The following is a 54193-nucleotide window of genomic DNA, read 5'->3' as shown; positions in this document are numbered from 1 at the left end:
GGCCCGCGTCGTCCGGCGAGCTGGCCGAGCTGATCCTGGAGGAGGCCGAGGTCGCGGTGGTGCCCGGCGAGGCGTTCGGCACCCCGGGATATTTCCGCCTTTCCTACGCGCTGGGCGACGACGACCTCGTCGAGGGCGTCAGCCGGCTGGGCAAGCTGCTGGCCGAGGCCCGCTGAGACCCGCTGAGGTCGTTCACTGGTCGACCTGCTGCGCGATCTCGGCGGCGAGCGGCCTGATCTCGGCGGCTAGGCCGGGGGTCGCGCCGATGTAGACGGCGGTGCCCGGCCGCTCCAGCCACATGAAGTTGCGCAGGCCGTTGCGCGTGGTCCAGTGGAGCGCCGGTTTGCCCCAGTACGCGCTCAGCGTCGACCTGGCCACCAGTGTCACGAACTGCTCGGCGGTGTGCACGCCGCACACCACGCCGACATAGAGGCGCTCGTCGTTGTCCTGCCAGGCCAGGCCCTTGACCTTGAGCCGCCGTTTGAGCGATTCGAGGCGGGTGAACGAGCCCGCCCGCGCCAGACCGGCAGGCGAGGCGGACACGTGCACATCGACAGAGCCGCAGGTCAACGCGATGGTGGGGCGCTGGGTGTCCGGTTCCGGGGGCGGCGATGCCGAGCGGACCGGCCGGCTGCCCGCGTCGACGGGGGTGTCCGTCGGCCGCGCCTGGGCGACGAGGTCGTCGCAGGCGGCCAGCCCCGGCACGAGCCCGCACACGAGGAGCACGGCTGCCGTACGCCGCATCGACGACCCCCATGACGCGAATGAATATGCCGGGTAAGGACTTTCAGTCTCCTACAGGAGCTCTGGCCGAGGTCGCAATAGTGAGCAGTTCGCCGGCGAGGGAGTCGCTGACCTTGATCCACACGCCGGTGCCGGCCCGTTCCAGCCACACGAGCACCCGTCCGCCGCCCGGGTGCTCGCCCACCACGGCGGGCCTGCCGCGCACGGTGATGGGCCTGGCGTCGCGCACCGCGAACCGCTCGCGGTAGCGCGCCCAGCCGGCCGCCACGGCGCCGTGCTCGACCCGGACCTCGACGTGGTCGTGCGCCGCGGACCACCTGGCCCAGCGGCCCTCGACGCCCGGGTAGGGCCCGATCGTTCCCCCGCCGCCGCGCGCGAGTCCCGTGGGCAGGTAGGTGAGCCAGAAGTCGTCGGAGACCACAGCGAGTGCGGGCGCCGCGGCCCGCCTGACGGGTACGGCCGCCCCTACCCCGCCCGCCTGGTCCGCCGCGGGCGTGGGGTCCGCGGGAGTGCCTGGCGGGGTCGCGGGCGTGCGGCCGTCCGCCGGGGAGGGCACGGGGGCGGGCTGAGGGGTCTCCATGTCGGCACGCGGAGGCCGTCCGTACCCTGAGGTGAAAAGGCCGTAAATGATGAGGGCCGTCGCCGCGAACGCGAACGCCGCCAGCGCCGCGCGCCATCCCTGCCCACCGGGCCGCACCTCGGGGATCATTTCTCGATGATCCCCCGTGCCGTCTGCCGCGTACCGCGTGTTCCCGCAGACTCCTGCCGCGATCTTTTCGGCCCCGGTGGCAAAATATGCGGATGCCAAGGCCCCTGCACGCGCTTCCCAAGGCGCACCTTCACCTGCACTTCACCGGCTCGATGCGCCACTCGACGCTGATCGAGCTGGCCAGGGACCAGGGCCTGCACCTGCCCGACGCGCTGGAGCAGGACTGGCCGCCGAAGTTGCGCGCCACCGACGAGCGCGGGTGGTTCAGGTTCCAGCGGCTGTACGACATCGCGCGGTCCGTGCTCACCCGCCCGGAGCACGTCTACCGGCTGCTCGCCGAGACGGCCGAGGACGAGGTGGCGGCCGGGTCGCGATGGCTGGAGATCCAGGTCGACCCGTCGGGGTACGCTACCCGGTTCGGCGGGCTGACGGCCACGCTGGAGCTGATGCTCGATGCGGCGGGTCGGGCGGCCGAGCGCGCCGGCATCGGGCTCGCCGTGATCGTGGCGGCCAACAGGATCCGGCATCCGCTCGATGCGAACACCCTGGCCAGGCTCGCCACCCAGTACGCCGGCAAGGTCGTCGGGTTCGGGCTGTCCAACGACGAACGGCGGGGGGCGGCGCGCGACTTCGAGCGGGCGTTCAGGATCGCCAAACGCGGCGGACTGCTGGCCGTGCCGCACGGAGGCGAGCTGATGGGGTCGCGCAGCGTGGCGCAGTGCGTCGACGACCTGGGAGCCGACCGCGTCGGCCACGGGGTGCGGGCGGCCGAGGACCAGTGGCTGATGCAGCGGCTGGCCGACCGGCAGATCTGCTGCGAGATCTGCCCTTCGTCCAACGTGGGGCTCGGCGTGGCCGAGCGGGACGCGGACGTGCCGTTGCGGCGGTTGTTCGACGCGGGGGTGCCCATCGCGCTCGGCGCCGACGACCCGCTGCTGTTCGGCACGCGGCTGTTGCGACAGTACGAGCTGGCCAGGGAGGTGCACGGCTTCAGCGACGCCGAGGTGGCCGAGCTGGCGCGGCAGTCCGTACGGTCGTCGACGGCTCCCGAGGCGGTGCGCAAGGAGCTGCTGCAGGGCGTGGACGACTGGCTGGCGAGCCCGCCCGCTCCCTCACCCGCCGAGTGACGTGGCGACGGCGACCGCCTCGTCCACGTCGCCCGCGCCCTCCAGCCGGTAGTTGAGGGTTCCCTGCTGCCAGACGAGCGTGGGGGCCGCCTGGCGCAGCGGCACGTGGGTACCGTCCTGGCGCCTGATGTAGCCGAGCGGGTGCTCGCCGGGCACCCACCAGGCGTCGTACGCGCCCATCATGACGTGGTCGGGCCCCGGCGGGCCGAGCTGCTTGTAGAAGTACGGTCCCACCGTGCCGCTGAACTGGTCGAGCCGGATGCCGCCCGGCCAGAGCATCGACACCAGCCTGCCGTGGTCGGCGACCGTGATCCGTTGCGGTTCCCCCAGCCTGGCCGGGACCTTGACCGTGAAGTCCACCAGCTCGGGAAGGTCGGCCCGGGACACCGTCCGCTCGGCGGGCAGTGGCGTACGGGAGGTGACCGGTTCGGGCGGGGTGTCGCCGATCGCCATCTCGATCCCGGCGAAGCGCAGGATCGTCGCCACGGCGGCGCGGCCTTGGGGGGTGGCGGCGGTGACGGCGAGGACGGCCACGACGACGGCGGCCACGATTTTCCACCGCGCCCGCCTCCTGCCGGGGCGCCGCGGGCCGGAGGGCGTGGGGGCCTCGGATGGCGGTTCGAGGCGGGCGCGGACGGCGGCGGCAACGTCGGAGGGAGGCGGGCCGGGGACGTCGACGAGGTCGCCGAGCGCCAGCAGGTCGGCTTCGAGGTCGTCGTACGGCTCAGGCGAGTTCATTGCCCACCACCTCCCTCAGCCGGGCCAGCCCTCGATGGGTGCTGGACTTGACGGTGCCGACGGGCCACCCGAGCACCTGCGCGGTCTCCGCCTCGCTCAGCTGCAGGAAATACCGGCAGCTGACGGCCTGGCGTTCCCGTTCGGGCAGGTCGCGCACCGCCGCGAGGAGCCGCGCGCGGCGGTCGGCGGCCACGGCGGCGCCTTCGGGGTCGTCCGGCGCGGCCGTCTCGGCGGTCGTGCCGAGCCGGAGCGCCAGCTCCGACCTGCGCCCCCGCGATCTGGTCAGGTTGTGCGTCTCGTTGGCGACGATGCGCAGCAGCCACGGGCGGAACGGCGCGTCCCTGCGGAAACCGCTCAGGTGCCGGAACGCCTTGACGAACGCCTCCTGCACGACGTCCTGGGCTTCGTCGCCCGCGCCCAGCATGACGGCGGTACGGTGGGCGAGCGCACTGTAGCGCGTGACCAGCGCTTCGTAAGCGGCGAGGTCACCGGTGAGCGAGCGCGCGATCGCCTCGTCGTCGTCCATGGCAGGGTCAGATTCCATCGCATATGGGCGGCGCGCGGAAGGGTGTTTCGCCGTTCAGGTGACCGTGGCCGCTGATCGGGGCACTAGACTCGGGCAATCCATCAGCCCCTAGAAGGAACGGGATTATGTCTTCTGGGTATGACCGTGTAGTACAACCGGCGGCCGGTGACGAGGCCCTGGAGAACCACCTGGGTGGGGACGAGGCCAAGAACTATCGGCAGTACGAGTTCGACATGGTCGCCCCGCATGTCGGGCGTTCGATGCTGGAGATCGGCTCGGGGCTGGGTCATTTCGCCGAGCAGTTCCTGCCGCGGCTCGACCGGCTCGTCGTGAGCGACTTCGACCCCTACTGCGTCGAGCAGTTGGAGAAGCGGTTCGCGGGCCGTGACGAGATCGATGTTCTGCAGTTCGGGCTGCCCACCGACATCCCGCTCGAGAACAAGGTCGACACCGTCGTCATGATGAACGTCCTGGAGCACATCGAGGACGACGCCGAGGCGCTGCGTTCGCTGGCCCGTGTCACGTTGCCGGGCGGGCGGATCATCATCTGGGTGCCGGGCTACATGCAGCTTTATGGTGACTTCGACCGCAAGGTGGGTCACGTACAGCGCTACACGCCCAAGACGCTGGGCACCGCGGTCGCCAAGGCCGGCCTCGACGTCGAGGTGCTCAAGCCGATCAACTTCCTGGGCGGCATCGCCTGGTGGGCGGCCGTGCGCCGGGGCGGCGTCGGCTATCCCGACCCGCGCCTGGTCAAGGTCTACGACCGCACGGTGGTCCCGCTGACCCGCTTCATCGAGCGGTTCGTGCGCCCGCCGTTCGGCCAGACGGTGTTCTGCGTCGCGCGGGTGCCCAAGCCCAAGCAGTGACGGCGAGCCCGGCCGCGGACCACGGCCGGGACACGCGTCACTTGATGGACCCGGCGGTCAGCCCGCCGACCACCTTCCGTTCGATCAGCGCGAAGAGGACGATCACGGGGATGGTGGCGATCACGGAGCCGGCGAACAGGTTCTGCCAGTCGACCTGATATTGGCCGATGAACGAGTTGAGCGCCACGGTCAGCGGCTGGTTCTCCGGGGTCGTCGTCAGGGTCAGCGCGACCACGAACTCGTTCCACGCGGCGATGAACGTGAAGATCAGCGCCGTGATCACGCCCGGCAGGGCCAGCGGCAGGGTGATCCTGAACAACGCGCCGAACCGCCCGTTGCCGTCGATGAACGCCGCCTCCTCCAGCTCGCGCGGGATCGAGGCGAAGTACGCGTTCAGGATCCACACCGCGAACGCCAGATTGAACCCGCCGTTGACGAGGATCAGCGACCAGATCGAGTCGACCAGCCCGAACTGGTAGAACTCGCGGTATATGCCGACCAGCATGGCGGTGGGCTGGAACATCTGGGTGATCAGCACGAGGATCAGGAACGCCGTACGCCCCCTGAACCTGTGCCGGGCCGAGTAGTAGGCGGCCGGCAGCGCCACCAGGAGCACCAGCACCGTCGAGCCCGCGGCCACCTTCAGCGTCACCCACAGGTTGCCGGCCAGGCCGCTGGTCCAGAAGTTGGCGAGGTTGGACCACACCCACTCCTCGGGCCAGAACGACACCTCGCGCAGCGAGTTCTGGGAGCGCAGTGAGGTGAGCAGCATGACCACGTACGGGAACAGGAACAGGAACGAGATGACGTACGCGGCGGCCGCGACGATCACGGTCTTGAGCTTCGGCAGGCGGCGCGGCGCTCCGCGGTCGGGCCGGAGGTCGGGGCGGGGCCTGGTGCGGGCCGGCATGGTCCTGACAGCCATCACGTGACCTCCTTGTTCCAGCGGGAGACCTTGAGGAAGATCACGGTCAGCACGATCACCATGCCGAAGTTGACCACGGACATGGCCGCCGACTCGCCGATGTCGGAGCCCTTGAGGATGAACATGAAGATCGTGGACGTGGCCGTCGAGTAGCCCGGCTGCCCGTGGGTCATGGCCCAGATGATCGGGAAGCTGTTGAAGACGTTCATGACGTTGATCAGGGCGGCCACGGTGAGCGCGGGGCGCAGCAGCGGCAGCGTGATCGACCAATAGGTACGCAGCCGGCCCGCGCCGTCCATCCTGGCCGCCTCGTAGACGTCGGACGGGATCGTCGCCAGGCCGGCCAGCAGCGCGTACGTGGTGAACGGCACCGACACGAACACCGCGACGAACACCAGCCACGGCATGGCCGTGGAGGCGTCGCCGAGCTGGTCGGCCGCCGCCCCGCCCATGGCGTCGATCAGCCCGAGTTTCATGCGGAGCTGGTTGATCACGCCGACCTCGGGGTCGAGCATCCACTTGAAGATGATCGCCGTCATCAGCACCGACGCGGCCCAGGGCGCGATCAGCGCCCACCGCGCGATCTTGCGCAGCGGGAAATGCTGGTTGAACAGCTGCGCCAGCGCCAGCGAGATCAGCACGGTGAGCACGACGACCGCGACCACCCAGATCACGCTGCGGACCATGATGTCGGCGAAGTCCTTCTCGCCGAACAACTTCTCGTAGTTCGCCAGGCCGTTGCCGCCCTGGACGATGCCGAACCGGCTGATCTTGAGGAACGATGACCTGATCATCTCGATCACGGGCCAGAGCACGACCACCGCGATCAGCAGCACGGCCGGCCCCACCCACGCGAGGGGCTCCAGGGCGCGCAACCTTCTCATGAGCTAGCCGGCCGCTTCTGCCGTCTTCTGGAGTTCGCCGAGGACCTTGGCCGGGTCGTCCTTGACGGCCCCGCCGATGGTCTGCTTGATCGCCGGATTCACCGTGGCCCACTTCGGGTCCTGGAACGGGTAGAAGCTGGCGTTCGGCAGCGCGTCGAGGAACGGCTTGAGCTTCTCGTCACCCGACAGCTTCTCGATGCCGCCGTTGGTGACGGGCAGCAGTTTGTACGTGTCGGAGATCTTCTGGGCGGCGCTGCCCGTGTAGAAGAAGTCGAAGAACTTCTTGATCTCGGCGGCGTGGCCGTTCTTGTTGAACGCCATGATCCAGTCCATGACGCCGAGCGTGGTGTCGAGCGGGCCGGTCTTGCCGGGGATCGGCACGACGCCGTAGTTCTTCAGGCCGGCGGCGTCGAAGATCGGGATGGACATGGGGCCGCCGTTGACCATGCCGACCTTGCCCGCGCCGAAGTCCTCCCAGACCGTCTTGCGGTCCTTGGTCCCCGGGTTGGGAGTGGTCAGGCCGGCCTCGACCAGGCCCTTCATGTAGGTGAACGTCTCGACGTTCTGCGGCGAGTCGATCGCCCACTTGCCGGAGTCGTCCTTGTAGCCGCCGCTGTTGCCGAGCATCCACAGGAACGACTCGGCCTGGGCCTCCTCCTGGCCGAGCGGCAGGCCGAACGGCTGCGTGACGCCGGCCTCCTTGAGCTTGCCCGCGGCGGCCTTGAGCTCGTCCCACGTCTTCGGCGGCTCCTTGATGCCGGCCTTGTCGAAGAGGTCCTTGTTGTAGAACAGGGCTCGGGCGGAGGAGACGAACGGGATGCCGTACTGCGTCCCGTCGACCTTGCCGAACTCCGCGAACTTCTCCAGCATGTCGCCGGAGACGTTGGGCGAGAGCACCTCGTCGACCTTGTGCAGCAGGCCGTCCTTGACGAAGCCGGAATAGTCGCCGGTCTGCAGGATATCGGGCACCTGACCGTTCTGGATCATGGTGGCGACCTGGTTGTCGATGTCGTTCCAGTTGATGACCTGGACGTCGACCTTGATGGTGGGGTTGGCGGCCTGGAACTCGTCGACGACGCCCTTCCAGAACGTCTCGCCCGAGTTGGGCTTGCCGGGGCCGTCGCCGTAGTCGGCGGCGACCATCTTCAGCGTGACCTGGCCGTCGCCCGACCCCTGGTCGTCGCCGCCGCCCGATCCGCAACTGGACAGGACCAGCACCGTGGCGAGGCCGAGAGCGGCGCCGCCCGCAAGCTTCATCTTCACTGGAGATACCGCCTTCTCGTCGGACGGGTGACGCTGGTCCGTACCAGCCAACGGACCCCGCCCAGGGTTGGGGGCGCGCGAGCCACAGCTCCACGCGTTTGCGTCACTGTAAGCCTGAGATCCGCAACCGGTCTATACCGGTTCATCTCAGTTCGACAACACTCAATCCCGAGAAAGCTCACATCCGGTCTAGACCGGTTGTCAGAGAATTTTTCTCCGTACGTTCTCCCCGCCCTCCGGCGCGCCGATCCACGGCCCCTCGATGGACGGGTCGAGCACGCCCTCCTCCAGGAAGTCGTAGCGGCCGTCGAGCACGTATCCGGCCAGCCGTACGTCCTCGTGGTCGCTGTTGTCCCACAACCGGGCGAACAGCGCGTCGACGCGGCGTCGGGCCTGGTGGCAGAAGGTGTCGGCGAGCTCGTACGGGCGCCGCCCGAGGTCCTTCGCGTCCTCCTCCGCCTTGACGCAGACGGCCGTCATGGCGAACAACTCGGCACCGATGTCCACGATCCGGCCCAGGAAGGCCTGCTTGTGCTCCAGCCCGCCCTGCCAGCGGGACATGCCGTAGAAGGTGGAGCGGGCCAACTTCCTGCTGGTCCGCTCGACGAAGCGCAGGTGGGCGGAGAGCGGGCCGAAGCCGGCGTACGCGGCGGGCAGGTTGCCGGAGCCGGCCACCAGCGTCGGCAGCCACCTGGCGTAGAAGCGGCCGGCCCGGCGCAGGGCCTGGGCGCGCTCCTGGCGGGAGGCGTCGGGGTTGATCAGCTCGCCGGCCGCCGACAGGTGGGCGTCCACCGCCTCCCGCGTGATCATCAGATGCATGATCTCCGACGAACCCTCGAAGATGCGGTTGATGCGGGAGTCGCGCAACATCTGCTCGGCGGGCACGCCGCGCTCGCCCCGGGCGGCCAGCGACTCGGCGGTCTCGTAGCCGCGCCCGCCCCGCATCTGGACCAGCTCGTCGAGCACCTGGTACGACAGCTCGGAGGAGAACAGCTTGGCCAGCGCCGCCTCGATCCTGATGTCGGTGCGCTGGTCGTCGGCCATGCGGCTGGTGAGCTCGCAGACGGCTTCGAGCGCGTACGCGGTGGCCGCGATGAAGGCGATCTTCGTGGCCACCGCCTCGTGCCTGCCGACCTTGCGCCCCCACTGGACACGTTCGTTGCCCCACTCGCGGGCGATCTTGACGGCCCACTTGGCGTTCCCCGCGCACGTCGCCGGCAACGACAGGCGGCCGGTGTTGAGGGTGGTGAGCGCGATCTTGAGCCCCTGGCCCTCCTTGCCGATCAGGTTCCTGGCGGGCACCCTGACCTGGGAGAACTCGGTGACGCCGTTCTCGATGCCGCGCAGGCCCATGAATCCGTTGCGCCGCCTGACCGTGATGCCCGGCGAGTCGGCCTCGACCACGAACGCGCTGATCCTCTTGCCGGTTCTCGCCATGACCACGAGCAGGTCGGCGACGACGCCGTTCGTCGTCCACAACTTGACGCCGTCGAGCACGTAGTCGTCGCCGTCGCGGACGGCCGTGGTCGACAGGCGGGCCGGATCGGAGCCGACGTCGGGCTCGGTCAGCAGGAACGCCGAGATCTCGCCCCTGGCGCACCTCGGCAGGAACTCGCGTTTCTGCTCCTCCGTGCCGAACAACTTGAGCGGCTGCGGCACCCCGATCGACTGGTGCGCCGACAGCAGCGTGGCCAGCGCGGGGCAGTACGAGCCGACGAGGATGAGCGTGCGGCAGTAGTACAGGTACGGCAGCCCGAGCCCGCCGTACTCCTTGCCGATCGTGATCCCGAACGCGCCGAGCTCCGCCAGCCCTTTGACCACCTCGTCGGGCACCTGCGCGGTCCGCTCGATGAGCGCGGGGTCGACCTCCGTGTCCAGGAAGCGGCGCATCGCCCGGACGAACTCCTCACCCCGCCTGGCCGCGTCGCCGGGCAGGGCGGGCACCGGATGCACCAGGTCCACCCGGAAGTCCCCGAGGAAGAGCTGCTTGGCGAAGCTGGGCCGCGTCCACTCCGTCTCGCGCGCCTGCTCGCCGACCTCTCTGGACTCCGCGTACTTGGCGTGCTCGGTCATGGAACCTCCCGGCGTTGGGCCGTCCTGTGGTAGAAGTACTGCCCGCTTGAAGGCGTCTATCGCCCTATTTCGTACGGCGAACACGCCCATGGGCGGCGGAACACCGCCAAGGAGACCAGCAGCACGATCACGAGAATCGCCGCCCCGCCGTCGGTGACCACCGTCGGGAGCAGCCCCGCCGAGCCGTACAGGTCGAGGCTGGCCTCGTAGACCTCCGGCGGGATCATCCCGAACGTCCCCGCGGCCTGACCCAGGTTCACCGCGAGCACCACCCAGAAAACCCAGGTCCAGCCGCGCGGCGCCAGCAGGCCGAGCGCGTTCCCGGCGATGAACGCGACTCCCACCCCGCGCAGGAACGTCAGCGCGCCGGGGGCGGCGCCGGCCGCCTCCGCGGCGCTCAGCCCGGCCAGGCGCATGCTGTGCCTGATCATCTCCAGGTCGATGATCAGGAAGGTCTGCAGCGCGGTGCCCAGGGCGAAGAGGGCCGACGCCGCGGCGGTGAGGAGCTGCAGGCGTCGGGTCCAGGGCGTGGGAACGTTTCTCGTCATGCCTGTCAACGGTGACGGCGCGCGCCGGGGAGATCGTCCTGCCGGGGAAGGCATTCGGCCTACCGCGGGGGAAGGCTTTACGCCGGTCGCGGCGGGCGCGTACCACGAGGGAAGTACGCCGGGCCGCCGGCCGCGCGAGGCTCGGCTAGCGTGACGGCATGACCAGGTGGACGACGGACACGGCGGCCGACGCCGTGGTCTGCGTCGCCCTCGCCGCCGGGCTCGTCGCGGGCAGCCTGGCCGTGGCCAGGACCGGCGAGGAGCGGGCGCTCGACCCGCTGGGTTGCGCGCTGCTGCTGGCCGCCGCGCTGCCGCCGGCCTGGCGGCGCACGCGCCCGATCCCCGTGGCGCTGGTTTCGGCGACGGCCTGCGTGGCCTACTACGCCCTGCTCTACCCGGGCATCTTCGCCGCCGCGCCCGTGCTGCTGGCCGTCTACACCGTGGTCGCGCTCGGCCGCCTGCCGGAGGGCGTGGTCGTGGCGGTCGCCTTCGACGCGGCGCTCTACCTCGCCGTCGCGGTGCCGCACGGCGCGTACGCGGTGTTCGACGGGGTGTGGTGGACCGCCGGGTTCCTCGCCGCGGTCGTGGTGATCGGGCACATGGTGGCGACCCACCGGGCCTACCTGCGGGAGGTTGAGCTCCGGGCGGCCGAGGCGGAGCGGACCCGTGAGGAGGCGGCGCTGCGCCGGGCCGGCGAGGAACGGTTGTGGATCGCGCAGGAACTGCACGACACGCTCACGCACACCATCTCCGTCATCAACGTCCAGGCCGGGGCCGCCTCGCACCTGCTCGCCAAGGGCGACCCCGCGCCGGCGGGCGACGCGCTGGCGGCGATCAGGGCGTCGAGCCAGGAGGCCATGCGGGAGCTGCGCGCCACGCTGGGGGTGCTGCGCCGGGTCGACGACGGAGGCGATCCGGGGCTGGCCAGGCTGCCGGAGCTGGTCGAACGGGCGCGGCGGGCCGGGCTGCCCGTCACGTACGAGGTGCTGGGCAAGCCCAGGCCGCCGGCCGAGGGGGCCGATCTGGCCGCGTACCGCATCGTGCAGGAGGCGCTGACCAACGTGCTCAAGCACGCGGGCACGCCCGTCACCACCGTGACCGCCGAATATCACGGCGACACGGTCACGCTCCGGGTCACGGACGACGGGGAGCCGGTGGACGACAGGCCGGGTCACGGGATGGGGCTGATCGGCATGCGGGAACGCGCGGTCGCGGCCGGCGGGTTCCTGTCGGCGGGCCGCGGGCCGGACGGCGGCTTCCGGGTCGAGGCCGAGCTGCCGCTGGCGGGTACGGCATGATCCGCGTGCTGCTCGCCGACGACCAGCCGCTGATCAGAGGCGGGTTCAAGGCGATGCTCGACGCCGAGCCCGACATCGAGGTGGTCGCCGAGGCGGGGGGACGGCGGCCTGGCGGTCGAGCGGACGCGTGAGGCGCTGCCCGACGTGGCGCTGATCGACATCAGGATGCCCCTGCTCGACGGCATCGCGGCCACCCGGCGGATCGCCGCCGATCCCGCGCTCGCGTCGGTCCACGTGGTGATCCTCACCAACTACGCGGTCGACGAGTACGTCTTCGCGGCACTGCGGGCCGGCGCCGGCGGGTTCCTGGTCAAGGACATCGAGCCCGCCGAGCTCATCCATGCCGTCAGGGTGGCCGCCAGGGGCGACGCGCTGCTCGCCCCTGCCGTGACGCGCGGGCTGATCGAGCAGTTCGTCGCCACGCCGCCCCGGCCGGTCGCGCCGCCGGAACTGGGCGCGCTCACCGGGCGGGAGCGCGAGGTCATGACGCTGGTCGCCGCCGGCCTGTCGAACGAGGAGATCGCCGATCACCTGACGATCAGCCACCTCACCGCGAAGACCCACGTCAGCCGGGCCATGACGAAACTGGGCGCCCGCGATCGCGCCCAGCTCGTCGTGTACGCGTACGAGTCGGGCCTGGTCACCCCCGGGCGGCGGGCAGGGGACGGCGGGCGCTCAGCCTGAGCATCCCCAGCGCCACGAGGCCGGCACGGCGACCACCTGCTGCCTCCTCCATAACTCCTGGGCCCTAAAGCCTACAAATGCCCGCTTTATGTGGATATGCGTTTCCTTATCCCTCCCTCGGGCACGGGGGGATCAACCGGCCAGGTGTCGGTCTCCCCGAACACGAAGGAGCGCACGCCATGAGTGATAGGGCCAGAGTGGCGCTGGCTCTCGCCGCGGGTTACTACCTCGGCCGGCGTCACAAACTGCGCATGGCCGCCATGCTCGCCGCGGCGAGCGTCGCCGGCAAATACCGCAAGGGCGGCGGCGGACTGCTGGCGCAGGGAAGCAAGATTCTCGGGTCATCTCCGGAGATCGACGAACTGACCGGCCGGCTGCGCGGCCAGATCATGGACGTCGGCAAGGCCGCCGTCATGGCCGCGGCCACCCGGCAGATCAACTCGCTCACCGAGAAGCTCCAGGAGCGGACCGAGTCCCTCCAGAGCGACGAGCGCGACGAGCGCGACGAGCGCGACGAAAACGACGAGCGGGACCAGCCCGGCGAGCCCGAGGACGAGTACGCCGGGGACGAGGAGGACGAGTACTCCGAGGACGAGAGGGACGACGAGGACGCCCAGGAAGAGGACCAGGACGAGGATTCCGAACCGGTCGATGAGGCTGCCGAGCCCGAGGACGCGGAGGAGACGTCCGAGCGGGAGGAGGAGCCCGAGCCGCGCCGCGCCCGGACGTCCCGTTCCCACCAGGGCACGCAGGCCCGCAAGCCGGGCACCGGCCGCAGGCGTCCCTCGCCCGTGACGAGGACGGCGGGGTGAGCGCGATGACCGAGGCGGCGAAGGGCGGACCGATCCGCAGAGCAGCCGGCCAGGCAGGCAAGGCCGGGCGCGAGGGCGCAGGCCGCGTGGGCAGGACGGCGCAGGCGGCCGGGCAGAAGGCGAAGCAGGCCGGCGAGCAGGCGGGCGGCGGGGGCAACCCGGTCAAGTCCGGGCTGCGCAAGCTCGGCCAGGCGGCAACGCATTACGCGCTGTCGTCCGTGACGAACAAGGTCGAGGGCCTGACCGGGCGGCTGTCCGACTTCGCGGAGGGCAGCGGCGGCAATCTGCTCGGCGCGGTCACCGGCAACGACTCATCGATCGGCGGTTCGGCTGTGGCAGGTGCGGCCAAGGGCGCGCTGAAAGGCGCCGTGGGCAAGGTGGGCGGCAAGGGCAAGGGCGGCAAGAAGCTCAAGGTCACCAACATCGTCGAGACCATCGACGTCGGCGCCCCGATCCGGGTGGTCTACAACCAGTGGACGCAGTTCGGAGATTTCCCCAGCTTCATGAAGAAGGTCGAGTCGGTCGACCAGGAGTCCGACGAGAAGCTCACCTGGAAGGCGCAGATCCTCTGGTCGCACCGCGAGTGGAAGTCCACCATCCACGAGCAGGTGCCTGATGAGCGCATCATCTGGCGCTCGGAGGGCGCGAAGGGGTACGTGGACGGCGCGGTGAGCTTCCACGAGCTCACCCCCGACCTGACGAGGATCGTGGTCGTCCTCGAATACCACCCGCAGGGCTTCTTCGAGGGCACCGGCAACCTCTGGCGTGCGCAGGGCCGCCGCGCCCGGCTGGAGCTCAAACACTTCGCCCGGCACGTCATGACCCAGGTCATGTTGCACCCGGACGAGATCGCCGACGGCGGCTGGCGCGGCGAGATCCGCGACGGCGAGGTGGTCAAGGACCACGACACGGCCGTACAGGAGGAACAGGACTCCGCCGAGCAGGAAGAGGAGGAGCAGCCCGAGGACGAATACGAGGAGGAGCCCCGGAAGGGCGAACCCGAGGACGAATACGAGGAGGAGGAAGAGGAAGAGGAGCCCGAGGAAGAGCCCGAGGAAGAGCCTGAAGAGGAGCCTGAAGAGGAGCCTGAAGAGGAGCCCGAAGAGGAGCCCGAAGAGGAGCCCGAAGAGGAGCCCGAAGAGGAGCCCGAAGAGGAGCCCGAAGAGGAGCCCGAGGAAGAGGAGCGCCCCCGCGCCCGTCGGGCTCCCGTACGCCGCAGGGCGGCGAGCCGCAGCGGCGGCTGAGCCGTACCCCCATCCGAGAACCGTAAGGAGCCGGATATGACAGTGCAGCCGGCCTCAGGCGGAGTGGCGCAACGCCCCACCGCGACAGGCCTGGCCGACGTGATCGACAGCATCCTCGACAAGGGACTGGTCATCGACGCCTACGTCAGGGTCTCGCTGGTCGGCATCGAGTTGCTGACCATCGACGCGCGGATCGTCGTCGCCAGCGTCGACACCTATCTGCGCTATGCCGAGGCGGTGAACCGGCTCGATCTGTCGGAGTCCGGCGGCCAGGGACTGCCCGAGCTCATGCAGAACATGAAGCAGGGCATGGTCGCCGACAAGGGCAAGAACGCCGTCGAGGGCGTGCTCGAATCCGCGGCCGACAAGCTGGAGGGCCTGGTCGGAGGGTCAGAGGAAGATCAGGAACGGCAACCCGCCCGGCGGCGGAAGGGTGGTGGCTGACATGTCGACATCCGAGGCGACCGACCGGCACCAGCCGTCAGACGACGGGCAGCGGAGCGACCCGCGCGTCGGCACGTACGTCTACGGCATCGTCCCCGCGGACGTCGAGGAGACCGGCGACGCCCATGGGGTCGGCGGCCCGTCCGCGGAGGTGACGGTGGTCCGGCACGGCGACATCGCCGCGCTGGTCAGCGAACTTCGGCTGGACCGGCCGCTGGGCACGCCCGAGGACCTCATGGCCCACGAAGGGCTGCTGGACGCCGCCGCCGCCGAGGTGCCGGTGCTGCCCATACGCTTCGGCGCGGTCGTGACCGGCCCGGAGGCGGTCGTGGAGGAACTGCTCGCGCCGCACCACGACGAGTTCCAGGCGGCGCTCGAAGAGCTGGAAGGCCGGGCGGAGTACGTCATCAAGGGCCGCTACGTCGAGCGGGCCGTACTCACCGAGATCATGGACGAGCACCCTCAGCTGGCGCAGCTGCGCGAGCAGATCAAGGACCAGCCCGAGGAGGTGACCAGGGACGCGCGGATCCAGATCGGCGAGATCGTCGACCAGACGATCAACGCCAAGCGGGAGGCCGACACACAGGCGGCGCTCGACGCGGTCACGCCCGTCTCGGAGCTCACCTCGCTGCGCGACCCCAGCCACGAGCTGGACGCCGTGCACCTGGCGGTCCTCGTCGAGACGGACCGGCAGGACGAGCTGGAGCAGGTTCTGGACAAGATCGCGCAGCGCTGGGCAGGCCGGGTCGAGCTGCGCCTGCTCGGGCCGATGGCGGCGTACGACTTCATCGTGGCGCAGGGCGCCGGTGGCGGCTGATGGGGCTCATCAGCTCGTTGTTCACCTGGCCGCTCGCGCCGGTGCGCGGCGTGGTCCGGCTGGGTGAGCTGATCCAGGAGCAGGTCGAGCGGGAGCTGCACGACCCGGCGGTGGTGCGGCGGGAGCTCGAAGCGGTCGAGGAGGCAAGGAACGAGGGCCGCATGACGGAGGAGGAGGCCGCCCAGGCCATGGAGGAGATCCTCGCCAGGCTCACCGGCCTACCCGGGGAAGGAAGGTGATCGTGTGCCCGCCCAGCGAAGGGTCCGCCCACGGCGCCCTGCCGAGCAGGACGCCGAACCCGGCGAGCCCGTCGAGGACCAGCCCCCCGAGGACGAGGAGACTCCGCGCTCCCGCGCGAGCGGCCTGTCGGCCGGCTCCGCGGGCGCGACCGGGCAGCGACACATCGTCGAGCTGACCAGCAGGCAGTCCGAGGGGATCACGCTGGTGAAGCCGGAGGGCGACGGCTGGGTGGTGAACGTCGAAGTGGTGGAGGACCGCCGCATCCCGTCCTCGGGTGACATACTCGCGCTCTACCAGGTCGAGCTGGACGGCGAGGGCGAGCTGCGCTCGTACCGGAGGCTGCGCCGCTACCGGCGGGGCAGCGGCGACCAGGGGGAGGGCGGATGATGGAGCCGGCCCGACCGGCGGGACGCGCCTACCCGTCCTCGACGGGCGGCGGGCGCGAGCCGGCCAACCTGGGCGACATCCTGGAGCGGGTGCTCGACCGAGGTGTCATCATCGCGGGCGACATCCGGGTCAACCTCCTCGACATCGAGCTGCTGACGATCAAGTTGCGGCTGGTCGTCGCCTCGGTCGACACCGCCAAGGAGATGGGCATCGACTGGTGGGAGCACGACCCGTGGCTGACGGGAAAGGACCGCGGCCTGGAGGAGGAGAACCGCCGGCTGCGCAGGAGGCTCGCGGCCCTGGAGGAGGGCCGCTCCGCCCCTCCCTCCATCGAGGGGCACGTCGAGGAGGAGGACGAGGACGACGTCGAGCCCGCGCCGCGGCGGCGTGCGGGAAGGAGACGAGATGACGGGTGAGGCAGGCACGTACCTCTACGTGGTCGCGCGCGACTCCGGCGCCCCCTCCCCCGACGGCCTGACGGGGGTGGCGGGCACACCGGTGCGGGCGGTCGCCCATGCCGGGCTGGTCGCGTACGTGAGCACCGTGCCGCTGTCCCAGTTCGGGGAGGAGCCGCTCCGGCGATCCATGGAGGACCTGGACTGGCTCGACGAGACGGCCAGAGCGCACCACCACGTGGTCGAGGCGGTGGCGTCGGCGGTGCCCGCCGTACCTGTGCGGCTCGTCACCGTCTACAGCGGCGACGAGCAGGTCGCCGGCCTGCTGGAGGACCGGCACGACGCCTTCCGTCAGGCTCTCGACCGCATCACCGGCCGCCAGGAGTGGGGCGTGAAGGTCTACGCCGACCCGGCGGAGCAGGCCGAACCCGCCGCCGCCCAGGACCGTGCCGGCGCGGCGACCGGCCCGGGAGCGGCGTACCTGCGCAAACGCCAGGCGGGGCTGCGCAGCAGGGAGGAGGCGTGGCGGCGGGCGAGCGTACGCGCCGAGCAGGTTCACGAACGGCTGGCCTCCGTCGCGGTCGCCGGGCGCCGCCACCGGGCCCAGGACCCGCAACTGTCCGGGCGCAAGGAGTGGATGGTCCTCAACGGCGCCTACCTGGTCGACGAGGAACGGCACGCGGAGTTCGTACGGGCCGTCGACGAGCTGCGCCGCGAGGGCGGGGAACTGGAGCTGACCGGCCCGTGGGCACCGTACTCGTTCGCCACGCTGGACGAAGGGGGTGAACCATGACGTACGAGGAGCCCCGTGGGGCCCTGCTCGCCGAGGAAGGACGGCTGCCCGCCGAGCGGGTGGCGCTGGTGGATCTGCTCGACCGGCTGCTCGCCGGGGGCGTCGTGGTGAGCGGCGACCTCGTCCTGTCGATCGCCGACATCGACCTTGTACGCATCTCCATCCACGCCCTGATCACCTCGATCCGCGATGACGAGTGACCCCGTGGAGCCGGCCCGCCAGGCCAGGAAGCCGCGGCTGCGGATCGACACCGACGCGGAGGCGGTGGAGCGTGACCTGTCCCGGCTCGTGCTCACGCTGGTCGAGCTGCTGCGCCAGCTCGTGGAGCGGCAGTCCGTACGGAGGATGGAGCAGGGCGACCTGTCCGACGAGCAGATCGAGCAGCTCGGCATGACGCTGATGCGGCTGGAGGAGGCCATGGAGGAGCTCTGCGACCGGTTCGGCCTGGAGCCGTCGGACCTGAACCTCGACCTGGGCCCCCTCGGCAGCCTCCTGCCCAAGGATTAATCCGGTTGCGCGAGCCACCGGCGGCCCTCTAACTTCATGGGCATGCGCCTTTACCTGTGATTCGCCGGGCCTCCCACGGCCCGTGCGCAGCCAGCCATGACCGCCAGTCCGTCCAGACGCGGCAGCTGAGCTTGCCGACCGGCCTCCGAGCCGCGTCGAGAGTTACGCAAAGGAGCTATCTCATGCGAGTTCGCGCGAGCAACAAGAAGAAGGGCCGGCCTTCCTTGCCCACGCCCCGGCAGATGCCGAAGATGCCGCAGCGCCCGATCGCGCCGCCGAGGCGTGTGCCGTCGAAGGGCCGCTGACCAAGGACAACTACCAGGGATGGTAGTGAAGAGCGAGCGCCGCCTCCCCCGTACGCCTGGAGGCGGCGCTCGCGCCGTCTTCGCTCAGAGGCGTTCGATGATGGTGACGTTGGCCTGGCCGCCGCCCTCGCACATCGTCTGCAGCCCGTAGCGGCCGCCCGTACGCTCCAGCTCGTGCAGGAGCTTGGTCATGAGGATCGCCCCCGTGCCGCCCAGCGGGTGGCCGAGCGCGATGGCGCCGCCGTTGGGGTTGACCTTGGCCGGGTCGGCGCCGAGTTCCTTCGTCCACGCCAGCGGCACCGGCGCGAAGGCCTCGTTGATCTCGACGACGTCGATGTCGCCGATGGACATGCCGGCCTTCTTCAGTGCCCGCTGCGTGGCGGGGATCGGTGCGGTCAGCATGTAGACCGGGTCGTCGCCCATGAGCGCGAGCTGGTGGATGCGGGCGCGCGGGGTCAGGCCGTGCTCCCTGACCGCCTGCTCGGAGGCGATCAGCACCGCGCCCGAGCCGTCGGAGATCTGCGAGGAAGTGGCGGCGGTGATCTGGCCGCCCTCCTTCAGCGTCTTCAGCCCGGCCATCTTCTCCAGGGTGGTGTCGGCCCGGGGACCCTCGTCGTCCTCCACGCCGTTGACGGGGGCGATCTGGTCCCTGAAGTAGCCGTTGGCGATGGCCTTGGCGGCGCGCTGGTGCGACTCGAACGCGTACTGCTCCAGGACCTCGCGCGTGTAGCCCCACTTCTCGCACATCAGCTCCGCGCCGCGGAACTGCGAGATCTCCTGCTTGCCGTAGCGCTCGACCCACATCTCGCCGAACGGGAACGGCATGCCGTTCTCCAGCGCGGCCGTGATCGAGGCGCCCATGGGCACGATGCTCATCGATTCGACGCCGGCCGCCACGACGAGGTCCTGCGTACCGGACAGGACGCCCTGCGCGGCGAAGTGGATCGACTGCTGCGAGGAGCCGCACTGCCGGTCGATCGTGACCCCGGCGGTGGTCTCCGGCAGGCCCGCCGACAACCAGGCGTTGCGCGCGATGTCCATGCTCTGGGGGCCGAACTGCATGACGCACCCCATGATGACGTCCTCGACCGCGGCAGGGTCGACGCCGGTGCGCTCGATCAGCGCCTTCAGCGTGTGCGCGGCCAGATCAGTGGGATGGACGGTGGACAGGCCGCCCTTCTTCTTGCCGACCGGGGTGCGGACCGCCCCGACGATGTACGCCTCTGCCACAGTGCCTCCTGGAAACCGAGCAATATTCGGTTACTAGGTGCACATTACAACAGAACGACGTTCTGGGGTCATTCCGAGGGAGGTACGAGGTCCTCCGCGGCGTCGATCCTGAACCGCCACCGGTCGACCGCCAGCCCGTTCAGCGCCTCGGACAATCGCAGAGCGAGCGCGCCGAGCTTCTCCGGCTCCTCGCCGCGCAACTCGATCGCCGTCAACTCGGTCGCGAACGGCAGCAACTCCGCCGCGGCCGGCGGGCCACCCTTCTGCGGCACCAGCGCGGCCTTGACGTCGCCTGCCGTGAACGTGAACTCCTCGTCGTCCTGCTCCAGGAACGGGGCCAGCTCGTCGGTCTCCGGGCGTACGGGGAGGATGACGGCGGGGCCGCCCTCCGTCTCGTCGGCGGGATCGCTCACCTCGCCCCTGCACACCGCCAGCCCTTTCAGCCGGAAGGCCAGCCCCTCGGCGAGGTAGCGGTCGAAGAAGTCGATCGGCAGCGGGCCCTCGGCCGCCACCCGCACCGCCCACGCCTTCTCCAGCACCCCGCCAGTCAGCTCGGCCGCCGCCTCGACCGGCGCGCACACCCGCACGTCGGTCGCCACGATGTCGTCGCCGTCCTGGCGCGCGCCCGGATCGGCCAGCTGGACGATCCGCAGCAGCTTCGCCGGGTCGGGTTTGGTGGGCAGCACCGCCGTGGGGCCTGTACGCAGTCGTCGCTTCGCCATCCAGCCCATGCCCAGCCTCCGCGCTCAGCTTCGATAGGAGCTCGTCATCGTCGCATAGACGATGACGTTGTCGGTGTAGTGCCCGGTGCGACGATCATAGGTGCCGCCGCAGGTGATCAGGTGCAGTTGGGCGTTCTCCTGGTTCCCGTAGACCCGCTGGGTCGGGAACGTCTTCTTGCTCGCCTGCTCCACACCGCCGACCGTGAACACCGCCGTGGTCTTGTCCTGGCGCTTGACCTCGATGGTGTCGCCGTGCTTGAGCTCCGGCAGCCGGTTGAACACGGCAGGCCTCGTCTTGGTGTCCTTGTGCCCCAGCAGGACGGCCGGCCCCGCCTCGCCCGGCGTCGACATGTTGCGGTACCACCCGACCAGGTTGGCGTTGTCCGGCGGCGGAACCTGGATCGTGCCGTTCCTGGCCAGACCCACCGACCTGATCGGCGCGTTGACCCCCAGCCGCTTGATCACGAGCCGCATGGGGGTGGACGGCAACATGGGAGGGGCCGCCTTGATCTGGGGCAGCGGCGGCGGCACATCGGGGCCGCCCTGGAACAACGCCTGCTCCGACTGCCCCGACGGCTTCGGCTGCGCCTCCAGGGCCAGGGTGTCCCGGTTGGCGGCCAGACCGTACTCGTCGGGCGACCTGAACACGATCAGCAGCCCGGCCACCACGGTCACCACACCGGCGATGGCCGCCACGATCAGCACCGTCCTGAGCGCCGCGCCCCCTTTGTCCTCAGGCGGGGGTACGGGAGCGCCGCCACCGTACGGGTAGTAGCCGGACATCTCCGTCAGTCCCGGGCCGCGTTACGGCGACGCAGGAGAAGCCCGCCTCCGGCGGCGGCGATGATCAGCGCGCCACCCGTGAGGATGAACAGCCGGCCGTCGGGGCCCATGGTGCCACCAGCTCCCGTGTCGGCTCCGGCCTTGGGCGTCTCGGACTTCCTGGTGGGCTCGTCCTCCGACGACGGCGTGATGGTCACCGTGTGGGTGCTGGTCTTCGTGGGCCTGGGGCTGGTCGGGGTAGTGGTCGGGGTGTTCGTGGGCGTGTTCGTGGGGGTGTTGGTCGGGGTGCCGGTGCCGACGACAAAGCTGGCGGAAGGCCCGCCGGAGGCACCCGGCTGGCAGGTGTAGGTGTCCTCATTCACCTTGAGCGAGAATCCACCCCCCTTGAGCGCTACGGTTCCGGAGGCAGTGGGCGTGACGACCAAGGTCATCGTCGGGATGGGCAGGGGCGAGTTCTCTGTGATCGTCGGTATGGCGGAGGCACTGGCGACCACAGGAGTCGACGGGATCGGCGATCCGCTGGGGCTGATGGTTCCCTGCGCCACAACGCTGCTGCTCGGAGTGATGTCGGCCGGTGCCGGCAGGTAGTCCGACGCCGGCTGGCGAACGTCCCAGCTTATGGTCACCGGTGAGCTTGGCCTGGCTGATGTCGGCGTCTTCAACTCCATGGTGAAGACGACGCTCGCGTTAGTTCCGTTCGCTGCACAGTTGTAAGCCACGGGAGCCGGTTGCGCCACCGCGGCCATCACAGGTATCGCTCCGAAGATCCCTGCGCCTAGAACGGCCATAGCGGATGTCTTGAGGGCGAGGCGGCGCCGCGCCTTGGACGTCAGCACTTCCAGCTCCATTTCAGCGCAGTATCAACAGTCGTGCCAGAATTCCAGCCGTTGGTCACGGTTAGGTTGAGATCTTACGAACTGTCCCTGTCAACTTTCCCGTAAACCCGGAAAACAGCCGGTCAGCCCTTCTTCTTCGACAACGTCGCGTACACGATGATGTTGTCCGTGTAGTGGTGGGTTGTCTTGTTGTAGACGCCGCCGCACGTGATGAGCCGGATCTGGGAGTTGGTGGTGTTCCCGTACACCCGCTTGGTCGGGAACGTGTTCTTGCTGGCCTGCTCGATCCCGCTGACCGTGAAGCGGGTGACCTTGCCGTCCGAGCGGTACACGTAGATCTGGTCGCCCTTGGCCAGTTCGCGCAGGCGGTCGAAGACGGCGGGGCCTCGGCGGGTGCTCACGTGGCCGTTGATGATCGAGGGCCCGAGCTCGCCCGGGAGGGGCGAGTGGCGGTACCAGCCGGTCAGGCCCGCCTTGCGCAACGGCGGGGTGCCAAGTTTGCCCTGCTTGTCCAGGGTGACGGACCGGATCGACGCGTTCACCTTGATCTTGGGGATCTTGATGCGGGTGGGTCGTACCTGGGCCGTGCTCTTCTTCCTGGCCTTCGGGATGGCGGGCACGACCGGTGCGGCGGCCAGCGGGGGCGGCGCCTCCAGGCGGGCCGGCGTCAAGGGCACGTCCTTGCCTCCCGGCCCCACCGTGGCCGGGAGCACGAACGCGCCCGCGTTCTCCATCGGCACCTTCGTCGGAGCCATCGTCGGCGTCTCATGCGCGGCGGCCGGCGCCGCGAGCGGACCGGAGCCGTCGTCCACGGGCGGCGCCAGCGACAGGAGCGTCACCATGACGATGCCGACACCGCCGAGCGAGCCCGCGATCAGCAGGCCGGGCAGCGCGCGCTGCATCGGCGTCCTCTGCTCGGTCATCGGCTGCTCGGTCATCGGCCCGTTCCCCCCGCGTGCGCGGCCCTGCGCCTGCGCAGCAGCAGACCGCCGCCGACACTTCCCACCACCAGCACGGCCCCGCTGGTCACGAGCCCGAGCGGCGGCCCTTCACCGGCTATCGGTGCCTCACCGCTGTCCACGCCGCCCTTGGGCGTCTTGGGAACCTGGGCACGGACGTACCGGGTCGCGGTCGGTTTGGAGCTCTTCGGGGTGGACGAACCCGAGCTGGAACCCGTGGGCACCACGGCCACATGATCCCCGCCGATGGAGTCGCCGCCCGGAGGCGTGCTGTCCTCGTCGGTCGGATCCTCGCTCGGGTCGTCACTGGGGTCGTCCGTCGGGTCGTCCGAGGGGTCATCCGTCGGTCCGGGCACGGTGACGTCGATGGCCCCGGGGTCGCCCTGGAGCTCGCACGTGGCCTGGTCGTGCTCCGGCGGCTCGGTGATGTCGCTGACCGTCACCCTGAACGCGTCAACGTAGGCGACCTTCTCCTCCATGTTGATGGTCTCCAGGATGTGCGGCCCGTACTTGAGCTCCGGCGACTCCCAGAGGACCTCCTTCGAGGCGGTGCCCGTCATCTCCGTGCCGTTACGGTCCTTGCCCGGCTCGACCAGCGGGTCGGTGACGGTCTGGCCGTCCAGCTTCACCTGGATCTTGCCGAGGCCGCGCTCGCGCCTGGCGATGTAGGCGACCTTCGTGCCGGTGAAGTTCAGCGTGGCCTTGGCGTCTTTCGTTCTGGTCCGGTGCACGTCGTTGAGGTGGTCGGCGAACTCCTCGGCGGTCTGCCTCCGCCTCCAGCCGCCGTCGTACGCGATGTCCGACGTCTTGTCGTTGTTGACCGTCACCTCGCCCTCGGCGGGCGTGAACCTGACGGTCAGGGCGCCGGGCCTGAAGCGGACCGTTCCCGAACGCCCGATGGATCCCTGGTCGGACAGCCCTTCCGGCAGGTCGAGGAACTCGCCCGGCACCAGCTCGCCCTGCTCCTGGCCGCCCCTCGGCCTTAGCTGCCCGATCCAGGCGCCGCTGATGTCCACGACGCCCTCAAGGTCGAGGGAGGAGCCCGCGGGGAAGAACCCGGGCGAGCCGAAGCGCTGCGTGCCCGCGTACGAGATGCCCCAGCGTACGTTCATCAGCCCGCCGGCCTCGATCTGCGGCGTGATCCTGGCCTCGATGTCGACCCCGGCGCCGGCGATCCCGCCCTCGCAATGGTAGGTGGCCACCAGCGAGGCTTCGGCCTGGCCGGGGATGGAGGAGGTCACGACGAACGCGGTGGAAGCGGCCGCGCCCACCGATGCGGCGATCAACGCCTTGCGCCATCGACTCACGGGAGACTCCGATCAGCCACAAATACGCCGACGGTAGATCCTAGAGTCGAAAACACCCGCCCTACATACCGAATCCACCACATCCGGGCACTTGTGATGAACCCGTGTCCGCGGCTCCCGCCGTACCGGCAAAAGGGGTATACCTCGCAGTAACAGGACCCTATTCCGGAGGCGACCGATGCAGCGAGACCTCTTCGACGAGGAGCACCTCCTCTTCCGCGAGAGCGTGCGCGCGTTCATGGCCCGTGAGGTCGTGCCGCACCACGCGCGGTGGGAGAAGGACGGCGTGGTCCCCCGCGAGGTCTGGAAGAAGGCCGGCGAACTCGGCATGTTCGGCTTCTCGGTGCCCGAGGAGCACGGCGGCTCCGGGATCCGCGACTTCCGCTACAACGCGGTGATCGTCGAGGAGCTCATGCGGAACAACGCCACCGGGCTCGGCTTCTCGCTGCACAACGACGTCGTGGCGCCGTACCTGGTGGATCTGACCGACGACGCGCAGCGGCGGCGGTGGCTGCCCGGGTTCGTGAGCGGCGAGCTGATCACCGCCATCGCGATGAGCGAACCGGGCGCGGGCAGCGACCTGCAGGGCATCAGGACCACGGCCATCCGCGAGGGCGACCACTACGTCGTCAACGGGCAGAAGACGTTCATCACCAACGGCATCAACGCCGACCTCGTGATCGTGGTGGCCAAGACCGACCCCGATGCGGGGGCCAGGGGCACCACCCTGGTCGTCGTGGAGCGCGGCATGGAGGGGTTCGAACGCGGACGCAACCTCGACAAGATCGGCATGAAGGCCCAGGACACCGCCGAGCTCTTCTTCGACAACGTACGCGTGCCCGTCGCGAACCGCCTCGGCCCGGACGACGGCGAGGGCTTCGTGCAGCTCATGAACAACCTGCCGCAGGAACGCCTGTCGATCGCCGTGGCGGCGGTGGCCGCGGCGGAGGGCGTATTGGAACAGACCATCGAATACTGCAGGACCCGCCAGGCGTTCGGACGCTCCATCGGGTCGTTCCAGAACACCAGGTTCGTCCTCGCGGAGCTGGCCACCGAGACGGAGATCGCCCGCCACTACGTCGACAAGTGCATCCGCGCGCTCAACGCCGGGGAACTCACCGCGGTCGACGCCGCCAAGGCCAAGTGGTGGACCACCGAAGTGCAGACCAAGGTCATCGACCGCTGCCTCCAGCTCCACGGCGGCTACGGCTACATGACGGAATATCCCGTCGCCAAGGCATGGATGGACAGCCGGGTCCAGACCATCTACGGGGGCACCACCGAGATCATGAAGGAGATCATCGGCCGCTCCTTCGGATTCTGACCGCGCGGTCGTCCTGCCACGCCCGGTCACCGATGGGCTGCGGCGACGCCCACTGGGCGAAGGACGTGTTGCCGTAGGGGTCGAGCCGCAGGATGGGGACCTCCCGCTTGAGCGAATTGCCGTCATGGCCGATCTCGATCTTGCCGCTCGCGCCGTCCACGGAGACCGTGCCGCTGCGCAGCATGGCAGCCACCTCCTCCGGCCCCAGCTCATCCAGGTCCCTGGCATACCGGTCGATTGCCTTGATCGTGAGGTACAGGGCGTCGTGGTGCATGATCGCGTGGCCGTCGTCCAGCGGTTCCGCGCCGAACAGCCGCGCATACCCCTTGGTGTCCTTCGCGCCGAACCTGGCCTTGATCGCGTCGAGCACCCTGCTGTCCGGATCGGACACGTTCGCGCCGTGGGCCAGAGCAGTGCGATACAACCGGATCTTGCCACCGCTGTCCGCCCACCTGGGGTCCTTGACGGGTTTGCTGATCTCGCTGGCGTCGTCGCCGGCGATGACGGTCATCCCCCGTTCCACGCAGGGTCTCGACCGGCTCAGGCCCTGGAGCAGCGTGGGGAGGTGCTGCGAACGGGCCGCGTAGAAGACGGTGTTGGCGTCGGAGTTGCAGATCTTGTCCGCGATGTTGCCGATGACCGTCCCCGCCGACTTGACCGATGAGTCGAAGGTCAGCGGCCGACTGCGGTGCTTCGCGACGACGACGCTCGCGAGCGTGTTCTCGAAGGACTCGCTCAGCGACTTGGTGTAGCTGTCACGGGAGTTGGTGTCCGTCACGGTGATGGGCTTGAGCACCGGGACGGCCCGTTCGGCGAAACGCACAGCGGCCTCGGCCTGGTCATTGTTGAGGGGTGCTACGCGTACCAGCGCTTCATGGCCTTGCAGCTCATCGGAGGTGATGACGGCGGCCACCATCGCGATCTTGGTCTGGCTCAGCCGGCCGATCACTCGCTTGGTGGCGTCCACGCTGTTGCCCAACCCGATGACACCCGTGATGCGCTCGCTCTCCACCCGCCGTTCCAGCTCCTCCACGGTGTCCTCCCACTCATCGGACGTGATGCTTCCGACGAGCAGCCTGATGTACGGGGCCGCCGACGGGTCGGCGTTGCGCCACAGCTGCGCGAGGTGGGCCCCCTGGAGTGCATGTCTGATGGAGTCGAGGCCCAGACCCGTCTCGGCGGCGTCGCCCGACATCGGCAGTAAGGCGACGATGGTCGCGTACGCGTCCGGATGGCCGGCCATCACCTTCGCGTTCTCCGCACGGATGCGTTCCATGATGTCCTCCAGGCTCTGGTCGAAGGTGTCGGCGGCGTCGGTGAGCTTCGGCGGTGAGCTGAGCACGCCATGCATGCCGGCTGCCATGAGAGCCAGGACGACGACCGCGACGGTCCCGATCCGCCTCAGACGGCGACGCCGCGTGTATCCGGTGGAGGGCGGAAACCACACGTCAGCGACCGCGGTCGTCATAACGTTCTGCCTCCCGCCCGAAGAACGCCGCCCCGGTGCTGGTCTGCAACATGGGCAACTGGAGCCTGATGTTGCTTCTGCGTCTGCCGCGCGGATCGAGCAGCGGGTCGAGATGGAACCACCTGTCCACCACCAGTGTCCTGATCACGCAGGCCCGGTCCGACGGGCCCGCGCCGGACCGCTTCGCGACCAACGCGTCGTAGAGCGCGTCCAGGGGCCGGTCCAACGGCAGGCGGTTGGGCGCCGTGGTCACCTGTTCGTAGATGCGGACCCATTCCGCAAGACGGGTGTCCTCTTGGTCGCGTACGTCGAGCTCCGTCATCTTCTCCGCCAGGAAGCTCACCACTTCGTCCAGATGCGAGTCGTCCTTGTCCGTCACCCGCGCGAGCCTGTGGTACATGGCGGACACCTCATCGGCCACCTCGGGCCTGCGGTAATAGCTCTCCATCGCCTCGTGCGCCTGGTCCCAGCGTTGCGGGTCTCCAGCAAGGCGGTGCAACAGCAGCCGCCTGAGCCAGGGATGAAGGACGACGACCTCCTTGCCGTCGCGGGACGCGGGGATTCCTCTGCGGTTCGCCTCCCCTCCGAGGCTGGTGAGCCACAGCCCCGCGGCCAGATCGTGGCGGAGACGCGAGGCCTGGTTCGTACCGTCCGGCAGGGCGTTCTCGGCATCGTCGACGCATCTGGCCGCGGACCACGCGGTCAGCTGGTCGCGGTGAGACGGCAGGTGCGGGAGGCGGTCGAGCGTCCGTGCCCGGTGCAGGATGGCGCGGAAGTCGTCGTCGTCCCTGGCCCCGCCCAGCAGGGCGGTCAGCTCACGAACCGCACCCGCGTAGCCGCCGGTCAGTGTGGCGATCGCGGGCCCATAAGTCGTCTCGGCCGGCTCGGCCTCCGGCATGAGCACGGGGTACCAGTAACTCGGTTCCGCTGGACCGCGTCGTTCGAGCCAGTCGCAGTACGCCGCAGTTCCGAGCGCGGGCGGCCGGCGTTCCCCCCTCGTTCCCGGGCATGTCCATCCGGTGATGCCTTTGTGCCACGTCCTCGATGCGGCCACGACGAGGAGAGGATCCGCGTCCAGAGATTCTCTGGCGCGCCAGGTTCTCGCATCGACAATAGCCTGCAGAAAGGAGCTTTTGACCGGATGGTCGGCGCCGTCGAGCAGCAGAAGGCAGTTGCGGGGATAGGTCCGGCCGGCCCACGCCTGGGCGAGATCTTCGAGGAAGGCTTCGACGAGCATTCTCCGCGCGATGGCCTTTTCATGCGCGTGACCTCGATGGTAATCGCGCGTGAGACCGAAAATGTTGCCGTCGACTCTTTTGTCCAGCCACGCCCTTGCATCGTGATACAGCCGTTCGCCGGCGTTGACACGGCGGCCGACCAGACCCGCACCAATGATCAACATTCTCAGCCAGGGGCCGACGTTCGGCAACAACCCCGCGAGTTCACCCAGCTGCGCCAGGTTGTCCGGCGCTTGATCCTTCCTGGGGTCGAGGGTGCGCTCCAGTTCGTCTGCTAGCTGGATGTCCGGCAAGTTCGGATCCATGCCTAGAACAACCAAGGTGAAGATGGTACGGGGCATCTTGACCTTATCGTCCACTATCAGCCGGTGAGCGAACGTCTGAACCAGCTTCGAGAGATCCGCAGGAGGCGACAGATCCGACTGAAGGCGGATCACGGGCGATGGCGGCCTGTGCACGCCTTTCGCCATGCGATCGAGCATGGCACTCTTCCCTGTTTCCGGCAGCCCCATGAGAAGAATGACCGGCATCCCACCCCGTCCGGAGATGTCCGTCTTGCGCAAACACTCACTCAATAGCGCATGCCAGCCACGAGTCATAATCTTCGCCATACACCCAAATAAGGACAAGAAGCACTCTTATAGGGAAGCGCTTTGGCACGGCAATCTACTCGATGAAATTGGCGAAGTCATGCCAGTGTAAAAAACGGTGGCGATGTCATGACGGCAGGATCCATGAGTGATCGTTGGCAACCCCTGGACCGCTGTCGGCGTCATCCTCGTGAACACCGCACACAGATCATCCCTGGCCGCGGCATCCGCATCATCTCGACCACGACCGCGCGGAAAGCCCGCGCACACCGCATACTGGACGCATGGACGGCGGCCTGATCCTCCTGGTCTTCCTGGCCCTGCTGGTCGCGTGGGGCCTCAACCGCGTGCGCCGGGCACTGCGCCTGGGCCCGGTCGGCTATGCCGGGGTGATGATCGTGTTCATCATCGCCATGCTGCTCGTCTGGGGCCAGACCAAGGTCTAGGCCCCGCTCGATCAGACGGGGAGCGGATCAAGCCCGGCTTCCGCCCGCCGCCGATTCACATGGGCGGGATCCTGACAAGGCCACGGAATGGGAACCCCGTCCCTGACGTCGGCGATCTGGCTGCCGCAGATCTGCTCGTGTCCCTCGTTCACCAGGACCCTGTCGCGGAGCATGGCCAGCATGCCGGGGTCGGCCTCCCCCGCCGCCACCGCCTCCTCCATCAGGCGCAACGCGCGTCGCTGCACGTCCAGCTGCCGATCGGCATGCTGAGCGACCAACCACGCCCGGCGTGCCCCTTCCTCGCCGACCAGCGTGACCGTCGGCCAGCCGTACTGGTCCATGATCTCGGTGAGGCGATCGGCGTTCCGGGTGGTCACGCGGCGGTACGTCAGCTGCGCCTCGACGTTGTTCTTCCAGTCGCGGTATGCCTCTCCTCCAGCGCTCGCCCCCTGCTGCGAACGTAGATCCTCGTCGGTCATGGCGATGAGCTCACCGGCGAGTGCCACGTCGATCCCGTCGCCGTCGTTGGGCATGTTGACTTCCTTTCGTGGCCGGTCAGCAGCAGGCTGACATGAGAACAACGGCATACCGTAGCAGCACTGGGCACAGCGCTTCGGCGAGTGCCGCCCGCCCGAAGTGGCGCGCCTGACGAGTTCAGACCTGCCGCCGTACGTCGGCCTACCGGGATCCGGCCTCGGCCGCCGAAGACTCCAGAATGACGCGGGACACGAGGCCGGGGTCGTCGCTCATCGGCACGTGGCCGCACCCCTTCAGCAGCTTGACCCGCTGCCCCGACCAGCGGGCCGCGCGCACCGCCTGGCGGCGCGGCAGGAGCCGGTCGTGCTCGCCCCACACGATCGAGATGGGCGACTTCGGCGGCGCGGGCGGCATCAGGCCGGCGAACGACTCCAGCGTCTCGTCGAAGCCGCTCGCCCGGCCCAGCGCCTGCGTGGCCGCGATCAGCGCCGTCGACGACAACCGCGACGGATGGGCGACCAGCACCCCGGCCGACACGGCCCGGAGCATCGGGTTCTCCGCCGCCCTGACGACCTGCTCCTGCGGCATCGCCCTGGCCGAGGCTCGCAGGGCACGCAGCACCGACTGGCAGTAGACCAGCTCCGAACGCGACCAGAAACCCGCCGGCGACAACGCGGTGGCCGACCTTACGACGCCACGCGAGGCCAGCTCCAGCGCGATGTAGCCGCCGAGCGAGTTGCCCGCCACATGCGGTTCGCGTACGCCGAGCAGCGCGCAGAACGACTCGACGGCGTCGGCCAGCGACTCGGCGGTGGAGGGGATGCCGTCGGGCAACCCCGGCGACGCGCCGAAACCCGGAAGGTCGAGCGCGATCACCGTGCGTGCGGCGGCCAGTCGGTCGAGCACCGGCGACCATGCCTGCCAGTGGTGACCGATGCCGTGGATGAGGATCAGCGGCGCGCCGACGCCCCGTCGTTCGAAGGCCAGCTCCATCCGCCCAGTGAATCACTCACCTGCTGCGCGTGGGAATCTCGAACCAGACGGCTTTGCCTTCCCTGGTAGGTCGCGATCCCCAGCGTCTGGCCAGCTGGTCGACCAGGTAGAGGCCACGCCCGCCCTCGTCGTTCTCGCCCGCGCTGCGGATGCGGGGCAGCCGCAGGTCCTGGTCGAACACCTCGACCCAGACCGACTCCTCGCCCCTGCGCAGCCGCAGCGTGAACTCCTTGTCGCCGACCACCTCGTCGTCGAGGCCCGGGACGTCCCACGACTCCTCGAACGGCAGCGGCGGGCCCTCCACGACCAGCTCCCTGCGCGGCACGCTGGAGGTGGCGGCGTGCAGGACGACGTTGGTCACCACCTCGGAGACGAGCAGACAGGCCAGCTCAGCGCGCTCCTCCGGCACATTCCAGCCCGCGAACGCCTCCGACGCCATGCGCCGGGCCTCGCCCACCATGATGGGCTGGGCGGGGAACGTGCGCTCCTCGACGTCGAGATCGACGTCGCTGGAGCGGACCACGAGGATCGCCATGTCGTCGTCGATCTCGCCGGGCACCGCGACCGTGGCGACGTCGGCGATGCGCTCGGCCTCGGCCCCGGACATCTTGGTCAGTGCCTCGCAGAGCACCCCGAGCGTCTCTTCCTCACTCGGCGGACGTCCGTCGCGGCCGGGACGGCGGTCGACGAGGCCGTCGGTGTAGAGCAGCAGCGCCGCGCCCGGCGGGAGGGTGCGGGTCTCCTCCTTGTAGACCAGGTCGGCGTGCAGGCCCTTGGCGCGCACCCCGAGCGGCTGACCGACCTCCTCGATGTCCAGCTCGACGCACTGGCCGTCGACGAGCAGCAGCGGCGGCGCGTGGCCGGCGTTGGCGAAGGACAGCTGGCGCGACCAGGCGTCGTAGACGAGGTATTGGCAGGTCACGATGGGCGGGATGCTGATGTCGGCGCCGCTGTCGTCCTGCTCGGGCGTGGCGATGATGCGCGTCCACTCGTCGAGCCTGGCCAGGATGTCGGCGGGCGACTTGTCGTCCTGAGCGAACGCCCTCAGCGCGGCCCTGAGCTGCCCCATGACGGCCGCCGCCTTGGCGCCCCTGCCCTCGACGTCGCCGATGACGATGCCGACGCGGCCGGCCGACAGCGGGATCACGTCGTACCAGTCGCCGCCCACCTGCGTCTGGATGCCCTGCCCGTGGGAGGCGAGCGGGGCGGCAGGGTAGTAGCGCACCGCGATCTGCAGGCCGTCGAGCTGCGGAAGCGCCCTCGGCAGCAGGTGTTTCTGGAACGACTCGGCGGTGTGGCGCTCCTCCTCGAACAGCAGCGCGTTGTCGATCGCGAGCGCGACCCGGGTGGCGATGGCGCCCACGAAGTCACGGTCGAAGGCGTCGTAGTGAGGGCTGCGCCGGTCGGTGAGGTTGGACAGGCCGAGGTACATCAGCCCCAGCGTCTCGCCCCGCACCAGCAGGGGGGCGACGATGGCCGAGGTCATGCCGATCTCGCCGCACAACCGCGCGCTGCTCTCGGTGGGGGCGGGGAAACTGCTGTTGGAGAAGTCCTCGACCAGGATGGTCTCCTGGCGGCGCAGCGCGGTGTCAGCGTAGTGGCCGGAGGGATAGCGGATCTCCGCGCCCACCGGCTTCCATGTGCCCGACGGGGGCGACCACCCCTGTACGTGCTGAGAGACCCTGCGGACGAGCCGGTCGCCCTCCGTCAACTCGATGAAGCAGTGGTCGGCGAACTGCGGGACCAGCATCTCGGCCACGCGCTTGAGCGTCTCTTCGACGTAGAGGGAGCCGGCCAGCCGCTCACCGATGCGTTCGAGCAGCCCGAACCGGTCCTTCTCGCGCTCGTTGCTGCGCAGCGCCTCGCGGGCGAGGATGACGATGCCCGTGACCGAGCCCGACTCGTGGCGCAACGGCACCGCCTGGGCGCGAACGTAGACGATCGTGCCGTCGCCGCGCCGGACGTCGAACGTGCCCTCCCACACGCCGCCCTTGAGCACGTGCTTGGCCAGGTCGATGGCGAGCGGGTGGTCCTTCTCCATGATCCCGAGGGACAGGACGGACGTGTCACGCGCCGACGTCGTGACCGTGTGGCCGAAAAGCTTCTCGGCGAACGGGTTCCAGTAGAGCAGGTTGCTGAAACGGTCGGTGACCACCACCGCCATCTCAGCCTGGTCGAGCACGGATCCGGCGCCAAGGTGATCAGCCGTTTCCTGTGACAGATCCCCCCATCGCTTCATCCGGCGACCACTCCTCGGGGTGGCGTGTCTGCAAAGCGGACCACGGGCGCTCCTGCAACAGTCTTGGCCAAGGGAGAGTGGAGGGCCTCCCAGGAGGGATTCAACCAAGCAGCCGCGCGCGCGTCAGCGCTTGGAGACAAAAACGTGCGCGGCGACATCACGCGGAAGCTCCGCGGGAGTGTCGTCACTGTCACCGTCACCTGTCACCCGCACACCATCGTCGCTCGCCGCGAGCGTCACCTCGCGTCCGGGTTGTATCCCAACTTGCTTGAGTTTAAGCATCACAGCGGGATCGCTTTGCACTTGTTCGCTAATTCGGCGGATGACGACGGGCGTCTCCCTGGCCCCCGCGACGTCGCACATCGTGGTCAGCGCGCTGTCGCCGGACTCGTCCACCTCGCTGACGCCCAGCTCGGCCAGCCCGGGGATGGGGTTGCCGTGCGGGCAGACCGTGGGGTTGCCGAGCAGCGTCACCAGGCGCGACTCCACCGACTCCGACATGACGTGCTCCCAGCGGCACGCCTCGATGTGCACCTCTTCCCACGGGAGCCCGATCACCTGGGTGAGCAGGCACTCGGCGAGGCGGTGCTTGCGCATCACCCGGGTGGCCAGCGTGCGCCCCAGCTCGGTCATGGCGAGATGCCGGTCACCCTCGACGCGAACGAGCCCGTCACGCTCCATGCGCGCGACGGTCTGGCTCACGGTGGGGCCGCTCTGCTGGAGGCGCTCCGCGATGCGGGCTCGGAGCGGGACGATGCCCTCCTCCTCGAGCTCGTAAATCGTGCGGAGATACATCTCCGTGGTGTCGATCAGGCCGTGTGCGGTCAAGGCAGTCCTCCCAACTGAATGCTACGCCGGTCGTGGCGGGGACTGAGCCCGTCCGCAGCGGGCACAGGAGTCACGTCAAGCCTATTGGGAGAACGACCGACGATGGTTATGGACGGCAACAACGGAGCGGCCCGGTTCCTTCCCGACCGGCTGCAGCTCGACGACCTGCGCGAGGCGGCGGCCCACTGCGAGGGCTGCGGCCTGTATCGGAACGCCACCCGGACGGTGTTCGGCGAGGGGCCGAGGCGGGCGGCGTTCATGCTGGTCGGCGAGCAGCCCGGCGACCAGGAGGACCGGCAGGGGCACCCGTTCGTCGGGCCGGCCGGCCGCGTGCTCGACCGAGGGCTGCGCGAGGCCGGGATCGCCCGGGAGTCCGTATATCTCACGAACGCCGTCAAACATTTCTCCTTCACGCCGAGAGGGAAACGGCGGATCCATCAGAAGCCGACGGCCGCCGAGATCGACGCGTGCCGTCCGTGGCTCGACGCCGAACTGGCCGTGGTACGGCCCAAGGTGGTCGTGGTGCTCGGCGCGACGGCGGCCAGGGCGCTGCTCGGGCGGGAGTTCCGGGTGACCCGGCAGCGCGGCGAACCGGTTCCGCTCGGGGACGCGCTCGCGGTGGCCACCGTGCATCCGTCGGCGGTGCTGCGCGCACCCGACAGGGACGACGCGTACGAGGGGTTCCTGGCGGATCTGCGGACCGCGGCCGACGCAGCCTGACCGGTCCGGCCTCAGGACCGGAACCGCAGGGACCGGGCCCTCAGGGCCGGAGCCGTGGCCGAGGGCGGCGTTCGGGCGGCGGCCGGGGTGGTCAACCGGTTTCCGGCGCCGGGCGGTCGGGGGCCTGGGCCGGCTGGTGGGCGCGGAAGTTCCTGAAGCCCGCCACCGACAGCCCCACGACCAGCACCGTCACCATGCAGGCGATCCCGCCGCCCACCCAGGCGCCGCTCAGCCCGAACGCCGTCGCGGTGGCGCCGGCCCGCAGGTCGCCGAGGCGTGGGCCGCCCGCCACCACCACCATGAACGCGCCCTGCAGCCGCCCCCGCATCTCGTCGGGCGCGTACAGCTGCAGGATGGACTGCCGCCACACCGACGAGACGACGTCCGCCACGCCGCCGACGGCCATGAACGTGACCACGAGCCACAGCTCGTGCGCCAGCCCGGCGGCGGCGACGGCGAGCCCCCACACGGCGATGACGACGACGAGCGCCACCCCCTGCCGCGAGACCCGGCCCACCCAGCCGGAGAACAGCGCGCCCGCGACGGCGCCGATGGCCATGGCGGAGGTCATCCAGCCGAGCGCGATCATGGAGCCGCCGAACCGGTCGGCGGAGAGTTCGGGGAAGAGCGCCCGCGGCATGGCGAACACCATCGCGATGATGTCGACGACGAACGACATCAGCAGCACCGGGCTCCTGGCGATGAAGCTGAGGCCCGCGAGGACGGCCCTCGCACCCGGACGACTCACTTCGCCCAGCGGAGGCAGTGAGGGCAGTCTGAGCGCCGCGTAGAGGCTCCCGGTGAACAGCAGGGCGTCCACCGCGTACGCCGCGGCGAACCCTCCCGAGGCCAGCATCACCGCGCCGACCATCGGCCCGGCCACCGCGCCGATGCTGTACACCAGCGAGTTGAGCGCGTTGGCCGCGGGCACCAGCTCCCGTTCGAGGATCCGGGGGATGATCGCTCCCCTGGTCGGCCCGGTGATCGCGAACCCCGTGGCGTTGAGCGCGACCGCGCCGAAGACCAGCCAGATGTTGCGCAGGTCGAGCAGCGCCTGCACGAGGATGAGCAGGGTGGCGGCCCAGGCGACGACCGAGCCGGCGATGAGCAGCTTGCGCCGGTCGACGGCGTCGGCCACCGCCCCGCCCCACAGTCCGAAGACGATCAGCGGCACGAGGTTGGCCATGCCGAGCAGCCCCACCCAGAACGAGGACTGGGTCAGCTCCCACACCTGCTGGCCGACGGCCACGACGGTGGCGCCGACGCCGATGTGCGAGATGGCCTGGCCGACCCAGAGCCGCCGGTAGGCCTGCACGCCCAGCGGCCTGGTGTCCACCACATGACGCTTGACCAGCTCCCCGAATGCCACTTAGAAGACCTTAAGGGGCCAATCTCTCCAGAACCCAGCCGGGTCGCGTGCGCCGGTAGCGGAGCCGGTCGTGCATCCGGTCGAGTTGGCCCTGCCAGAACTCCACCTCCACCGGGGCGACCCGGAAACCTCCCCAGAAGTCGGGCACCGGCGGATCCTCCGGCCAGCGCGCCGCCAGTTCCTCGTAGCGGGCGTCCAACTCCTCCCTGGAGCGCACGACCGCCGACTGCCGCGAGGCCCAGGCGCCGATGCGCGAGCCGTACGGGCGGGAGCGGAAGTATTCGGCCGACTCCTCCTGGGGGATCCTGGTCACGGTGCCCTCGATCCGCACCTGGCGGCGGATGGGATGCCAGGGGAACAGCAGGGACGCGCGGGCGTTCTCGGCCAGGTCGCGGCCCTTGCGGGACTCGTAGTTGGTGTAGAAGACGAATCCGCGTTCGTCGTAGCCCTTCAGCAGGACCGTCCTGGCGCCGGGCCGGCCGCCCGCGGAGGCGGTGGCCAGGATCATCGCGTTGGGCTCGGGCAGGCCGGCGTCGAGCGCGTCCTGGAACCAGGTGGTGAACTGTGCGATCGGATCGGGCGCGACGTCGGACTCGAGCAGCGGCTCGCCTTCGTACGTGCGGCGTAGCCCCGCCAGCACGGGCGGGCGCGGGGTGGCATCCACAAGACGGTATTCTTGCGCGCTTCTTGTGGAGGATCCCCTACGACCCTCCCACCAGCAGGTTTGGCCTTACGGCGGGTCCCGGGACCGACCGTGAGCTGGGAGGGGGTTAAATTGACCCGCCGGTATCTCGACATCAAGGCATTGCCGTGACATGGCAAGAAAGGGAGGCGGCCGAGCATGTCCGACTTCAAACCCGGCCTCGAAGGCGTCGTGGCTTTCGAGACCGAGATCGCGGAACCGGACAAAGAAGGGGGCGCCCTTCGCTACAGGGGCGTCGACATCGAGGACCTGGTTGGCCGTGTCCCGTTCGGGCACGTTTGGGGCCTGCTGGTCGACAACAAGTTCCAGCCGGGCCTGCCGCCGGCGGAGCCCTATCCCATCCCCGTCCATTCGGGTGACATCCGCGTGGACGTGCAGAGCGCGCTGGCCATGCTGGCTCCCGCCTATGGCTTCAAGCCGCTGCTCGACGTGAGCGACCAGGAGGCACGCGACCAGCTCGCCCGCGCCTCCGTGATGGCGCTGTCATTCGTCGCGCAGTCCGCGCGCGGCCTGGGCCTGCCGATGGTTCCGGAGAGCCGGGTCGACGAGGCCAAGACCATCGTCGAGCGTTTCATGATCCGCTGGCGCGGTGAGCCTGATCCCAAGCACGTCAAGGCCATCGACGCCTACTGGACCTCGGCCGCGGAGCACGGCATGAACGCGTCCACGTTCACCGCCCGCGTCATCGCCTCCACCGGCGCCGACGTGGCCGCCGCACTCTCCGGCGCGGTCGGCGCCATGTCGGGCCCGCTGCACGGCGGCGCCCCGGCCCGGGTGCTCCACATGATCGAGGGCGTCGAGCAGCTCGGCGACGCCAAGAAGTACGTCCAGAGCGAGCTCGACAAGGGTAACCGGCTCATGGGCTTCGGCCACCGCGTCTACCGCGCCGAGGACCCGCGCGCCCGCGTGCTGCGGCGCACCGCCCAGGAACTGGACGCCCCCCGCTACGAGGTCGCCGCTGCGCTGGAGCAGGCCGCGCTCGACGAGTTGCACGCGCGCAAGCCCGACCGGGTGCTCGCCACCAACGTCGAATACTGGGCTGCCGTCGTGCTCGACTTCGCCGAGGTGCCCTCCCACATGTTCACCTCGATGTTCACCTGCGCCCGCACGGCCGGCTGGGCCGCGCACATCCTGGAGCAGAAGCGGACGGGCAGGCTCGTCCGCCCGAGCGCCACCTACACGGGGCCCTCGTCGCGCCCACTGAGCGACGTCCCGGGCGCCGACGAGGTGACCGGCAACTACTGACCATGGTCCGTTCGGCTGCCGCGCCGATCGCGGCAGCCGTTCGTCGGGTCACTTGTTCGGCAGGCCCGTGCACAGAGGGTCCTTGGACGGCGGTTCGTTCGTGTCCAGCCGGCCGCAGCGCTTCACAAGGCGGGTGTAGCCCCATTCCGACTTCTCCACCTTCATGATCGCTATGGCCTTGTCGATGGGCGTGTGCCGCTCCGTGAGGTCGAAGCTCACCACCCCGCCCGATCCGGCCCAGGCGGCGTTCCCCGACGTCCTGGCCAGCCGGTAGAGGATGTCGCCCCGGCTCGGCAGCTGCACGTCCCCCTCCCCTCCCGCCATGCCGGCCGCCTGGTAGGCGGCGTTGGCGGCCCGGTAGACCACGTCGGCGGCGTCGTAGGTGAGGATGAGGTTGTCGTCGGAGGCCGTCGGGTGCCCCTTGTCCTGCAGCTTGCTGACGAACGAGGTGGCCGACGAGCGCGGCCACAACGCCCTGTGCGCCAGCGCCAGGTAGTAGACGTCGGCCTGTTTCGTGTTCGCGATCTCGTCGCCGTGGTCGGTCACCACCTTGACGACGTCGTCGCCCGCGATCACCTTCACCGCGCCGCAGGCGTTGCCCTCGACCGCCGTCAGGAAGGCCCGGAACTCTGACGCCCGCCCCGCGTAGACGAGGACGTCGGGTGCGAGCGCGCACGCCTTGCCCGCCGCCGAGGAGATGCCGCCCTGCTGGACCGTGTACGAGATCCGCTGCACGTCGGCTTTCTCCTCCGTCAGGGCCGCCTCGAAGTCGTCCGCCAGGTTCAGGGTGTACACGTCGCCCTGCGAGCGGTCCTCGACGATGACCGCGGTGGGGTTGCTCACGCCCTTGAGGAGGGTCCTCCGGGCGAACCGGGCGCCGAATGCCGCCTGGCGGACGTTGGTCGGCCCCACCTGGAAGTAGTAGGGGGAGGGCTCCCCGGGCTGGCCGGGCAGCCCGGGGTTGCTGATGTAGCCGAACCGGTCGGCCGTCGCCGTGCTCGACACCATCGGGATCTTCGCCAGGTGCAGCTCCCTGATCGCCTCGCCGATGCCCGCCACGCTGCGCGGCAGGCCCACCACCCCCATCACGCGCTTGTCCTGCTCGGCCATGTCGATGATGAGCCGGGCCGCCCTGCGCCCGTGGTCGAAGTTGTCGCCCGCGTTCGCGATCAGCACGTGTAACCGGGGGGTGCTGGTGACCGTACGCTGGTATTCCTCGACCGCGGCGAGCTCGGAGACCGCCGCGGCGAGCCGGGTGTCGTCCTCCGCCGTCTTCTTGATCGAGAACTCCCCGAACAGGACCAGGCTGATGTACCTGCCGGAGCCGATCGCGTAGGCGTTGTTCTGGTCGATCTTCTTGACCAGCTCCTTCACGTCGCCCTCGAACAGGGTCTCGGGGGTGCTCCTTTCCGCGTTGACGACGCCGACGCATTCGTCCTCGACCCGCTCGACCCAGGGCAGGCCGCCGCAGTGCTCGTTCCTGTCGAGCTGGATCGCGTACACGAGCGAGAGCGGGACGATCACCAGCAGCGCCATCACCGTCCAGTAGGCCATGGCCCGCCTGCGGCGCGGCGGCGACGGGTCGTCCTGCGGCTGCGCGGGAACGGCCGTCGCCTCGACGGTCAGCCGCAGCTCGGGAACGCCCAGCCTGGCCATGTTGCGCCACTGCGCGACCGCCTCCTCCAGGTCGCGCAGCGGCTTCGGCGCCGCCTGCGCCGGCGGCACGCCGTGGGGCACGGCCGCCAGCACGAGCATCGGGGCGAACAGGCCGGTCTTCTTGGTGATCTCCTCCATCAGCCGCAGGAACCGCGCGCTGACGCCGTCGGGGTCGGTGATCTGCAGGACCAGCAGGCAGTACTGGCCCCTGCCCCAGCTCGGCCACGGAATGATCCACTTCTTGTACGCCTCGTGCAGGTCCTGCATCAGGGCGTGGACCAGCAGTTCCTCGATGGCGTCGTCCGGCGCGGCCGCCAGGCGCAGCGCGTATTGCGGCAGCCGCTCGAACCGCCGTCTCGCCAGGGTCGGCTCGCTGCTGAACCAGCCGGTGAACAGCGAACCCCTGATCGACATCGTGCCCTGCGCCAGTGTGCCGCCCAAGGCCACCAGGAGGCCGAGCAGCCAGGGGATGACCCCCACGAGGTCGGCGGCGCCGCCGGCCCACCAGACGGCCAGCGTGCCCACCGGCACCCAGGTCGTGGCGGCACGCGCAAGGAAGTCGGCCGACGTCTTGACGTCGTCGCCGCCACCGCCGGCCATGCCGCGCCGCCAGTCCTTCAGCCGCTTCTTGTACAGCTGGTAGTCGGTGTGCGAGTGCGGGTCGGGCACGCGGCCCTCGGGCCTGGCCCGCGCCCACAACACGAACTGCGCGAGCGGGAAACGCGGCGGCGGCAGCAGCGACCCGCCCACCGGCTTGCCCAGCCGACCGCGGTCGGTCTCGGCCTTGCCGGTGTGGTCCTCGTCGCCCGCCAGCGAGCTCACCAGGTCGAGGACCGACTCGTGCGCGCCGTCCATGACGCGGGCGTAGGGCACGGCCGTCTCGAACGGCTCGGCCAGCCGGTCGACCGCCGCCACCGCCTGCTCGCCGGTCACGAGCACGGTCGGCAGGGGCGGGTCGGCCCGCAGGAGGGTACGCCGGCGGATCAAGCGTTCGATGACACTGCGCAGATCGGCCATCTGGGCGCTCCTCCAGCCGGTGCCGTCCTCGTGCTCTGTCAACGATTGATCAATGAAAGGGGTTCATCATGTCTCATATGCCGGGCCCCGGTCCAGGGCATTCCGCGGTGCTCGATAGGCTCCACTACGTGGCTGACATCGTGATTCCCGCTGACATCAAGCCCGCCGACGGCCGTTTCGGCTGCGGGCCTTCGAAGGTTCGCACCGAGCAGCTGGCCGCGCTCGCCGCCTCAGGCGCGGGCCTCATGGGCACCTCGCACCGCCAGAAGCCGGTGAAGGGCCTCGTCGGCCGCGTGCGCTCCGGGCTCGCCGACCTGTTCTCGCTGCCCGAGGGCTACCAGGTCGTGCTCGGCAACGGCGGCACCACCGCGTTCTGGGACATCGCCGCCTTCGGGCTGGTCCGCGACCGGTCGCAGCACCTGTCGTTCGGCGAGTTCTCCTCGAAGTTCGCCGCCGTCACGAAGAAGGCGCCCTGGCTGAGCGAGCCGAGCGTCATCACCTCCGAGGTCGGCACCCATCCCGCCGCGGTCGCCGAGGACGGCGTGGACGCCTATGCCCTCACCCACAACGAGACCTCGACCGGCGTCGCGATGCCGATCGAGCGGGTGGGCTCCGGTGACGCGCTGGTGCTGGTCGACGCCACCTCCGGCGCCGGCGGTCTGCCCGTCGACCTCGCCGAGACCGACGTCTACTACTTCGCGCCGCAGAAGAGCTTCGCCTCCGACGGCGGCCTGTGGATCGCGATCATGTCGCCGCGCGCCCTGGCAAGGGTCGAGGAGATCGCCGCTTCCGGCCGCTACGTGCCGGAGTTCTTCAGCCTGCCGGTCGCGATCGACAACTCCGCGAAGGACCAGACCTACAACACCCCGGCCGTGGCCACGCTGTTCCTGCTGGCGGAGCAGCTCGACTGGATGAACGCCGGCGGCGGCCTGGCCTGGACGACCGCCCGCACGGCCGAGTCCAGCTCGCGCCTCTACACGTGGGCGGAGAAGTCGCCCTACGCCTCGCCGTTCGCCGCCCCCGAGTTCCGCTCACAGGTGGTCGGCACGATCGACTTCTCCGACGACGTCGACGCCGCCGCCGTGGCCAAGGTGCTGCGCGCCAACGGCATCGTCGACACCGAGCCCTACCGCAAGCTCGGCCGCAACCAGCTGCGCATCGCGATGTTCCCGGCCATCGACCCGGCCGACATCGAGGCGCTGACGGTCTGCGTCGACCACGTCGTCGAGCGCCTCTAGCCCACACCGCGAACGCCCTCCCGTCCGGCGAGCCGGACGGGAGGGCGTTCGCGTCAGTACGGGCTCGTGGTGATCTCGCGCTTGCGGCGCAGCACCCAGGCGGCCACCACACCGCCGATCAGCCCGAACAGGTGACCCTGCCAGGAGATGCCCGGCTGGTTGGGCAGCAGGCCGGCCAGGATGCCCCAGTAGGCGACGCCCACGCCGATCGCGATGGCGAAGTCGAGCAGGCTGCGGTCGAAGAGGCCGCGCGCCAGGATGAAGCCGAAATAGCCGAACACCAGGCCGCTGGCCCCGATCGTCACCACGCCGGGGCTGGTCACCCACGTGCCCAGGCCGCCGATCAGGACGATCATCAGGCTGGCCCAGAGGAACTTGCCGACGTCGCGGAGCCCCGCAAGGAAGCCGAGGATCAGCAGGGGTAGCGAGTTGGCCATGAGGTGGCCGAAGCCGCCGTGCAGGAATGGCGCGAGCAGGATGCCGACCAGGCCGTCAGGGTCCCAGCCGACGATGCCGTACTGGTCGAGCGAGCCGTTGAGCACGACGTCGACACCCTCGAGGATCCACATCACGCCGAGCAGAACGCCCATGATGATCAGCATGCTCAGCGCACCGGACAGGAGGACGCCGGCGCCGCGTCTGGCCGAATCGAATCGTGAACCCGAATAGTCGCTCATGCGCCTCTCCCGGAGTCGTTGCCCTCTTTCTTTACCGTAACCAGGAAGAGCTACGCGTGCGTAAAGACGCCCCTCCCGTCTCCGGGGAGCGGGAGGGGCAGGACTATTCGCCCTTCCACCGGGGCGCGCGCTTCTCCGCGAAGGCGGCGGCGCCCTCCATGGCGTCCTTCGAGCCGAACACCGGGTTGATGATCGCGCCCTGCTTCTTGAACATCTCCTCGCGCGACCAGTCCTGCGACTCGATGATCACCTTCTTGGTCGCGGCGAGTGCCAGCGGAGCGTTGCCGGCGATCTTGCCGGCGAGTTCGAGCGCGCCCTCCAGGGCCGCGCCCGGCTCGGTGATGCGGTTGACCAGGCCGAGCTCGTACAGGCGGGAGGCCGGGTAGTGGTCGCCGGTCAGGGCGATCTCCATGGCCACGTGGTAGGGGATCCTGCGAGGCAGGCGCATGATGCCGCCGGCGCCGGCGACCAGCCCGCGTTTGGGCTCGGGCAGCCCGAACGTGGCCGCCGACGACGCCACGATGACGTCGCACGCCAGCGCCATCTCGAACCCGCCCGCGAGCGCGTAGCCCTCGACGGCGGCGACCAGCGGCTTCTTCGGCGGCGACTCGGTCAGCCCGCCGAAGCCGCGCCCCTCCACCACCGGGAAGTCGCCGGACAGGAAGCCCTTCAGGTCCATCCCCGCACAGAAGGTGCCACCGGCACCGGTCAACACGTACGCCGAAATTTCAGGACGGGCGTCCAGCGCGTCCAGGGCGTCCGCGATCCCCCGCGCCACCGCCCCGTTGACGGCGTTGCGCGCCTTCGGCCGGTTGATCGTGAGGATCGCGACGTTCCCTGACTCCTCGACGAGCACTTCGTCAGACATGACACCCCTTCCGACGGGTCACTTGGGCTGGAAGCGGATGCCGCCGTCGAAGCGAACGACCTCGGCGTTCATGTAGTCGTTCTCGATCAACGACCGTACGAGGTGCGCGAACTCGCCGGCCCTGCCCATGCGCTTGGGGAACACCACCGGCGCGACCAACTTGGCCTTGAACTCCTCGGCGTTGTCGTTGAAGCCGTAGATGGGCGTGTCGATGATGCCGGGGCAGATCGTGTTGACCCGGACGCCGATCGCCGCCAGGTCGCGCGCGGCTGGCACCGTCATGCCGACGATGCCGCCCTTGGAGGCGGAGTAGGCGAGCTGCCCGGTCTGACCCTCCAGCGCCGCCACGGAGGCCGTGTTGATCACCACGCCGCGCTGCCCGTCGGCGTCGGCCGGCTCGGTCTTGGCGACGGCGGCGGACCCGATGCGCATGAGGTTGAACGTGCCGATCAGGTTGACCTCGATGACCTTGCGGTAGGAGGCCGGATTGTGCGGTTTGCCCTCGCGGTTGACCGTGCGCTCCGCCCACCCGATGCCGGCGCTGTTGACAATGACGCGCAGCGGCTTGCCTGTCGCCACGGCGGCGTCCACGGCCGCCTGCACCTGGGCGTCGTCCGCCACATCGGTCCTCGCGAAGACGCCGCCGATCTCGTCGGCGACGGCCTTGCCGCGCTCCTCGTTGAGGTCGGCGACGACCACGGTGGCGCCGGCCCTCGCCAGCTCGCGGGCGGTGGCCTCACCGAGGCCGCTGGCGCCGCCTGAGATGATTGCTGCAGATCCGTTCACGTCCATATCCCGGACCCTAACGCGCCGACCGAATGAAGTTCTACTCGGGGCCGCTAAATCGCCCCCACGGCGCTGTCGACGTCGGCGTACACCTTGATCCGCCGGTCGAGGCCGGTCGTGCGGAGGATGCGCGCCACCGGCGCCTGCGGCGCCGCGAGGGACACGCCACCGCCCTCCCCCGTCGCCAGCCGCCAAGCCTCGATCAGCACCGACAGGCCGCTCGAATCCATGAACGACAGCTGCTGCAGGTCGAGCACGAGCCTGGCGCCGTCCTGTTTGATGGCGTCACGCACCTCATCGCGCAGGAACGGCGCGGTGAACAAGTCGAGCTCACCCTCAACGGCCACCACCACGGCATCACCCAGGGCGTGTCGTGCAAGCCGCAGCTTCATTTGGCCCCTCCTCGATGAGCCACTGTACTTCGACATCCCCGGAGAGCGGGCATGCACAAACTACGAAGAGCCGGATGCAGGCGGGCTTCGCGCGTCAAACCGGCTCACATGACGGGGATGGCGAAGCCGTACGGGAGCTCCAGGCGGTGCCTGGCCAGCAGTTCGGCATCGGAGAGCAGCGTACGCGTGGGGGCGTCCGCGGCGATCACCCCGTCGGACAGGATGAGCGCGCGCTCACACAACTCCAGCGCGTACGGCAGGTCGTGCGTGACCATGAGCACCGTCACGTCCAGGGAGCGCAGGATCTCCGCCAGTTCCCTGCGGGCGGCCGGGTCGAGGTTGGACGAGGGCTCGTCGAGCACCAGGATCTCCGGCTCCATGGCGAGCACCGTCGCGACCGCCACCCTGCGCCGCTGCCCGAACGACAGGTGGTGCGGCGGCCGGTCGGCGGCGTCCAGCATGCCGACCCGTTCCAGGGCGCCCTTGACCACGCGGTCGAGGTCCTCGCCGCGCAGGCCGGCGTTGGCCGGGCCGAACGCCACGTCGTCCCTGACGGTGGGCATGAACAGCTGGTCGTCGGGGTCCTGGAAGACGAGGCCGACCCGCTGCCTGATCTCGGCGAGGGTGTCCTTGCGCACGGGGGTGCCCGCCACGGTGACGCTGCCGTGCCCGGCGGTGAGAATGCCGTTGAGGTGCATGACGAGCGTGGTCTTGCCGGCGCCGTTCGGTCCGAGCAGGGCCACCCGCTCGCCGCGGGCGATGGACAGGTCGACGCCGTAGAGCGCCTGCGTGCCGTCGGGGTAGGCATAGGCGAGTTGCCTGACTTCCAGAGAGTTCACAGGGACAGTCCCAACACTGCGAGGGCCGCGGCGGGCAGAGCGAGCGCCATGCCCCACTGGCCCACAGATGCCGAAATATCGTTGATCATCGGTATCCGCCCCGAGTATCCCCGGCTGAGCATCGCGAGATGCACTCGCTCCCCCCGTTCGTACGACCGGATGAACAGCGCCCCGGCGGACCGGGCGACCACCGGGATCTGCCGGAAATTTCGCGCTTCAAACCCGCGAGACTCCCGCGCCACCCGCATCCGCCGCATCTCATCCATGATCACGTCCAGATATCTCAGCATGAACATGGCGATCTGCACCAGCAGACTCGGCAACCTCAGCCGCTGCGCTCCGATCAGCACCTCCCGCGGCTCGGTGGTGGACGCCAGCAGTGCCGAGGCGGCCACGCCGAGCGTCGCCTTGGCCAGGATGTTCCAGGCCGCCCAGAGCCCGGGAACGCTCAGCGACAGCCCCATCACCGTGATCCGCTCGCCCAGCCCGATGACCGGGATGAGCAGGGCGAACAGCACGAAGGGCACCTCGATCACCATCCGCCGCGCCATGTGGCCCACCGGCACCCGCGCGGCCAGCGCGACGCCGCCGAGCAGCGCCGCGTAGGCACCGAAGCACCAGAACCGCTCACGCGGCGTGGCCACCACGACGAGGGCGAAGGCGAGGACCGCCAGCAGCTTGCACTGCGGCGGCAGCCGGTGCACCACCGAACCGCCCGGCAGGTAGAGCTGGTGACGGTGCCCGGCGCCCACGTGTCACACCTTGACCTGATCGCGTCCGCGCGCGGCGTAGGCCACCGCCCCGGCGACGACCAGCACCAGGCCGACGCCGATGACGCCGGCGACGCCGACGGGGATGCCGCCGACCTCGCCGTAGTCGGCCAGCGTCCACGAGCCGAACAGGTGGTCGGCCGCCTGGTCGATGAAGCCCTTCTCCTCGGCCACCGCCTCCAGCCCGTCGGGTGACGACGAGGCGAAGAACGACACGAGCCCGGCCAGCACGAGCGTCACGCCGACGCCGCCGAGCAGGAACGGCCTGAGCGCGCCGCGGGCATCCGGGGCAGGCTCGGGCTCGCCCACGGTGGCGCCGGCGCCGTCGGCCCCGCGCAGGACCAGCGGCTTGGCCAGGCCGCGGGCGGCGTACACGAGGTCGGGCCGTACGGCGAGCACGGCGCCGACGGTGGCGGCGGTGATCAGGCCCTCTCCGATGCCGATCAGCAGGTGCACGCCGCCCATCGCGGCGGCCACCGTGCCCACCTCGATCGGCGCGGTCCCGCCGATCCAGAACAGCAGCGTGAACGCCAGCGCGGAGACCGGCACGGAGACCAGCGCGGCCAGGAACGCGGCCACCACCACCTGGCCCCTCGCCAGCCCGGTGACCAGCTTGAAGACGCCCCAGCCGACCAGCACGGTGACGACGCCCATGAGCGTGATGTTGATGCCGAGCGCGGTCAGCCCTCCGTCGGCGAAGAACACGCCCTGGACGAGCAGGACCACGGCCATGCACAGAACACCCGTGTAGGGCCCGACGAGTATCGCGGCCAGCGCACCGCCCAGCAGGTGGCCGCTGGTGCCCGCGGCGACGGGGAAGTTGAGCATCTGGACGGCGAAGATGAACGCGGCGACGAGCCCGGCCATGGGGGCGGTCCTGTCGTCGAGTTCGCGCCGTGCCCCCCGCAGGCATACGGCGACTCCCGCGGCCGCCACGACTCCCGCCGAGATCGATGTCACTGCGTTGAAGAAGCCATCGGGTACGTGCACGGCACTACCTCCGGGAACCGGATGAGACGGGTACAACGTACCTACTTTAGGACATTGACTTGCACCTGCACATATATGGCAATTAGCGAATAATCCTGTTGATCACCGCGCGCGCCGTCAGCCTCCGCACCACCGTGCTCAGCCGCCCCCGCGTCGTGTACGGCCGCACGCTCCTCCGCAGCGCCGCCCACCACCACCGGCGCGGGCCCACGAGCGCGCCCGCGTCCGCCTCGATCCTGAACCGCGCCGCCGGCCCGCCCAGGTCGAGCTCCAGGTACGCGTCCCAGGTGCCCGGCGGCAGCCGGCCCACCGCCAGCCCCGCCGCGAACCCGCCACCCGGCAGCGCCGTCACCGGCTCGGCCCGCTCGCGCCCGTAGCGCCGCTCCCGCCAGACGATCCGCCGCAGCGCCACGGCCGCGGGCGCGGTGTCGACGACGCTGACCTCGCCGTCGATGAGCAGCCGCTGCCCCAGGCCCCACCGCGTCCTGATGACCCGGGCGCCGCCGGGCACGGCCACCACGTGCCCGCCCACGTCGATGCTGAGGTTGCCGTTGTCCCTGGTGAAGTAGGGCAGGACCACGACGCCGCCGATCATCCGGGGCATCGGCCGGCTGACGCCGATCTCGCGTTCCGCGCCCAGCCGGCCGAACCGCAGCGCGCCCTCGACCTCGACCGCCACCCGCAGATCCCAGATCCCGGAGGCGAGCGCGGACACGTCCACGCGTACGGTGAACTCGCCGCCCTTCCGCTCGGCGGGGATGACCACCTCGGCGGCCGGGTCGTGCCGCGCGCGCAGCACCACGGCCAGGCCGTGGTCCCTGGCGATGCCGTGCAGCCCTGCGGAACCCGTCATCACCAGGTGGTCGCCGTCCCAGCACACCCCGGTCAGCCGGCGGCGTACGGTGGCGCTCTCGATGCGGGCCAGGCGCACGAGGCGGTCGATGTCGTCGAGCGCGGTCGCCCGCTGCCGGTCGATGCTGTTGAGCCGCTCGTGCACGCCCGGCGTGTACCACTCGTCGCACAGGGCCGCCACCTCACGCGCGATGTCCTTGCGCCGTACGTCGTCGCTGTCCAGGAACGCGGACCCGAGCTGGGTGAACACGTCGAGCCTGAAGTGCCTGCGCAGCAGGTGGTCACGGAGGGGGCCCGGCTCGATGTGCCCGGCCATGAGCCGGATCGGCTCCCTGATCATGGCCAGCCAGGCGAGCGGGTCCCTGCTGCCGGCCTGCTGCATGATGCTGGTGCCGTCGGGCCTGGCCATCAGGTGGTAGCAGTCGTAGTCGGCCACCACGGAGATCACCCCGGCGTGGCAGTAGGCGTGCACGGTGAAGAGGATGTCCTCGCCGACGAGCATGCCCTCCCCGAACCGGATGTGGTGGCGTTCGAGCAGTTCCCTGCTGAACAGCTTGAAGCAGCACAGGCTGTTGTAGACGTTGCCGTCGCCCAGCTCCACCCGGTCGGCGCTGTGCTGGAACATCGACACGGGCGCCCTGCGGCCGTGTCCCACGATCTTGCCGAGCACGATGTCGGAGTCGTTCCTGTCGGCCATGGCGACCATCCGCTCCAGCGCCTCCGGGCCGAGGTGGTCGTCGGCGTCGCAGAAGAAGACGTACCGGCCGGTGGCGTGCTCCAGGCCGACGTTGCGCGGCCGGCCCGCGCCGCCGCTGCCGTCGATGTGGATCACCTTGACGGTGGACGGGTGATAGGCGGCGTAGAGGTCGAGGAGTTCGCCGCTGCCGTCGGTGGAGCCGTCGTCGACGACGATCAGCTCCTTCTTCACCCGCTGGACGAGCGCCGCGGTGAGGCACCGGTCGAGATAGGCCCGGCAGTTGTGCACCGGGATGACGACGCTGACGTCAACCGCGTCATCGCCGTTCTCCGTAGCCGACATCGCCAACACCGCCCGCTCACGTTGCGCCGCCATTCGGTTTCAGTATGTGACGAACGGCCCTGTCCCCGGGGGGCGATCGGAGGTCTTCCACTCCGTCTTTTGCCAACACCGGCGGTTCGTCGCATTTCTCCAACATGAGCCGACAAAGGTCGCCAAATACCTCATTCGCACGGCGCCGAATCGTATTCAGGGACGAGGTTTTCCCTCCGGGGGGAAGAAACCTCTCCGCGGGGAGCATTGAGACACCCCTCACCGACGTGAGTGATCCTCAGGGCCGGGCCGCGCGTCTACAGTTAGGCATCCTTGACCGGGAGGTGGCGTGAAATGGCATCAGATCTGCGCAGGCGCACGGCCGACGGCTCCGCCGTGCACGCCGCAGAGTTCATCCTCTCCTCGGCGCGACTGGGAGAACTGCACGAATGTTCGGCCCTGCTGCGCCACACGAGGATGCGGGCGGCTGAAATCGTGGACGAGGCCCGCACGCTGCTCGCCGAGGCCGAGCGGCACGGCCACGCCGACCGCGTGCGCGCCCTGCGCCAGCAGCTCGAACAGGCTCGACGGTCCTACTCCAAGGTCCTGGACGCGTACGTGACGATCTGCGGCAAGATCACCGACGAGCGGCAGGCCATCATGCGGGCGCAGGTCGAGCCGGATCGCCGTCCAGGCTTGTCAGGGGTAGCCTGACGAGCTATCGTCAGGCCATGCCTGACTGGAATGACAGAGTCCGCTGCTCGTTCTGCCACAAGAAGAGCTCGGACGTGAGCAAGGTGATCGCCGGCCCCGGCGTGCACATCTGCGACGAATGCATCAGCCTCTGCAACGACATCATCGAGCTGGACCGCCGCACACCGTCGCCCGAGCCGCGGCTGCCCATGTGGGAGTCCATGACCGACGAGCAGGTTCTCGACCACCTGCCCAAGATCGCCGCCGTGCAGGCGCAGGTCGACGACAATCTGCGCGACTGGGTGGCACACCTGCGCACCAGGGACGTCAGCTGGGAGCGCATCGGCACGTCGCTCGGCATGACCCGGCAGTCGGCCTGGGAACGGTTCAGGAGCGAGGCCTGACGTGTGAACCTTCGTGCCACTCGGGGCGTCCTATTAGTGAGGAAGGTCGGCCATGTGCGCCTTGACGGTTTCGCGGGGGTGACACCGCACGTCACGGCGGAACGGCCGGCCACCGGATGAACGGGCTCCAGCTCCCCGGCCGCCCCGGGGAGCTGGAGCAGGGGGCGCACCCACACCACTCAGCCCGCTCGCCCCCTGGCCCTGAAGGCCGCCGTCTTGACGCGGTTCTGGCAGGCCGTCGAGCAGAACCTGCGGGTGCCGTTGCGTGAGACGTCCACATAGACGCGGTCGCAGTGGGGTGCGGTGCAGACGCCGAGGCGGTCGGCGAACTCGCCGCCCAGCACGATCGCGAGGCCCGTGGCGCAGCTCGCCGCCCAGCCGTCGGCCAGGGTGTCATGGTGGCCGTGGAAGTGCAGGTGCCACGGCTCCCCGTCGTGTCTCTCCAGGACCGGCCGGGCGCCGGTCTCCACCAGCAGCGTGTTGACCTGCGTGGCCGCGGCGTCGAGGTCGTCCGCGGCGACGGCGGCGAAGACCTCGCGCAGGCGGGCCGCGACCTCGGCCAGCGCGGCGCCCTCCGCGTGGGTGACCTCGCGGTACGACGGATAGACGGCACGCAGCCCCTCGACGGCGGCGGCCGCGGGGTCGGCCGGTGGAGGGCAGGGGCGTCCGCGTCGCTCGCCGGGGGTCAGGGCGTTGACGAGTGCCACCGTGACCCGGACCACCGCATCAGTGTGACTGTTGTAATCCAATTGACCGGTTACACCTTCGCGAGTTAACGTGTGACTGCTCAAAGCTTAAACGACGGTCACAAGGAGACGTACATGCTCACCCACGATGCCGCAATGGAGTGGATGGCGCGCTGGGACCGCCAGCAGGAGGGCTACCTTCCCGACCGGGAGGAGCGGTTCACGGTGCTGATCGACGCCGTGGAGGCGCTGGGACGGCCCGACCCGGTGGTCATCGACCTCGGCTGCGGCCCGGGCTCGTTGTCGGCTCGGCTGCTGGAGCGGCTGCCCGAGGCCCAGGTCGTCTGCGTCGACGCCGATCCGCTGCTGATCGGGCTGGGCCGGGCCGCGTACCCGGGGTTGCGGTTCGTCTCCGCGGACCTGCGCAGGGCCCGCTGGACGGAGTCGCTGGAGCTCGACCGGCCCGCCGACGCCGCGGTCAGCACGACGGCGCTGCACTGGATTTCCGGCCCCGAGCTGAAGGGCGTCTACGCGGAGCTGGCGACCGTGCTGCGCCCCGGCGGGCTGCTGCTCAACGGCGACCACATGGACACCGACGACGCCACCCCGACGTTGTCGCGGCTGGAGCACGCCGTGCACGACCGCGAGACAGAGCGCGCGTTCGGCGAGAGCCGGCCGGAGGACTGGCGGGCCTGGTGGGACGCGATCGAGGCCGACCCCGCGCTTTCCGAGCTCAACGAGGCCCGGAGCACCGCCGGGGCCGACCACCGCGGCTCGGAGTCCCGCCTCCTGTCGGATCACGTCCAGGCCCTCGAAGAGGCGGGCTTCACGGAGATCGGCACGCTCTGGCAGCGCGGCAACAACCGGCTGCTGTGCGGCGTACGCGGTTAGTTCATGATCCGGTGCAGCAGGCCGACCAGACCGAGGGCCGTGGCGACGCCCGCCCCGACCCACCCGGACAGGCCGCCGACGGTCAGCCCGCCCAGCGAAGCGGTGATCAGGATGAGCACCCAGCGCTGGGGGAGGCGCTCGGGCTCGCGGGTCGGGGCCGGCTCTTCCCGCTGAGCACGGCGTCTGGATAATCTCATAACAGCGGTTTCCTTTCATGACATGTGTGGATCGCGACCGCCAGAGCGGCCTTTCTGGGACAGCAGAGGGGCCGCTCGTTTTTCGTTCACGAGAGTGGCACAAGATTCGCATGAGGAATGGCGCTTTTTATCCTCAAACTGGCATACGGGCAACTCCGGGTGGAGAATCCTTATACGTGGATGTGGGGACGTAGCACGTCAAGGCACTCAAGCGATACCGCGAGTTCCGCACGCTTTTGCATTTTTCGCACAGCATGCCGCAGGATGCCGCGCATGAAGGAAATCACCGAGGAACTGGCGAAGGTGCTCATCCCCGAGCCGGCCAGGGGCGAGGACGAGTCCGACCACGACTACAGGGCACGTGTGGCGAGCGCGGGCGAGGCACGGAACGCCCTGGTCGGGGAGCTGATGATGGCGGCCGGCGCGTCGGCGACCGAGGATCCGGTGCTGGCGCGGCTCGTGGAACTCGCCGCACAAAAGCGCGAGATACAACGACAAATACGACTTATCGTGGCATATGCGCGCGAATTCGTACGGCCGGAGCCGTACCGGCTGCGGGCGCTCGCCGAGGCGGCGGGAATGTCGATCTCCACCATCCGCACCGTGTACGACACGGATGACAAGATTGCCGTCGCCACACGAATCGGGCGAAAAGACGTGAAGAATACCGTCCACCCGGTGGTCGGCGATCAATGGTGGCGGCTTCCCGCCCGCTCCACGACCGGCGACGCGATCCCCTTCCCGTGACCGACGGAACCCGCCGTAGCCGTGTGGCGGCCCGAGCTCTATACACCTAACCAAGCGCTTGCTACGCTCGCCCATGACGTCCACGATCGTCTGGGGCACCGGCAACATCGGCCGCGCCGCCATCCGGGCCGTCGAGGCCCACCCGACGCTCAAGCTCGCGGCCGTGCTCGTCCACGACCCCGCCAAGATCGGTCGTGACGCGGGCGATCTCGCCGGGATCGGCCACGATCTGGGCGTCACCGCGACCGGCGACGCCGACGCCGTGCTGGCGGCCCGCCCCGGAGCCGTCGTGTACGCCGCCTCCGGCGATCTGCGCCCCGACGACGCCCTGGCCGACATCGTCAGGGCGGTCCGGGCCGGCGCCGTGGTCGTCACCCCGTCCCTGTACGCCCTCTACGACCAGCGCAACGCCCCGCCGGAACTGCGCGAGCCCGTGCTGGCCGCCATCGCCTCGGGGGGCGGCTCGCTGTTCGTCTCCGGGATCGACCCCGGCTGGGGCAACGACGTGCTGCCGCTGCTGCTCAGCGGGCTCGCCACGACCGTCGACGCGATCCGCTGCCAGGAGATCTTCGACTACTCCACCTACGACCAGCCCGAGGCCGTACGCGACCTGGTCGGCATGGGCCGGCCCATGGACTACGAGCCGCCGATGATCGCGCCCACCGTGCCCGCCATGGTGTGGGGCGGCCAGGTGCGGCTCATGGCCAGGGCCCTCGGCGTCGAACTCGACGAGATCCGCGAGACCCTCGACCGCCGCCCCCTCGACACGACGGTGACGACGAGCACCATGGGCGACTTCGAGGCGGGCACCCAGGGCGCGGTCCGCTTCGAGGTGCAGGGCGTCGTCGACGGCGTGCCCCGCATCGTCGTCGAGCACGTCACCCGCGTCCACCCGTCCTGCGCCCAGGACTGGCCGCTCGCGCCCGACGGCGTCGGAGCGCACCGCGTGATCGTCGAAGGACGGCCGCGCATCGAGGTCACGGTCGAGGCCACCGACGAGGACGGCAACCGCTCCGCCGGCGGCAACGCCACCGCGGCCGGCCGGCTCGTGGGCGCCATCGACTGGCTGCTGACCGCGGAACCCGGGCTCTACGACGCGCTCGACGTGCCCCTGCGACCCGCGCCCGCGGGCAAGCTCGGAAGGAGACGGCCGTGAACATCGACATCCCCGAGGGCAGGGACGCCATCGAGTACGTCTGGGGCGAGATGGTGCCCGGCATCGGGATGGCCGCCACGGCGTTCTCACTGGCGGTCTACGCCCACACGACGCTGGGGCTGCGCGAGTTCGAGGCCGCGCGGCTGCGGATCGCTCAGCTCAACGGGTGCGCCTTCTGCCTCGACTGGCGTACGGAAAGGGACGGGCAGAAGGTCGAGGAGTCGTTCGCCGACGCGGTCGGCGAGTGGCGCGCCACCGACGCCTTCGACGACCGCACCCGCCTGGCGGCCGAGTACGCCGAGCGTTACGCCCTCGACCACCACGGCCTGGACGACGCGTTCTGGACGCGGATGACCGCGCACTACAGCCAGGTGGAGATCGTGGAGCTGACCATGTGCCTGGGCTCGTGGCTGGCCTTCGGCCGGCTCAACCACGTGCTCGGGCTCGACACCGTGTGCGCTCTGCCCAGCGGGCGCACCCCCGCCGCCGGCCGGTGACACCCGTACCGCCCGCGCC

Annotated in this window: 61 protein-coding genes and 2 pseudogenes (1 of these 63 cut by a window edge); 29 read left to right on the top strand and 34 right to left on the bottom strand. The window is 69.8% G+C overall.

The annotated features are described in order from the left end of the window. Positions 1-176, top strand: the 3' end of a protein-coding gene (locus GUY59_RS15765; RefSeq protein ID WP_138208625.1) for a pyridoxal phosphate-dependent aminotransferase. It extends 1033 nt beyond the left edge of the window; only the last 176 of its 1209 coding nucleotides appear in the window; its start codon lies beyond the left edge, outside the window; the stop codon is at positions 174-176. 16 nt (positions 177-192) lie between these two features. Here the strand turns inward: GUY59_RS15765 and GUY59_RS15760 are convergent, their stop codons facing one another. Both GUY59_RS15760 and GUY59_RS15755 read right to left on the bottom strand, forming a co-directional pair. Continuing rightward, entirely contained in the window at positions 193-744 is a 552-nt protein-coding gene (locus GUY59_RS15760) for a hypothetical protein (RefSeq protein ID WP_138208624.1), read from the bottom strand. A 43-nt stretch (positions 745-787) separates the two neighbouring features. Then, the gene (locus GUY59_RS15755; RefSeq protein WP_161714558.1) at positions 788-1453 is read right to left on the bottom strand and encodes a hypothetical protein; all 666 of its coding nucleotides are present in this window, start codon (positions 1451-1453) and stop codon (positions 788-790) included. A gap of 92 nt (positions 1454-1545) precedes the next feature. On the opposite strand from GUY59_RS15755, the gene GUY59_RS15750 reads away from it, so the two are divergent. Beyond that, positions 1546-2580: an adenosine deaminase gene (locus tag GUY59_RS15750; RefSeq protein ID WP_138201207.1), complete on the top strand. Its 1035-nt coding sequence runs from the start codon at positions 1546-1548 to the stop codon at positions 2578-2580. Here the strand turns inward: GUY59_RS15750 and GUY59_RS15745 are convergent. Both GUY59_RS15745 and GUY59_RS15740 read right to left on the bottom strand, forming a co-directional pair. Then, the gene (locus GUY59_RS15745; RefSeq protein ID WP_138201208.1) at positions 2566-3318 is read right to left on the bottom strand and encodes a hypothetical protein; all 753 of its coding nucleotides are present in this window, start codon (positions 3316-3318) and stop codon (positions 2566-2568) included. The genes GUY59_RS15750 and GUY59_RS15745 overlap by 15 nt on opposite strands. Further along, complete coding sequence (locus tag GUY59_RS15740; protein ID WP_138201241.1) at positions 3305-3844, bottom strand: RNA polymerase sigma factor; 540 nt, start codon at positions 3842-3844, stop codon at positions 3305-3307. The genes GUY59_RS15745 and GUY59_RS15740 overlap by 14 nt, the downstream gene beginning before the upstream one ends. A gap of 125 nt (positions 3845-3969) precedes the next feature. Here GUY59_RS15740 and GUY59_RS15735 point away from each other — a divergent pair, with 125 nt between their 5' ends. Continuing rightward, the gene (locus GUY59_RS15735) at positions 3970-4713 is read left to right on the top strand and encodes a class I SAM-dependent methyltransferase (RefSeq protein WP_132637921.1); all 744 of its coding nucleotides are present in this window, start codon (positions 3970-3972) and stop codon (positions 4711-4713) included. 37 nt (positions 4714-4750) lie between these two features. Here GUY59_RS15735 and GUY59_RS15730 read toward each other — a convergent pair whose 3' ends face one another. The 5 genes from GUY59_RS15730 to GUY59_RS15710 all read right to left on the bottom strand — a co-directional run bounded on the left by GUY59_RS15730 (position 4751) and on the right by GUY59_RS15710 (position 10406). Next, positions 4751-5638, bottom strand: a complete 888-nt coding sequence (locus GUY59_RS15730; protein WP_236667189.1) for a carbohydrate ABC transporter permease — start codon at positions 5636-5638, stop codon at positions 4751-4753. Then, a complete protein-coding gene (locus tag GUY59_RS15725) occupies positions 5638-6522 on the bottom strand; it encodes a carbohydrate ABC transporter permease (protein WP_236667188.1) in 885 nt (294 codons plus the stop codon). The genes GUY59_RS15730 and GUY59_RS15725 overlap by 1 nt, the downstream gene beginning before the upstream one ends. 3 nt (positions 6523-6525) lie before the next feature. Next, positions 6526-7779 carry an extracellular solute-binding protein gene (locus tag GUY59_RS15720; RefSeq protein ID WP_138201243.1) on the bottom strand — a complete coding sequence of 418 codons (1254 nt, stop codon included), beginning with the start codon at positions 7777-7779 and terminating at the stop codon, positions 6526-6528. A 207-nt stretch (positions 7780-7986) separates the two neighbouring features. Next, positions 7987-9858, bottom strand: a complete 1872-nt coding sequence (locus tag GUY59_RS15715) for an acyl-CoA dehydrogenase family protein (RefSeq protein WP_138201209.1) — start codon at positions 9856-9858, stop codon at positions 7987-7989. Positions 9859-9914: 56 nt separating this feature from the next. Then, on the bottom strand, positions 9915-10406 hold the full coding sequence (locus GUY59_RS15710) for a hypothetical protein (protein WP_138201210.1): 492 nt from the start codon (positions 10404-10406) through the stop codon (positions 9915-9917). A gap of 158 nt (positions 10407-10564) precedes the next feature. On the opposite strand from GUY59_RS15710, the gene GUY59_RS15705 reads away from it, so the two are divergent. From GUY59_RS15705 to GUY59_RS50000, 13 genes and pseudogenes are all read left to right on the top strand, one after another. Further along, positions 10565-11704: a sensor histidine kinase gene (locus tag GUY59_RS15705; RefSeq protein WP_138201211.1), complete on the top strand. Its 1140-nt coding sequence runs from the start codon at positions 10565-10567 to the stop codon at positions 11702-11704. Further along, positions 11701-12388 (top strand): annotated as a pseudogene (locus GUY59_RS15700) (response regulator). Before GUY59_RS15705 ends, GUY59_RS15700 begins: the two are co-directional and overlap by 4 nt. Positions 12389-12567: 179 nt before the next feature. Further along, on the top strand, positions 12568-13200 hold the full coding sequence (locus GUY59_RS15695) for a hypothetical protein (protein WP_138201212.1): 633 nt from the start codon (positions 12568-12570) through the stop codon (positions 13198-13200). Between the two features lie 5 nt (positions 13201-13205). Next, the gene (locus GUY59_RS15690; protein WP_138201245.1) at positions 13206-14444 is read left to right on the top strand and encodes an SRPBCC family protein; all 1239 of its coding nucleotides are present in this window, start codon (positions 13206-13208) and stop codon (positions 14442-14444) included. Positions 14445-14480: 36 nt separating this feature from the next. After that, on the top strand, positions 14481-14888 hold the full coding sequence (gene gvpJ, locus GUY59_RS15685; RefSeq protein WP_132335302.1) for a gas vesicle protein GvpJ: 408 nt from the start codon (positions 14481-14483) through the stop codon (positions 14886-14888). 1 nt (position 14889) lies between these two features. Beyond that, the gene (locus GUY59_RS15680) at positions 14890-15705 is read left to right on the top strand and encodes a GvpL/GvpF family gas vesicle protein (RefSeq protein WP_138201213.1); all 816 of its coding nucleotides are present in this window, start codon (positions 14890-14892) and stop codon (positions 15703-15705) included. Further along, the gene (locus GUY59_RS15675) at positions 15705-15944 is read left to right on the top strand and encodes a gas vesicle protein GvpG (RefSeq protein WP_138201214.1); all 240 of its coding nucleotides are present in this window, start codon (positions 15705-15707) and stop codon (positions 15942-15944) included. Before GUY59_RS15680 ends, GUY59_RS15675 begins: the two co-directional genes overlap by 1 nt. A gap of 4 nt (positions 15945-15948) precedes the next feature. Continuing rightward, positions 15949-16332, top strand: coding sequence for a gas vesicle protein GvpO (gvpO, locus tag GUY59_RS15670; protein ID WP_138201215.1), 384 nt, complete (start codon positions 15949-15951; stop codon positions 16330-16332). Continuing rightward, positions 16329-16748 (top strand): gas vesicle protein GvpJ, encoded by a 420-nt coding sequence (gene gvpJ / locus GUY59_RS15665; RefSeq protein ID WP_138201216.1) that lies wholly within the window; start codon positions 16329-16331, stop codon positions 16746-16748. Before gvpO ends, gvpJ (GUY59_RS15665) begins: the two co-directional genes overlap by 4 nt. Continuing rightward, a complete protein-coding gene (locus GUY59_RS15660) occupies positions 16738-17520 on the top strand; it encodes a GvpL/GvpF family gas vesicle protein (protein ID WP_138201217.1) in 783 nt (260 codons plus the stop codon). The genes gvpJ (GUY59_RS15665) and GUY59_RS15660 overlap by 11 nt, the downstream gene beginning before the upstream one ends. Then, entirely contained in the window at positions 17517-17720 is a 204-nt protein-coding gene (locus GUY59_RS15655; RefSeq protein WP_132335314.1) for a gas vesicle protein, read from the top strand. The genes GUY59_RS15660 and GUY59_RS15655 overlap by 4 nt, the downstream gene beginning before the upstream one ends. Further along, a complete protein-coding gene (locus GUY59_RS15650; RefSeq protein WP_132335316.1) occupies positions 17710-18027 on the top strand; it encodes a gas vesicle protein K in 318 nt (105 codons plus the stop codon). The genes GUY59_RS15655 and GUY59_RS15650 overlap by 11 nt, the downstream gene beginning before the upstream one ends. Positions 18028-18209: 182 nt before the next feature. Continuing rightward, positions 18210-18332 (top strand): hypothetical protein, encoded by a 123-nt coding sequence (locus GUY59_RS50000; protein ID WP_269128806.1) that lies wholly within the window; start codon positions 18210-18212, stop codon positions 18330-18332. Positions 18333-18416: 84 nt separating this feature from the next. On the opposite strand, the gene GUY59_RS15645 is transcribed toward GUY59_RS50000, so the two are convergent. The 4 genes from GUY59_RS15645 to GUY59_RS15630 all read right to left on the bottom strand — a co-directional run bounded on the left by GUY59_RS15645 (position 18417) and on the right by GUY59_RS15630 (position 21264). Then, positions 18417-19562, bottom strand: a complete 1146-nt coding sequence (locus GUY59_RS15645; protein WP_138201218.1) for an acetyl-CoA C-acetyltransferase — start codon at positions 19560-19562, stop codon at positions 18417-18419. A gap of 68 nt (positions 19563-19630) precedes the next feature. Beyond that, positions 19631-20284 carry a hypothetical protein gene (locus tag GUY59_RS15640; RefSeq protein ID WP_138201219.1) on the bottom strand — a complete coding sequence of 218 codons (654 nt, stop codon included), beginning with the start codon at positions 20282-20284 and terminating at the stop codon, positions 19631-19633. A gap of 24 nt (positions 20285-20308) precedes the next feature. Next, the gene (locus tag GUY59_RS15635) at positions 20309-21067 is read right to left on the bottom strand and encodes a class F sortase (RefSeq protein ID WP_138201220.1); all 759 of its coding nucleotides are present in this window, start codon (positions 21065-21067) and stop codon (positions 20309-20311) included. A 5-nt stretch (positions 21068-21072) separates the two neighbouring features. Next, positions 21073-21264 (bottom strand): hypothetical protein, encoded by a 192-nt coding sequence (locus GUY59_RS15630; protein ID WP_138201221.1) that lies wholly within the window; start codon positions 21262-21264, stop codon positions 21073-21075. Between GUY59_RS15630 and GUY59_RS15625 the strand changes: the two genes are divergently transcribed. Together GUY59_RS15625 and GUY59_RS15620 are read left to right on the top strand one after the other, a co-directional pair. After that, on the top strand, positions 21257-21415 hold the full coding sequence (locus tag GUY59_RS15625) for a hypothetical protein (RefSeq protein WP_161714557.1): 159 nt from the start codon (positions 21257-21259) through the stop codon (positions 21413-21415). The two genes, GUY59_RS15630 and GUY59_RS15625, sit on opposite strands and share 8 nt — an antisense overlap. 66 nt (positions 21416-21481) lie before the next feature. Next, positions 21482-21655 (top strand): hypothetical protein, encoded by a 174-nt coding sequence (locus GUY59_RS15620; protein WP_161714556.1) that lies wholly within the window; start codon positions 21482-21484, stop codon positions 21653-21655. Between the two features lie 370 nt (positions 21656-22025). Here GUY59_RS15620 and GUY59_RS15615 read toward each other — a convergent pair whose 3' ends face one another. Both GUY59_RS15615 and GUY59_RS15610 read right to left on the bottom strand, forming a co-directional pair. Further along, complete coding sequence (locus GUY59_RS15615; RefSeq protein ID WP_138201222.1) at positions 22026-22841, bottom strand: class F sortase; 816 nt, start codon at positions 22839-22841, stop codon at positions 22026-22028. Then, complete coding sequence (locus tag GUY59_RS15610) at positions 22838-24169, bottom strand: hypothetical protein (RefSeq protein ID WP_138201223.1); 1332 nt, start codon at positions 24167-24169, stop codon at positions 22838-22840. The genes GUY59_RS15615 and GUY59_RS15610 overlap by 4 nt, the downstream gene beginning before the upstream one ends. Positions 24170-24347: 178 nt before the next feature. Here GUY59_RS15610 and GUY59_RS15605 point away from each other — a divergent pair, with 178 nt between their 5' ends. Next, positions 24348-25493, top strand: coding sequence for an acyl-CoA dehydrogenase family protein (locus tag GUY59_RS15605; RefSeq protein WP_138201224.1), 1146 nt, complete (start codon positions 24348-24350; stop codon positions 25491-25493). Here the strand turns inward: GUY59_RS15605 and GUY59_RS15600 are convergent. Further along, positions 25468-26856 carry a hypothetical protein gene (locus GUY59_RS15600; RefSeq protein WP_138201225.1) on the bottom strand — a complete coding sequence of 463 codons (1389 nt, stop codon included), beginning with the start codon at positions 26854-26856 and terminating at the stop codon, positions 25468-25470. The genes GUY59_RS15605 and GUY59_RS15600 overlap by 26 nt on opposite strands. Positions 26857-26941: 85 nt before the next feature. Then, a complete protein-coding gene (locus GUY59_RS15595; RefSeq protein WP_138201226.1) occupies positions 26942-28762 on the bottom strand; it encodes a hypothetical protein in 1821 nt (606 codons plus the stop codon). 311 nt (positions 28763-29073) lie between these two features. On the opposite strand from GUY59_RS15595, the gene GUY59_RS47495 reads away from it, so the two are divergent. Next, positions 29074-29235 carry a hypothetical protein gene (locus GUY59_RS47495; RefSeq protein WP_171055397.1) on the top strand — a complete coding sequence of 54 codons (162 nt, stop codon included), beginning with the start codon at positions 29074-29076 and terminating at the stop codon, positions 29233-29235. An 11-nt stretch (positions 29236-29246) separates the two neighbouring features. On the opposite strand, the gene GUY59_RS15590 is transcribed toward GUY59_RS47495, so the two are convergent. The 4 genes from GUY59_RS15590 to GUY59_RS15575 all read right to left on the bottom strand — a co-directional run bounded on the left by GUY59_RS15590 (position 29247) and on the right by GUY59_RS15575 (position 33772). Beyond that, on the bottom strand, positions 29247-29768 hold the full coding sequence (locus GUY59_RS15590) for a DUF6624 domain-containing protein (RefSeq protein WP_201760920.1): 522 nt from the start codon (positions 29766-29768) through the stop codon (positions 29247-29249). A 145-nt stretch (positions 29769-29913) separates the two neighbouring features. Continuing rightward, positions 29914-30705, bottom strand: a complete 792-nt coding sequence (locus GUY59_RS15585; protein WP_138201227.1) for an alpha/beta fold hydrolase — start codon at positions 30703-30705, stop codon at positions 29914-29916. 16 nt (positions 30706-30721) lie between these two features. Beyond that, a complete protein-coding gene (locus GUY59_RS15580; protein ID WP_138201228.1) occupies positions 30722-32944 on the bottom strand; it encodes an ATP-binding SpoIIE family protein phosphatase in 2223 nt (740 codons plus the stop codon). 123 nt (positions 32945-33067) lie between these two features. Then, the gene (locus GUY59_RS15575) at positions 33068-33772 is read right to left on the bottom strand and encodes a metal-dependent transcriptional regulator (RefSeq protein ID WP_138201229.1); all 705 of its coding nucleotides are present in this window, start codon (positions 33770-33772) and stop codon (positions 33068-33070) included. A 108-nt stretch (positions 33773-33880) separates the two neighbouring features. On the opposite strand from GUY59_RS15575, the gene GUY59_RS15570 reads away from it, so the two are divergent. Further along, positions 33881-34492, top strand: coding sequence for a UdgX family uracil-DNA binding protein (locus tag GUY59_RS15570; protein WP_138201230.1), 612 nt, complete (start codon positions 33881-33883; stop codon positions 34490-34492). A 91-nt stretch (positions 34493-34583) separates the two neighbouring features. Here the strand turns inward: GUY59_RS15570 and GUY59_RS15565 are convergent, their stop codons facing one another. Further along, positions 34584-35861 (bottom strand): MFS transporter, encoded by a 1278-nt coding sequence (locus GUY59_RS15565; RefSeq protein ID WP_252374950.1) that lies wholly within the window; start codon positions 35859-35861, stop codon positions 34584-34586. A gap of 10 nt (positions 35862-35871) precedes the next feature. After that, positions 35872-36525 carry a pyridoxamine 5'-phosphate oxidase gene (pdxH, locus tag GUY59_RS15560; protein ID WP_138201231.1) on the bottom strand — a complete coding sequence of 218 codons (654 nt, stop codon included), beginning with the start codon at positions 36523-36525 and terminating at the stop codon, positions 35872-35874. A 177-nt stretch (positions 36526-36702) separates the two neighbouring features. Between pdxH and GUY59_RS15555 the strand changes: the two genes are divergently transcribed. Next, positions 36703-37809, top strand: a complete 1107-nt coding sequence (locus GUY59_RS15555; protein WP_138201232.1) for a citrate synthase 2 — start codon at positions 36703-36705, stop codon at positions 37807-37809. 48 nt (positions 37810-37857) lie between these two features. Here the strand turns inward: GUY59_RS15555 and GUY59_RS15550 are convergent, their stop codons facing one another. Further along, complete coding sequence (locus GUY59_RS15550; protein WP_138201233.1) at positions 37858-40524, bottom strand: hypothetical protein; 2667 nt, start codon at positions 40522-40524, stop codon at positions 37858-37860. Positions 40525-40559: 35 nt separating this feature from the next. On the opposite strand from GUY59_RS15550, the gene serC reads away from it, so the two are divergent. After that, on the top strand, positions 40560-41720 hold the full coding sequence (gene serC / locus GUY59_RS15545; protein ID WP_138201248.1) for a phosphoserine transaminase: 1161 nt from the start codon (positions 40560-40562) through the stop codon (positions 41718-41720). A gap of 53 nt (positions 41721-41773) precedes the next feature. On the opposite strand, the gene GUY59_RS15540 is transcribed toward serC, so the two are convergent. The 8 genes from GUY59_RS15540 to GUY59_RS15505 form a co-directional block, all read right to left on the bottom strand. Next, positions 41774-42397 (bottom strand): rhomboid family intramembrane serine protease, encoded by a 624-nt coding sequence (locus tag GUY59_RS15540; RefSeq protein ID WP_132341227.1) that lies wholly within the window; start codon positions 42395-42397, stop codon positions 41774-41776. Positions 42398-42500: 103 nt separating this feature from the next. Next, positions 42501-43265, bottom strand: a complete 765-nt coding sequence (locus tag GUY59_RS15535; protein WP_132341225.1) for a crotonase/enoyl-CoA hydratase family protein — start codon at positions 43263-43265, stop codon at positions 42501-42503. An 18-nt stretch (positions 43266-43283) separates the two neighbouring features. Then, on the bottom strand, positions 43284-44057 hold the full coding sequence (locus GUY59_RS15530; RefSeq protein ID WP_132341223.1) for an SDR family NAD(P)-dependent oxidoreductase: 774 nt from the start codon (positions 44055-44057) through the stop codon (positions 43284-43286). Between the two features lie 47 nt (positions 44058-44104). Beyond that, entirely contained in the window at positions 44105-44443 is a 339-nt protein-coding gene (locus GUY59_RS15525) for an STAS domain-containing protein (RefSeq protein ID WP_132341221.1), read from the bottom strand. Between the two features lie 104 nt (positions 44444-44547). Continuing rightward, positions 44548-45282 (bottom strand): energy-coupling factor ABC transporter ATP-binding protein, encoded by a 735-nt coding sequence (locus GUY59_RS15520; RefSeq protein WP_132341219.1) that lies wholly within the window; start codon positions 45280-45282, stop codon positions 44548-44550. Next, entirely contained in the window at positions 45279-46034 is a 756-nt protein-coding gene (gene cbiQ, locus GUY59_RS15515; protein WP_138201234.1) for a cobalt ECF transporter T component CbiQ, read from the bottom strand. Before cbiQ ends, GUY59_RS15520 begins: the two co-directional genes overlap by 4 nt. Positions 46035-46037: 3 nt before the next feature. Next, positions 46038-47042, bottom strand: coding sequence for an energy-coupling factor ABC transporter permease (locus GUY59_RS15510; RefSeq protein WP_138201235.1), 1005 nt, complete (start codon positions 47040-47042; stop codon positions 46038-46040). A gap of 82 nt (positions 47043-47124) precedes the next feature. Next, positions 47125-48966 carry a glycosyltransferase family 2 protein gene (locus GUY59_RS15505; protein ID WP_138201236.1) on the bottom strand — a complete coding sequence of 614 codons (1842 nt, stop codon included), beginning with the start codon at positions 48964-48966 and terminating at the stop codon, positions 47125-47127. A 291-nt stretch (positions 48967-49257) separates the two neighbouring features. On the opposite strand from GUY59_RS15505, the gene GUY59_RS15500 reads away from it, so the two are divergent. Both GUY59_RS15500 and GUY59_RS48685 read left to right on the top strand, forming a co-directional pair. After that, entirely contained in the window at positions 49258-49617 is a 360-nt protein-coding gene (locus GUY59_RS15500; protein ID WP_138201237.1) for a hypothetical protein, read from the top strand. A 17-nt stretch (positions 49618-49634) separates the two neighbouring features. Next, positions 49635-49766 (top strand): annotated as a pseudogene (locus tag GUY59_RS48685) (ClpX C4-type zinc finger protein); the annotation flags it as partial. A gap of 413 nt (positions 49767-50179) precedes the next feature. Here GUY59_RS48685 and GUY59_RS15490 read toward each other — a convergent pair. Further along, positions 50180-50722, bottom strand: a complete 543-nt coding sequence (locus tag GUY59_RS15490; protein ID WP_252374951.1) for a CGNR zinc finger domain-containing protein — start codon at positions 50720-50722, stop codon at positions 50180-50182. Positions 50723-50821: 99 nt separating this feature from the next. Between GUY59_RS15490 and GUY59_RS15485 the strand changes: the two genes are divergently transcribed. Next, a complete protein-coding gene (locus tag GUY59_RS15485) occupies positions 50822-51577 on the top strand; it encodes a class I SAM-dependent methyltransferase (protein WP_138201240.1) in 756 nt (251 codons plus the stop codon). Here the strand turns inward: GUY59_RS15485 and GUY59_RS15480 are convergent. Further along, on the bottom strand, positions 51574-51774 hold the full coding sequence (locus tag GUY59_RS15480) for a hypothetical protein (protein WP_132341918.1): 201 nt from the start codon (positions 51772-51774) through the stop codon (positions 51574-51576). The genes GUY59_RS15485 and GUY59_RS15480 overlap by 4 nt on opposite strands. Positions 51775-52038: 264 nt before the next feature. Between GUY59_RS15480 and GUY59_RS15475 the strand changes: the two genes are divergently transcribed. From GUY59_RS15475 to GUY59_RS15465, 3 genes are all read left to right on the top strand, one after another. Next, entirely contained in the window at positions 52039-52521 is a 483-nt protein-coding gene (locus GUY59_RS15475) for a hypothetical protein (protein ID WP_161714555.1), read from the top strand. A 73-nt stretch (positions 52522-52594) separates the two neighbouring features. Beyond that, complete coding sequence (locus GUY59_RS15470) at positions 52595-53677, top strand: NAD(P)H-dependent amine dehydrogenase family protein (protein ID WP_138201446.1); 1083 nt, start codon at positions 52595-52597, stop codon at positions 53675-53677. Beyond that, a complete protein-coding gene (locus tag GUY59_RS15465; protein WP_138201447.1) occupies positions 53674-54174 on the top strand; it encodes a carboxymuconolactone decarboxylase family protein in 501 nt (166 codons plus the stop codon). The genes GUY59_RS15470 and GUY59_RS15465 overlap by 4 nt, the downstream gene beginning before the upstream one ends. The last annotated feature ends 19 nt before the right edge of the window (positions 54175-54193 follow it).

This window comes from Nonomuraea sp. K271 (assembly GCF_009908215.1).
GTDB lineage: Bacteria > Actinomycetota > Actinomycetes > Streptosporangiales > Streptosporangiaceae > Nonomuraea > Nonomuraea longispora.
The sequence above is the reverse complement of the archived record's forward strand: the minus strand, read 5'-3'. Positions and strand labels throughout refer to the sequence as shown.

Coding starts and splice junctions, on each gene's coding strand:
- GUY59_RS15760 (WP_138208624.1), bottom strand. CDS start 744: ATGCGGCGTACGGCAGCCGTGCTCCTCGTGTGCGGGCTCGTGCCGGGG.
- GUY59_RS15755 (WP_161714558.1), bottom strand. CDS start 1,453: ATGATCCCCGAGGTGCGGCCCGGTGGGCAGGGATGGCGCGCGGCGCTG.
- GUY59_RS15750 (WP_138201207.1), top strand. CDS start 1,546: ATGCCAAGGCCCCTGCACGCGCTTCCCAAGGCGCACCTTCACCTGCAC.
- GUY59_RS15745 (WP_138201208.1), bottom strand. CDS start 3,318: ATGAACTCGCCTGAGCCGTACGACGACCTCGAAGCCGACCTGCTGGCG.
- GUY59_RS15740 (WP_138201241.1), bottom strand. CDS start 3,844: ATGGACGACGACGAGGCGATCGCGCGCTCGCTCACCGGTGACCTCGCC.
- GUY59_RS15735 (WP_132637921.1), top strand. CDS start 3,970: ATGTCTTCTGGGTATGACCGTGTAGTACAACCGGCGGCCGGTGACGAG.
- GUY59_RS15730 (WP_236667189.1), bottom strand. CDS start 5,638: ATGGCTGTCAGGACCATGCCGGCCCGCACCAGGCCCCGCCCCGACCTC.
- GUY59_RS15725 (WP_236667188.1), bottom strand. CDS start 6,522: ATGAGAAGGTTGCGCGCCCTGGAGCCCCTCGCGTGGGTGGGGCCGGCC.
- GUY59_RS15720 (WP_138201243.1), bottom strand. CDS start 7,779: ATGAAGCTTGCGGGCGGCGCCGCTCTCGGCCTCGCCACGGTGCTGGTC.
- GUY59_RS15715 (WP_138201209.1), bottom strand. CDS start 9,858: ATGACCGAGCACGCCAAGTACGCGGAGTCCAGAGAGGTCGGCGAGCAG.
- GUY59_RS15710 (WP_138201210.1), bottom strand. CDS start 10,406: ATGACGAGAAACGTTCCCACGCCCTGGACCCGACGCCTGCAGCTCCTC.
- GUY59_RS15705 (WP_138201211.1), top strand. CDS start 10,565: ATGACCAGGTGGACGACGGACACGGCGGCCGACGCCGTGGTCTGCGTC.
- GUY59_RS15695 (WP_138201212.1), top strand. CDS start 12,568: ATGAGTGATAGGGCCAGAGTGGCGCTGGCTCTCGCCGCGGGTTACTAC.
- GUY59_RS15690 (WP_138201245.1), top strand. CDS start 13,206: ATGACCGAGGCGGCGAAGGGCGGACCGATCCGCAGAGCAGCCGGCCAG.
- gvpJ (WP_132335302.1), top strand. CDS start 14,481: ATGACAGTGCAGCCGGCCTCAGGCGGAGTGGCGCAACGCCCCACCGCG.
- GUY59_RS15680 (WP_138201213.1), top strand. CDS start 14,890: ATGTCGACATCCGAGGCGACCGACCGGCACCAGCCGTCAGACGACGGG.
- GUY59_RS15675 (WP_138201214.1), top strand. CDS start 15,705: ATGGGGCTCATCAGCTCGTTGTTCACCTGGCCGCTCGCGCCGGTGCGC.
- gvpJ (WP_138201216.1), top strand. CDS start 16,329: ATGATGGAGCCGGCCCGACCGGCGGGACGCGCCTACCCGTCCTCGACG.
- GUY59_RS15660 (WP_138201217.1), top strand. CDS start 16,738: ATGACGGGTGAGGCAGGCACGTACCTCTACGTGGTCGCGCGCGACTCC.
- GUY59_RS15655 (WP_132335314.1), top strand. CDS start 17,517: ATGACGTACGAGGAGCCCCGTGGGGCCCTGCTCGCCGAGGAAGGACGG.
- GUY59_RS15650 (WP_132335316.1), top strand. CDS start 17,710: ATGACGAGTGACCCCGTGGAGCCGGCCCGCCAGGCCAGGAAGCCGCGG.
- GUY59_RS50000 (WP_269128806.1), top strand. CDS start 18,210: ATGCGAGTTCGCGCGAGCAACAAGAAGAAGGGCCGGCCTTCCTTGCCC.
- GUY59_RS15640 (WP_138201219.1), bottom strand. CDS start 20,284: ATGGCGAAGCGACGACTGCGTACAGGCCCCACGGCGGTGCTGCCCACC.
- GUY59_RS15635 (WP_138201220.1), bottom strand. CDS start 21,067: ATGTCCGGCTACTACCCGTACGGTGGCGGCGCTCCCGTACCCCCGCCT.
- GUY59_RS15625 (WP_161714557.1), top strand. CDS start 21,257: ATGGTCACCGTGTGGGTGCTGGTCTTCGTGGGCCTGGGGCTGGTCGGG.
- GUY59_RS15615 (WP_138201222.1), bottom strand. CDS start 22,841: ATGACCGAGCAGCCGATGACCGAGCAGAGGACGCCGATGCAGCGCGCG.
- GUY59_RS15605 (WP_138201224.1), top strand. CDS start 24,348: ATGCAGCGAGACCTCTTCGACGAGGAGCACCTCCTCTTCCGCGAGAGC.
- GUY59_RS15600 (WP_138201225.1), bottom strand. CDS start 26,856: ATGGCAGCCGGCATGCATGGCGTGCTCAGCTCACCGCCGAAGCTCACC.
- GUY59_RS47495 (WP_171055397.1), top strand. CDS start 29,074: ATGGACGGCGGCCTGATCCTCCTGGTCTTCCTGGCCCTGCTGGTCGCG.
- GUY59_RS15590 (WP_201760920.1), bottom strand. CDS start 29,768: ATGCCCAACGACGGCGACGGGATCGACGTGGCACTCGCCGGTGAGCTC.
- GUY59_RS15585 (WP_138201227.1), bottom strand. CDS start 30,705: ATGGAGCTGGCCTTCGAACGACGGGGCGTCGGCGCGCCGCTGATCCTC.
- GUY59_RS15580 (WP_138201228.1), bottom strand. CDS start 32,944: ATGAAGCGATGGGGGGATCTGTCACAGGAAACGGCTGATCACCTTGGC.
- GUY59_RS15570 (WP_138201230.1), top strand. CDS start 33,881: ATGGACGGCAACAACGGAGCGGCCCGGTTCCTTCCCGACCGGCTGCAG.
- GUY59_RS15555 (WP_138201232.1), top strand. CDS start 36,703: ATGTCCGACTTCAAACCCGGCCTCGAAGGCGTCGTGGCTTTCGAGACC.
- serC (WP_138201248.1), top strand. CDS start 40,560: ATGCCGGGCCCCGGTCCAGGGCATTCCGCGGTGCTCGATAGGCTCCAC.
- GUY59_RS15540 (WP_132341227.1), bottom strand. CDS start 42,397: ATGAGCGACTATTCGGGTTCACGATTCGATTCGGCCAGACGCGGCGCC.
- GUY59_RS15535 (WP_132341225.1), bottom strand. CDS start 43,265: ATGTCTGACGAAGTGCTCGTCGAGGAGTCAGGGAACGTCGCGATCCTC.
- GUY59_RS15530 (WP_132341223.1), bottom strand. CDS start 44,057: ATGGACGTGAACGGATCTGCAGCAATCATCTCAGGCGGCGCCAGCGGC.
- GUY59_RS15525 (WP_132341221.1), bottom strand. CDS start 44,443: ATGAAGCTGCGGCTTGCACGACACGCCCTGGGTGATGCCGTGGTGGTG.
- GUY59_RS15505 (WP_138201236.1), bottom strand. CDS start 48,966: ATGGCGGCGCAACGTGAGCGGGCGGTGTTGGCGATGTCGGCTACGGAG.
- GUY59_RS15500 (WP_138201237.1), top strand. CDS start 49,258: ATGGCATCAGATCTGCGCAGGCGCACGGCCGACGGCTCCGCCGTGCAC.
- GUY59_RS15485 (WP_138201240.1), top strand. CDS start 50,822: ATGCTCACCCACGATGCCGCAATGGAGTGGATGGCGCGCTGGGACCGC.
- GUY59_RS15480 (WP_132341918.1), bottom strand. CDS start 51,774: ATGAGATTATCCAGACGCCGTGCTCAGCGGGAAGAGCCGGCCCCGACC.
- GUY59_RS15475 (WP_161714555.1), top strand. CDS start 52,039: ATGCCGCGCATGAAGGAAATCACCGAGGAACTGGCGAAGGTGCTCATC.
- GUY59_RS15470 (WP_138201446.1), top strand. CDS start 52,595: ATGACGTCCACGATCGTCTGGGGCACCGGCAACATCGGCCGCGCCGCC.